This window comes from Streptomyces sp. NPDC048172 (genome assembly GCF_043202595.1).
Classification (GTDB): domain Bacteria; phylum Actinomycetota; class Actinomycetes; order Streptomycetales; family Streptomycetaceae; genus Streptomyces.
The window spans coordinates 54,798-110,026 of the sequence record NZ_JBIDAT010000004.1 but is presented as its reverse complement, the minus strand read 5'-3'; the positions used below and the strand labels follow the sequence as shown (position 1 = coordinate 110,026).

The 55,229-nt window shown below is 72.9% G+C and carries 53 protein-coding genes and 1 riboswitch (2 of these 54 cut by a window edge); of the genes, 20 read left to right on the top strand and 33 right to left on the bottom strand.

Annotated features, from left to right (window positions below; genetic code table 11):
• Positions 1–426, top strand: the 3' portion of a protein-coding gene (locus tag ACGF3A_RS18295) for an EI24 domain-containing protein (protein ID WP_393730949.1). 504 nt of this gene lie to the left of the window's left edge; the window shows 426 of its 930 coding nt (coding positions 505–930); its start codon lies off the left edge, out of view; its stop codon occupies positions 424–426.
• Here ACGF3A_RS18295 and ACGF3A_RS18290 read toward each other — a convergent pair.
• The gene (locus ACGF3A_RS18290) at positions 400–2,286 is read right to left on the bottom strand and encodes an endonuclease/exonuclease/phosphatase family protein (protein ID WP_393730948.1); all 1,887 of its coding nucleotides are present in this window, start codon (positions 2,284–2,286) and stop codon (positions 400–402) included. The genes ACGF3A_RS18295 and ACGF3A_RS18290 overlap by 27 nt on opposite strands.
• Before the next feature lie 266 nt (positions 2,287–2,552).
• Between ACGF3A_RS18290 and ACGF3A_RS18285 the strand changes: the two genes are divergently transcribed.
• Entirely contained in the window at positions 2,553–4,127 is a 1,575-nt protein-coding gene (locus tag ACGF3A_RS18285; protein WP_393731878.1) for a hypothetical protein, read from the top strand.
• Positions 4,128–4,202: 75 nt separating this feature from the next.
• On the opposite strand, the gene ACGF3A_RS18280 is transcribed toward ACGF3A_RS18285, so the two are convergent.
• From ACGF3A_RS18280 to ACGF3A_RS18270, 3 genes are all read right to left on the bottom strand, one after another.
• Positions 4,203–4,646 carry a hypothetical protein gene (locus ACGF3A_RS18280; protein ID WP_393730947.1) on the bottom strand — a complete coding sequence of 148 codons (444 nt, stop codon included), beginning with the start codon at positions 4,644–4,646 and terminating at the stop codon, positions 4,203–4,205.
• A gap of 20 nt (positions 4,647–4,666) precedes the next feature.
• Positions 4,667–5,848, bottom strand: coding sequence for a hypothetical protein (locus ACGF3A_RS18275; RefSeq protein WP_393730946.1), 1,182 nt, complete (start codon positions 5,846–5,848; stop codon positions 4,667–4,669).
• Between the two features lie 183 nt (positions 5,849–6,031).
• Complete coding sequence (locus ACGF3A_RS18270; RefSeq protein WP_393730945.1) at positions 6,032–6,868, bottom strand: crotonase/enoyl-CoA hydratase family protein; 837 nt, start codon at positions 6,866–6,868, stop codon at positions 6,032–6,034.
• Between the two features lie 275 nt (positions 6,869–7,143).
• On the opposite strand from ACGF3A_RS18270, the gene ACGF3A_RS18265 reads away from it, so the two are divergent.
• The 3 genes from ACGF3A_RS18265 (at position 7,144) to ACGF3A_RS18255 (ending at position 10,470) form a co-directional block, all read left to right on the top strand.
• On the top strand, positions 7,144–8,424 hold the full coding sequence (locus ACGF3A_RS18265; RefSeq protein WP_393730943.1) for a YeeE/YedE family protein: 1,281 nt from the start codon (positions 7,144–7,146) through the stop codon (positions 8,422–8,424).
• A 186-nt stretch (positions 8,425–8,610) separates the two neighbouring features.
• A complete protein-coding gene (locus ACGF3A_RS18260) occupies positions 8,611–10,143 on the top strand; it encodes an MFS transporter (RefSeq protein WP_393730941.1) in 1,533 nt (510 codons plus the stop codon).
• 111 nt (positions 10,144–10,254) lie between these two features.
• Positions 10,255–10,470 (top strand): EF-hand domain-containing protein, encoded by a 216-nt coding sequence (locus tag ACGF3A_RS18255; protein WP_393730939.1) that lies wholly within the window; start codon positions 10,255–10,257, stop codon positions 10,468–10,470.
• 796 nt (positions 10,471–11,266) lie between these two features.
• Here ACGF3A_RS18255 and ACGF3A_RS18250 read toward each other — a convergent pair.
• Complete coding sequence (locus ACGF3A_RS18250) at positions 11,267–11,752, bottom strand: DUF1707 domain-containing protein (RefSeq protein WP_393730937.1); 486 nt, start codon at positions 11,750–11,752, stop codon at positions 11,267–11,269.
• 77 nt (positions 11,753–11,829) lie between these two features.
• Here ACGF3A_RS18250 and ACGF3A_RS18245 point away from each other — a divergent pair, with 77 nt between their 5' ends.
• Positions 11,830–12,420 (top strand): TetR/AcrR family transcriptional regulator, encoded by a 591-nt coding sequence (locus ACGF3A_RS18245; RefSeq protein WP_393730935.1) that lies wholly within the window; start codon positions 11,830–11,832, stop codon positions 12,418–12,420.
• Between the two features lie 13 nt (positions 12,421–12,433).
• On the opposite strand, the gene ACGF3A_RS18240 is transcribed toward ACGF3A_RS18245, so the two are convergent.
• Positions 12,434–13,045: a helix-turn-helix domain-containing protein gene (locus ACGF3A_RS18240; RefSeq protein ID WP_393730933.1), complete on the bottom strand. Its 612-nt coding sequence runs from the start codon at positions 13,043–13,045 to the stop codon at positions 12,434–12,436.
• A 66-nt stretch (positions 13,046–13,111) separates the two neighbouring features.
• Here ACGF3A_RS18240 and ACGF3A_RS18235 point away from each other — a divergent pair, with 66 nt between their 5' ends.
• Complete coding sequence (locus ACGF3A_RS18235) at positions 13,112–13,810, top strand: AzlC family ABC transporter permease (RefSeq protein ID WP_393730931.1); 699 nt, start codon at positions 13,112–13,114, stop codon at positions 13,808–13,810.
• Complete coding sequence (locus tag ACGF3A_RS18230; RefSeq protein WP_393730929.1) at positions 13,807–14,130, top strand: AzlD domain-containing protein; 324 nt, start codon at positions 13,807–13,809, stop codon at positions 14,128–14,130. Before ACGF3A_RS18235 ends, ACGF3A_RS18230 begins: the two co-directional genes overlap by 4 nt.
• 60 nt (positions 14,131–14,190) lie before the next feature.
• Here the strand turns inward: ACGF3A_RS18230 and ACGF3A_RS18225 are convergent, their stop codons facing one another.
• The 5 genes from ACGF3A_RS18225 to ACGF3A_RS18205 all read right to left on the bottom strand — a co-directional run bounded on the left by ACGF3A_RS18225 (position 14,191) and on the right by ACGF3A_RS18205 (position 19,722).
• Positions 14,191–15,411 (bottom strand): TerD family protein, encoded by a 1,221-nt coding sequence (locus ACGF3A_RS18225; RefSeq protein ID WP_393731877.1) that lies wholly within the window; start codon positions 15,409–15,411, stop codon positions 14,191–14,193.
• 131 nt (positions 15,412–15,542) lie between these two features.
• Complete coding sequence (locus ACGF3A_RS18220) at positions 15,543–16,736, bottom strand: hypothetical protein (RefSeq protein ID WP_393730927.1); 1,194 nt, start codon at positions 16,734–16,736, stop codon at positions 15,543–15,545.
• Entirely contained in the window at positions 16,733–18,199 is a 1,467-nt protein-coding gene (locus tag ACGF3A_RS18215; protein ID WP_393730925.1) for a hypothetical protein, read from the bottom strand. The genes ACGF3A_RS18220 and ACGF3A_RS18215 overlap by 4 nt, the downstream gene beginning before the upstream one ends.
• Before the next feature lie 249 nt (positions 18,200–18,448).
• Positions 18,449–18,715 (bottom strand): GlsB/YeaQ/YmgE family stress response membrane protein, encoded by a 267-nt coding sequence (locus tag ACGF3A_RS18210; protein WP_393731876.1) that lies wholly within the window; start codon positions 18,713–18,715, stop codon positions 18,449–18,451.
• 188 nt (positions 18,716–18,903) lie between these two features.
• Positions 18,904–19,722 (bottom strand): NAD-dependent epimerase/dehydratase family protein, encoded by an 819-nt coding sequence (locus ACGF3A_RS18205; protein ID WP_393730923.1) that lies wholly within the window; start codon positions 19,720–19,722, stop codon positions 18,904–18,906.
• Between the two features lie 266 nt (positions 19,723–19,988).
• Here ACGF3A_RS18205 and ACGF3A_RS18200 point away from each other — a divergent pair, with 266 nt between their 5' ends.
• On the top strand, positions 19,989–20,942 hold the full coding sequence (locus tag ACGF3A_RS18200) for a 5-dehydro-4-deoxyglucarate dehydratase (protein WP_393730921.1): 954 nt from the start codon (positions 19,989–19,991) through the stop codon (positions 20,940–20,942).
• On the top strand, positions 20,942–22,231 hold the full coding sequence (locus tag ACGF3A_RS18195; protein ID WP_393730919.1) for a hypothetical protein: 1,290 nt from the start codon (positions 20,942–20,944) through the stop codon (positions 22,229–22,231). Before ACGF3A_RS18200 ends, ACGF3A_RS18195 begins: the two co-directional genes overlap by 1 nt.
• 43 nt (positions 22,232–22,274) lie before the next feature.
• Here the strand turns inward: ACGF3A_RS18195 and ACGF3A_RS18190 are convergent, their stop codons facing one another.
• Both ACGF3A_RS18190 and ACGF3A_RS18185 read right to left on the bottom strand, forming a co-directional pair.
• Entirely contained in the window at positions 22,275–23,726 is a 1,452-nt protein-coding gene (locus tag ACGF3A_RS18190) for a peptidoglycan D,D-transpeptidase FtsI family protein (RefSeq protein ID WP_393730917.1), read from the bottom strand.
• Positions 23,727–23,789: 63 nt separating this feature from the next.
• Positions 23,790–24,407 (bottom strand): TetR/AcrR family transcriptional regulator, encoded by a 618-nt coding sequence (locus tag ACGF3A_RS18185; protein ID WP_393730915.1) that lies wholly within the window; start codon positions 24,405–24,407, stop codon positions 23,790–23,792.
• A gap of 80 nt (positions 24,408–24,487) precedes the next feature.
• Here ACGF3A_RS18185 and ACGF3A_RS18180 point away from each other — a divergent pair, with 80 nt between their 5' ends.
• Positions 24,488–24,982 carry an SRPBCC family protein gene (locus ACGF3A_RS18180; protein WP_393730913.1) on the top strand — a complete coding sequence of 165 codons (495 nt, stop codon included), beginning with the start codon at positions 24,488–24,490 and terminating at the stop codon, positions 24,980–24,982.
• On the opposite strand, the gene ACGF3A_RS18175 is transcribed toward ACGF3A_RS18180, so the two are convergent.
• The 5 genes from ACGF3A_RS18175 to ACGF3A_RS18155 form a co-directional block, all read right to left on the bottom strand.
• A complete protein-coding gene (locus ACGF3A_RS18175; RefSeq protein ID WP_393730911.1) occupies positions 24,969–25,658 on the bottom strand; it encodes a response regulator in 690 nt (229 codons plus the stop codon). The genes ACGF3A_RS18180 and ACGF3A_RS18175 overlap by 14 nt on opposite strands.
• On the bottom strand, positions 25,655–26,971 hold the full coding sequence (locus ACGF3A_RS18170; RefSeq protein ID WP_393731875.1) for a sensor histidine kinase: 1,317 nt from the start codon (positions 26,969–26,971) through the stop codon (positions 25,655–25,657). Before ACGF3A_RS18170 ends, ACGF3A_RS18175 begins: the two co-directional genes overlap by 4 nt.
• A 65-nt stretch (positions 26,972–27,036) precedes the next feature.
• Positions 27,037–28,161: a hypothetical protein gene (locus ACGF3A_RS18165; protein ID WP_393730909.1), complete on the bottom strand. Its 1,125-nt coding sequence runs from the start codon at positions 28,159–28,161 to the stop codon at positions 27,037–27,039.
• An 80-nt stretch (positions 28,162–28,241) separates the two neighbouring features.
• A complete protein-coding gene (locus ACGF3A_RS18160; protein WP_393730907.1) occupies positions 28,242–29,297 on the bottom strand; it encodes an endonuclease/exonuclease/phosphatase family protein in 1,056 nt (351 codons plus the stop codon).
• A gap of 15 nt (positions 29,298–29,312) precedes the next feature.
• Positions 29,313–30,083 (bottom strand): IclR family transcriptional regulator, encoded by a 771-nt coding sequence (locus ACGF3A_RS18155; RefSeq protein WP_393730905.1) that lies wholly within the window; start codon positions 30,081–30,083, stop codon positions 29,313–29,315.
• Positions 30,084–30,221: 138 nt separating this feature from the next.
• Between ACGF3A_RS18155 and ACGF3A_RS18150 the strand changes: the two genes are divergently transcribed.
• Together ACGF3A_RS18150 and ACGF3A_RS18145 are read left to right on the top strand one after the other, a co-directional pair.
• Positions 30,222–31,766 (top strand): aldehyde dehydrogenase (NADP(+)), encoded by a 1,545-nt coding sequence (locus ACGF3A_RS18150; RefSeq protein WP_393730903.1) that lies wholly within the window; start codon positions 30,222–30,224, stop codon positions 31,764–31,766.
• Positions 31,767–31,800: 34 nt separating this feature from the next.
• A complete protein-coding gene (locus tag ACGF3A_RS18145) occupies positions 31,801–32,922 on the top strand; it encodes an aminotransferase class V-fold PLP-dependent enzyme (protein ID WP_393730901.1) in 1,122 nt (373 codons plus the stop codon).
• Between the two features lie 84 nt (positions 32,923–33,006).
• Here the strand turns inward: ACGF3A_RS18145 and thpD are convergent, their stop codons facing one another.
• The 4 genes from thpD to ectA all read right to left on the bottom strand — a co-directional run bounded on the left by thpD (position 33,007) and on the right by ectA (position 36,395).
• A complete protein-coding gene (gene thpD, locus ACGF3A_RS18140) occupies positions 33,007–33,906 on the bottom strand; it encodes an ectoine hydroxylase (RefSeq protein ID WP_393730899.1) in 900 nt (299 codons plus the stop codon).
• A 77-nt stretch (positions 33,907–33,983) separates the two neighbouring features.
• Positions 33,984–34,394, bottom strand: a complete 411-nt coding sequence (locus ACGF3A_RS18135; protein WP_393730897.1) for an ectoine synthase — start codon at positions 34,392–34,394, stop codon at positions 33,984–33,986.
• Between the two features lie 113 nt (positions 34,395–34,507).
• Positions 34,508–35,776, bottom strand: coding sequence for a diaminobutyrate--2-oxoglutarate transaminase (gene ectB, locus ACGF3A_RS18130; RefSeq protein ID WP_393730895.1), 1,269 nt, complete (start codon positions 35,774–35,776; stop codon positions 34,508–34,510).
• A 103-nt stretch (positions 35,777–35,879) separates the two neighbouring features.
• On the bottom strand, positions 35,880–36,395 hold the full coding sequence (ectA, locus tag ACGF3A_RS18125; protein WP_393730893.1) for a diaminobutyrate acetyltransferase: 516 nt from the start codon (positions 36,393–36,395) through the stop codon (positions 35,880–35,882).
• A gap of 434 nt (positions 36,396–36,829) precedes the next feature.
• Between ectA and ACGF3A_RS18120 the strand changes: the two genes are divergently transcribed.
• The 6 genes from ACGF3A_RS18120 to ACGF3A_RS18095 all read left to right on the top strand — a co-directional run bounded on the left by ACGF3A_RS18120 (position 36,830) and on the right by ACGF3A_RS18095 (position 42,427).
• Positions 36,830–37,930, top strand: a complete 1,101-nt coding sequence (locus tag ACGF3A_RS18120; RefSeq protein ID WP_393730891.1) for an amidohydrolase family protein — start codon at positions 36,830–36,832, stop codon at positions 37,928–37,930.
• Positions 37,931–38,103: 173 nt separating this feature from the next.
• Complete coding sequence (locus ACGF3A_RS18115; protein ID WP_393730889.1) at positions 38,104–38,514, top strand: YciI family protein; 411 nt, start codon at positions 38,104–38,106, stop codon at positions 38,512–38,514.
• 29 nt (positions 38,515–38,543) lie between these two features.
• On the top strand, positions 38,544–39,791 hold the full coding sequence (locus ACGF3A_RS18110; protein ID WP_393730887.1) for an RNA polymerase sigma factor: 1,248 nt from the start codon (positions 38,544–38,546) through the stop codon (positions 39,789–39,791).
• A 52-nt stretch (positions 39,792–39,843) separates the two neighbouring features.
• Positions 39,844–41,238: a carboxyl transferase domain-containing protein gene (locus tag ACGF3A_RS18105; protein ID WP_393730885.1), complete on the top strand. Its 1,395-nt coding sequence runs from the start codon at positions 39,844–39,846 to the stop codon at positions 41,236–41,238.
• Positions 41,229–41,963, top strand: coding sequence for a DsbA family oxidoreductase (locus ACGF3A_RS18100; protein WP_393730883.1), 735 nt, complete (start codon positions 41,229–41,231; stop codon positions 41,961–41,963). Before ACGF3A_RS18105 ends, ACGF3A_RS18100 begins: the two co-directional genes overlap by 10 nt.
• Positions 41,964–42,022: 59 nt before the next feature.
• Complete coding sequence (locus ACGF3A_RS18095) at positions 42,023–42,427, top strand: DUF1992 domain-containing protein (protein ID WP_393730881.1); 405 nt, start codon at positions 42,023–42,025, stop codon at positions 42,425–42,427.
• 120 nt (positions 42,428–42,547) lie between these two features.
• Here ACGF3A_RS18095 and ACGF3A_RS18090 read toward each other — a convergent pair whose 3' ends face one another.
• The 7 genes from ACGF3A_RS18090 to ACGF3A_RS18060 are packed head-to-tail and all read right to left on the bottom strand — an operon-like array spanning position 42,548 to position 52,074.
• On the bottom strand, positions 42,548–43,858 hold the full coding sequence (locus ACGF3A_RS18090) for an alpha/beta fold hydrolase (RefSeq protein ID WP_393730879.1): 1,311 nt from the start codon (positions 43,856–43,858) through the stop codon (positions 42,548–42,550).
• Between the two features lie 59 nt (positions 43,859–43,917).
• Positions 43,918–45,387 (bottom strand): Rv2231c family pyridoxal phosphate-dependent protein CobC, encoded by a 1,470-nt coding sequence (cobC, locus tag ACGF3A_RS18085; protein ID WP_393730877.1) that lies wholly within the window; start codon positions 45,385–45,387, stop codon positions 43,918–43,920.
• Positions 45,384–46,778, bottom strand: a complete 1,395-nt coding sequence (locus tag ACGF3A_RS18080; protein WP_393730875.1) for a cobyrinate a,c-diamide synthase — start codon at positions 46,776–46,778, stop codon at positions 45,384–45,386. Before ACGF3A_RS18080 ends, cobC begins: the two co-directional genes overlap by 4 nt.
• 19 nt (positions 46,779–46,797) lie before the next feature.
• A complete protein-coding gene (gene cobO, locus ACGF3A_RS18075) occupies positions 46,798–47,403 on the bottom strand; it encodes a cob(I)yrinic acid a,c-diamide adenosyltransferase (RefSeq protein ID WP_393730873.1) in 606 nt (201 codons plus the stop codon).
• Complete coding sequence (locus ACGF3A_RS18070; protein WP_393730871.1) at positions 47,403–49,493, bottom strand: putative cobaltochelatase; 2,091 nt, start codon at positions 49,491–49,493, stop codon at positions 47,403–47,405. The genes cobO and ACGF3A_RS18070 overlap by 1 nt, the downstream gene beginning before the upstream one ends.
• 54 nt (positions 49,494–49,547) lie before the next feature.
• Entirely contained in the window at positions 49,548–51,125 is a 1,578-nt protein-coding gene (locus ACGF3A_RS18065; RefSeq protein WP_393730869.1) for a cobyric acid synthase, read from the bottom strand.
• A complete protein-coding gene (locus tag ACGF3A_RS18060) occupies positions 51,103–52,074 on the bottom strand; it encodes a cobalamin biosynthesis protein (protein ID WP_393730867.1) in 972 nt (323 codons plus the stop codon). The genes ACGF3A_RS18065 and ACGF3A_RS18060 overlap by 23 nt, the downstream gene beginning before the upstream one ends.
• Positions 52,075–52,226: 152 nt before the next feature.
• A riboswitch (cobalamin riboswitch) is annotated at positions 52,227–52,355 on the bottom strand.
• 281 nt (positions 52,356–52,636) lie between these two features.
• Here ACGF3A_RS18060 and ACGF3A_RS18055 point away from each other — a divergent pair.
• Positions 52,637–52,900 (top strand): DUF397 domain-containing protein, encoded by a 264-nt coding sequence (locus ACGF3A_RS18055; RefSeq protein ID WP_393730865.1) that lies wholly within the window; start codon positions 52,637–52,639, stop codon positions 52,898–52,900.
• 282 nt (positions 52,901–53,182) lie between these two features.
• Here ACGF3A_RS18055 and ACGF3A_RS18050 read toward each other — a convergent pair whose 3' ends face one another.
• The 4 genes from ACGF3A_RS18050 to ACGF3A_RS18035 form a co-directional block, all read right to left on the bottom strand.
• Positions 53,183–53,602, bottom strand: a complete 420-nt coding sequence (locus tag ACGF3A_RS18050; protein ID WP_393730863.1) for a hypothetical protein — start codon at positions 53,600–53,602, stop codon at positions 53,183–53,185.
• 34 nt (positions 53,603–53,636) lie between these two features.
• Entirely contained in the window at positions 53,637–54,491 is an 855-nt protein-coding gene (locus tag ACGF3A_RS18045; RefSeq protein WP_393730861.1) for a helix-turn-helix domain-containing protein, read from the bottom strand.
• Positions 54,492–54,794: 303 nt separating this feature from the next.
• Entirely contained in the window at positions 54,795–55,007 is a 213-nt protein-coding gene (locus ACGF3A_RS18040) for a hypothetical protein (RefSeq protein ID WP_393730859.1), read from the bottom strand.
• 24 nt (positions 55,008–55,031) lie between these two features.
• Positions 55,032–55,229, bottom strand: partial view of an anion permease gene (locus ACGF3A_RS18035; RefSeq protein WP_393730857.1) — the end only. The gene runs 1,083 nt beyond the window's last position; 198 of the gene's 1,281 nt are visible here — the last part of the coding sequence; the start codon falls outside the window, past its right edge — the gene reads right to left on this strand; it ends in the stop codon at positions 55,032–55,034.

The following is a 55,229-nucleotide window of genomic DNA, read 5'->3' as shown; positions in this document are numbered from 1 at the left end:
ATAGCCATCTGCGTCACCGGGTTCTTCCTGGCCCTGGAGCTGACCTCGGTCGCGATGCAGCGCCGGGGGATCGCCGTACGGCAGCGGCTGGCCATGCTGCGGCAGCGCAAGGCGCTCGCGCTGGGGTTCGGGGCGCCGCTGGCGCTGCTCTTCCTCGTGCCGTTCGTCGCGGTCCTGCTGATGCCGGGCGCCGTCGCGGGCGCGGCCCTGCTCGTCCGGGACCTCACGGGGGAGGGCCGCCGGGACGACGAGCGCCCCGGCCAGCCCGGTCAGCCCCAGGGGGTGCGGGGAACCGCGTACCCGGCCGCGCCGCCGTACGGACAGCCGCCTCATGGGCAGTCGCCGTACGGACAGCCGCCGCAGCAGTTCCCCGCGGGCCCCGCCGGCCCCGCGGGGCCGTCACCGCAGGCGCATCCGTACCACTGACGGGTCGTGGTCGCTGGACTGGTCCGCGAACTCGGCGTTGATGTGCACGATGTCGTACTCGGGCCGGCCCGCACCCGGGCTGGTCAGCAGGTGGTCCAGCGACTGCGAGTTGCCGTTGAAGACGTACCCGTAGCGCTCGTTCTCCGGCAGCCGGTTCATCGGGCTGGTCAGCGCGCCGCCCGCGCGGAGCGCGTCGAGGGACGGGGAGAACGAGAAGTCGTTGAAGTCGCCGCCCGCGACGATCACCGCCTTCTTGTCGATCGCGCGGATGTCCTTGGCGAAGGCGTTGAGGATCTTCGCCTGCTCGACGCGCTGCGGCTCCGAGTGCCGGGTCGGCGGCTGGAAGCGGCCCTCCATCGGCTCGTCGCCCTCCAGGTCGCCGCCGCCCTTGGAGCTGAAGTGGTTGGCGACCACGAAGACGGGGGTGTCCGGGCGGCCCTTGAAGTGGAACTCGCCCGCCAGCGGCTTGCGGCTCGCCTTCCACGCCGGGTCCTGGGGCGCGATCCGGCCCGGTGAGGCGGACAGGGCCGGGGCGCCGTCCTTCTCCTCGACCTTCACGGGCGTCGTGGCGTCGCCGCCCTCGCGGTCGGTGAAGGTGACGCGCTCGGGGTTGTAGAGGAAGGCGACACGGATGTTGCCGCCCGGCTGGCCGCCGTCGGCGCCGTCCTCGGGGCTGACCTGCCGCCACTCGTACGCGGGCCCGCCCGCCTTCTTCACGGCCTCGGTCAGCTGCTTGAGCGTCTTGTCCGCGTCGACCGTGCCGTCGTCGTCCGGGCCGCTGTCGTCCTGGACCTCCTCGACGGTGACGATGTCCGGCGCGGCGAGATTGCGCACCAGCCCCTCCGCGAGCCGGTCGAACTTGGCGGGCTCGGTCTTGGGGGAGAGGTTCTCGACGTTGTACGTGGCGACGGACAGCTCGTCCTCGCGCTGCGGGCGCGTCTCCTCGCGCTTCAGCTCGCGGTCCTGGTGCTCACCCAGCTCGGTGGCGCGCAGCGTGTAGCCGCCGAACTGCTCGTAGTCCAGCGGGCCTTCGGTGGTGCCGCGCAGCCGGTCGCCGACGTTGGCCACGGGGAACGGGTGCTCGTCGAGGTCGAGGAGCGAGGAGATCTTCAGCCGCGCGCCGTTCTGGTCCTCGTACGAGCGGTAGAAGGTGCCGCCGCGCGGGGTGCGGTTCTGGCCGGGGTCGGTGGTCACCCACAGGTCGTTGTACTTGGAGGTGGGGCCGGTGACGCGGGCCTCGCGGGTGGAGACGCGCATGCCCTCCAGCGACTCGTACCGGTCCAGCGCGTAGCGGCCCGGGTGCAGTTCGCGGTCCTCGATGCTCTTGCCGCCCGCGTCGGGCGCGTACGCCTCGGGCACGCTGCGCGGGGTGAGCCGGAAGGCGGCGGGGAGCTTCGCGCCGCTCTTCTCCTTCGTCCACTCGGCCTTCGTGAGCTGGGTGACGGACTGGCCGCCCGCCTCCTTGCCGCCCGGGTAGAACTCGGCGACCTCGCCGGAGACGCGCAGCGCGTCCCCGACGGCGACCTTCGGGGTCTCCTTGCCGGTGTAGACGAAGATGCCCTCGCTCGTCGCGGGGTCGCGGTCGGGCCGGGGGTCCTGGAGCCAGAAGCCTCGGGCCGAGCCGAAGCCGCGCACGCCGGTGACGACGCCGGGCACGTCGGCCACGCGCTTGCCCGCGAACGGGGATATCCGGGTCTTGCCCTGGATGTCGTGGACGCGGACGGAGCCGGAACGGGCCGCCGCGGCGTCGTCGGTCCCGGCGTTCGCGGCGGAGGGCAGTGCGAGCACGGTCGTGCACAGCGCGGTCGAGCACAGCGCGGCGACGGTGAGCGCGGATCTGCGGGCCAGACGGGATGACACAGAAACCTCCGGAGGCGTGGGGGACAAGGGGAGGAGCAGTCTCTACGCGCGTAAAGTCTGGCGGGGGAACAGAAGTTGTCAAGGACGTGACGAAGACGGGCCCCAGGGCTTGGCGATCCTGTTACGTGCCGGGTGCACGATTCGGGCAGCCGGGGACAGATCCCGTCTACCCTGGGGGCTCGTGCTCCGGCCCGTCGCGGCATGCGCCGGGGGCCGCCCGGAGACTCCCACAACCCGTCAGCACCCCGTAGGAGATGAACGCGCAGATGACCGGTGACGACCGTCCCACGATGCCGCCCGTACGGCTGCCCTCCGACGCCGAGCTGGCGCGGGACGCACTCGCCGCGCCGCTCTTCTCGCGCGCCGTGAAACTCACCCGCTGGGCGCGCGAGGCGGGCGACTCCGGCATCCCGGTCGGCGCGGGCGGCGAGCTGCTCGCCGAGCAGCTCAAGGCGGCGGCCGAGCACCTCGGCCTGGCGGGCGAGGAGGACGCGCCCGCGCTCGCGGCCGACGCCTGGAACTTCGCGGTGGACACGGGCCTGTTGGAGGTCGAGGAGGACGGGGAGGACGAGCCGGAGGAGGGGTCCGGGGGCGGGGACGACGGCGGCCCCGCCAGCGACGAGCCCGTCGGCGTCGCCCGGCCCGACGAGGAGTTCACGGCGCTGACCGGCGGCCCCGGCCCGGCCCCCGGCCCCGACGAGGTGCTGGACCTGTGGCAGAACGGGCTGGAGACGGTGCTGGCCGACGCCGCCACCCCCAGCTTCGAGGACCTGGTCGGCGGCATCGAGAACGCGATCGGGGAGGACGGCCAGATCGACCCGGACGCCATCGACCTCGACGCCATGGAGTGGGACCCGGAGGAGGAGGCCGACTTCCTCGACAGCGCGCTGGGCAACCTCTACCTGCTCACGGCCGGGGACCCCGCCGTCGCCGCGGGGACGCTCGTACCGCTGCCGGTCCTCGCGGCCTCGATGATCGTCCCGGACGGCATGGACGAGCCGACCGACGAGGTCCTGGAAGAGGTGTCCACGGCGATGATGCGCCTGGACGACCAGTTCCGGATGCTGGAGCCGACCGGGCTCGTCGAGTACCAGCCCGTGGACGAGGCCCTGACGCGCGAAGCGGCCGAGGGCGAGGGCGAGTTCGACGCGGAGATGGACGACGAGGACGTCTCGCGGTACGGCATGGTGCGGCTGACCCCGCTCGGCCTGCACGGCACGCGCGTACGGATGCGCGAGGCCGGGATCGACGCCCCGGCCGTCGGTGACCTCGCGGACGCGGAGGCGAGCGCGCTCCTCGCCGCCCTCCCGGCGTACACGGAGGACAACGCGCAGACGGAGATCGAGGCCTGGTTCGCCACCCGGCACGCGGACTCCGGCACCGTGGAGGCGGCGCGCGAGCTGCTCGCCGCGGCGCGCGGCGGCGACGAGGACGGTCCCGTGCGCCGCCTCGCCTGCCAGCAGGCGCTGGCGCTGGCGGGCCCGGAGGCCGAGCCCGCGCTGCGCGAGGTGCTGGACGACCGGCAGTTGGGCGGGCTGGCGCGCGTCTGGCTGGCGGAGCGCGGCGCGGCGGACGTACCGCAGCCCGACGAGCAGATGGTGTTCTGGCTGACCGTCGACACGATCGCGGCGCAGCTCGCGACCGTCGGCGAGCCGGAGGAGCTGCACGAGCTGGTCAGCGGCCTGGTCGAGCAGCACTCGGGCTTCTTCGACAAGGCGTGGCAGGTCGACCACCCCGCGACGGGCGAGGTCCTGGAGGCCATGGGCCGGGTCCTGCCGGACAGGGCGGCGGCGAAGGCCGCGCGCAAGGCGGCCTTCAAGGCGCGCTCGCGGACGAGCTAGCGACGGGTGCGGAGTGCGTGGGCCCCGGGCGGTTGTGCCCGGGGCCCTTGTGGTGCCTGCTCGGCCGGGTACCGCTCAGCACTCGAACTTCGTCGTGTGCTTGAACGAGGACGTCGCGCCGTCGAAGCCGTACGTGCCGCGGTACGCGGGCGGGTTCTGGTACTCGCCCACGATCGTGAGGGTGCTCGCGCACGAGCCCTGGCCCGCGCGCTTCGCGTCCAGCCGGATCTGCTGGCCGATGAGGCCGCCCGTGATGTCCCAGGGCGCGCCGCAGATGCCGGAGGTGATCTGCCCGCCGGTCACGACGTGCGGGTAGGTGTTGGGGTTGTACTTCACCTCGATGGCGAAGGTGACCGCCCCGTTGTGGAGTTCGAGCTTGCTGGACGTCTGGAGGGCCTCGGGCGAGACCTCCATCGTGCCCGCGAACGCCTCGTCGCGCGTCTTGACCTCGGCGCCCTGCGGGTTGATGTACCGGTGCTCGCTGACCTGGCCCTTCTTCTTCTGTGCGGCAGTGCCCATGGCACGTTCCCCCTTCCGGATCAGGCCAGTTGCTCGGCGATCTCGACGCGCAGCAGCGCGCGGACGTTCTCGATGTGGTTCACGACCGTCACCAGCGTGGAGCCCGCGAAGAGCAGGCCGAGCGCGACGGTGTCGAGCGAGGTGACGAGGGAGCCGGAGTCGCCGCCGGCCGAGATGTTCGTGGTGAGGATCTGGTCGCGGAAGCGGGCCGTGCCCGCCGTGCCGTAGTTGACGTCGATGACGGCGTCGGTCGCGATGATCCGGCCGAAGCTGATGTTGGTGGTGCGGCCGGTCTTCTTGACGAGGTCGCCGACGGCCACGTTCGCCTTGCGGCGCCACCGGTCCGGCGCACCGCTGAAGTACTGCTCACGGGTGGCGTCCTGGAACTCGACCTTGCCGAGCGCCGCGTCCACGACGTTGTTCTGCCGCTCCAGCGGAACCTGGGGCGCGAACTGGATGGTGACGAACCGGTCGAGCGTCGCGATCCTGTCGGCCGGGTCCTGGCCGCCGTCGAATGTGCCGGGCTGGACGATGGCGCTGCCGCCCGGCGCGCGGTTGGAGTCGGCCAGCACGTGGTTGTTGGACAGGATGTAGAACTGCCGCGGGACCCCGATGCCCGGCGCGGGCGGGTCGAGGGTGGCGCCCGGGAGCAGGTCGTACACGACGGAGCCGAGAGTGCCCGCGGTGACCTGGACGTTCCCGACCGAGAAGCCCGAGGGGCAGGGGCGCAGCCTGCGCGTCAGCATCTGCGGTGTCGCCGTGGCCATGGCGAGGCCGCGGCCGAGCTGGCCCAGCTCGTCGAGCAGCGGCTGCGAGAAGCCCGCGAGCTGCTCGGTGAGCGCGCCGTCGGGGCGGCCGGTCATGGGCTGGTCGTCGGCGCGGCGCCCGCCGGGGCGCGACTGCGTCGTGCGCTGTGCGGTGACGTGGCCGACCGCGACCACGTCGGTGGGCGTGCCGTCGTCCATCCGGGAGGGGACGACGTCGCGTTCGGAGAGCATCGACTCCGGCACCTTCTGGGTGACGAAGACGAGCACCGCCTCCTCGCCCGTGGGCTGCCCCTCGCTCCACTTCACGCCGTGGCCGAAGCCGATGACGTTGGCGAGCGGGGCCTGCGGGCGGAGGAAGTCGTTCAGTGCCTGCTGGCGGGAGGTGTCGGTGACCTGGCCGCCGAGGGGTCCTCGCATCATCTCGGGCTGGCTCACGCCAACCACCTCTTCTCTTCCCCGGGACGAGTGGGTACGGAGCGGGGCCGGCCGGGGCCGGCGCTTGGATGCACGTGGAGAACGACTGTCTGTCTATTGCCGGGGGAGAGCGCGGTCAAGGCGGTACGCGATGATTCTTGCCATTGGTAATCAAGTGAGGCTGTTGACCTTGTTTGCCATGGTTCACTCGGGGTCGAACGAACCGTGCCGCCCCGCGCCCGCCGCGAACCGGGCCGCGCCCTCTGCGGCCTCGCCGAGTGCCGCACGCCCGTAGGTGAACTCCTGTGCCATGGCCTCCTCTTCGGGCAGCCCCTCCTGCGCGTGCAGCGAGGCGAGGTCGCCGCGCATGCAGGTCTGCGGGAAGCGCGCGAGCCCCGCGGCCAGCTCCTCGGCCTCGGCACGCGCCCGGCCCGGCGGTACGAGCCGGTTGACGAGCCCCGTCCCGTACGCCTCGGAGGCGGGTACCGGACGGCCCGTGAGGATCATGTCGGCGGCACGGCTCGCGCCGATGAGGCGCGGCAGCCGCACGGTGCCCCCGTCGATGAGGGGCACGCCCCAGCGGCGGCAGAAGACGCCGAACACCGCGTCCTCCTCGGCCACGCGCAGGTCGCACCAGAGCGCCAGCTCCAGCCCGCCCGCCACGGCGTGCCCGCTGACGGCCGCGATCACGGGCTTGGACAGCCGCATCCGGGTCGGCCCCATCGGCCCGTCCCCGTCGGGCGCGACGCGGTTGGCCCGGTCGGTGGGCAGCGCCTTGAGATCGGCCCCGGCGCTGAACGTACCGCCCGCGCCCCACAGCACGGCGACGCGCGCGCCGGGGTCGGCGTCGAAGGCGCGGAAGGCGTCCGCGAGCGCGCGGGCGGCCGGGCCGTCGACGGCGTTGCGGACGTGGGGGCGGGAGAGGACGACGGTGGTGACGGGTCCGTCGCGCTCGACGGAGACGGCGGGGGTGTCGTGAGGGGTGGCGGGGGAGTCGTGGGAGGTGCCGGTGGGGGCGGTGGAGTCGGTGGAGTCGGTCATGGGGCGGGACCCTACTCGTGGGTGGGACCCGCGCCTTGTCTCATGGTTTGTCTCGTTCTCTGAGACGGGACGATGCGATTCCGGATGTTCCCTTACCGTGGCACGCATGTTCGGACCCGCACGCCTGCTGGCACTCGCGCTCTTCGCGGCCACGGCGTGGAGCGTCGACGACGGTCTCTGTCGTCGCTGACCCGCTCCGGCCCTTCACCGGTCATGCCCACATGCTGGGCTGACGCCGTCCGCATCCCGAACCTCTTCCTCTCCCGGAGAGTCCCGTGACCACCGCTCCTCCCGCGGAGGCGCCCTCGCGCGCCTCCCTGCTGACCCCCTCACCCACCAGTGCCCCCGTGCCCGAGGCCGCCCCGTTGCCCCGCGTACGGACCGTTCCGCTCGTCGTCGCCGGGCTGATCGGCGCCGCGCTGACCGCGTACGTCTGGTCCGCGCACGGCGCCAAGCCCGCCGTCCTGCTGCTGCTCGGCATCGGCCTCGGCGTCGCGCTCTTCCACTCCCGCTTCGGATTCACCTCCGCCTGGCGGCAGCTGGTGGCCGTCGGCAACGGGACCGGGCTGCGCGCCCACACGCTGCTGCTCGGTACGACCGCGACGCTCTTCGCGCTGATCATCGGCACCGGCACCGGGCTCTTCGGCTCGGTCCCCGCGCCCAGCGCCGGGCCGATCGGCGTCGGGCTGCTGCTGGGCGCCTTCCTCTTCGCCGTCGGCATGCAGCTCGGCGGCGCCTGCGCCTCCGGCACGCTGTTCGCGGTCGGCTCGGGGCAGAGCACGATCGTCCTCACGCTGGGCGGGTTCATCGCCGGATCGACGCTCGCCGCCTGGCAGTACGGGCTCTGGCGCGACCTGCCCGCCTTCGATCCGGTGCTCTTCTCCGACGGGCTCGGCTGGTTCGGCTCCTGGGCGGTGACCCTCGTGCTGCTCGCGCTGGTCTTCCTCGTGGCCCGGCGGGTGCAGGCCCGCCGCAATCCGCCGCCGGTCGGCACCCCGCCCTCGGCGCGCGGCGCGCTCCGCCGCGCGGTGCGGGGCTCGTGGCCGCTGGCGGCGGGCGCGCTCGCCCTCGCGGTGCTGGGCGGGGCCGTCCTGCTGGTCTCGGGCGGCGCGTGGGGCATCACGAGCGCCTTCTCGCTGTGGGGCTCCAAGCTCGTGGGCGCGCTGGGCGGTTCGCCGGAGTCCTGGGCGTTCTGGCAGGACCCGAAGAACGCCCCGATGTACTCCGGGCCCGTCCTCGCCGACAAGAACAGCCTCACCGACATCGGCATCATGATCGGCGCCGCGGTCGCCTCGGCGGCGGGTGGCGTGTGGACGCTGCACCGCGGCATCCCCGGGCGTACGGCCGTCGCGGCCGTGCTCGGCGGTGTGCTGATGGGGATCGGCGCCCGGCTCGCCGGGGGCTGCAACATCGGCGCGTACCTCGCCGGGATCGCCTCCGGGAGCCTGCACGGCTGGATCTGGGGCGCCGTGGCGCTCGTCGGCACCTGGGCCGGACTGCGGCTGCGCCCGCTCTTCGGCCTGGGCAACCCCAAGCCGGGGGACGGGGTCTGCTGACGCCGGGCGGCCGGGTTTGCTGATCGTCTGACGGGCACCCGCCCTCCCTGGTCCCGACGCGCCGTTCCGTCAGGTGCGCGGGATCGTTCGACCCGACCGGGAAGATCGGGCGATCCGGGATATCCGGATTGTTCGGGTCGATCGGTCGTGTGGGCGAGGGGTGTGGTGCCAGTGAGGTCAAAGGGAGTGACGGGAGGAGCGGCGGGGCGACCGCCCCGGCAGATCGTCGCCGAGCTGCCCCGGCAGGTCCGCGACGACCTGCTGCGGCGGCTGAAGCGTACGGGCCGTCCCTTCACGTCCGACGACGTGAAGGTCGTCCAGCCGCCCATGCTGAAACGCGCCGTCTCCGCCTCGGCGCTCGGCAACTGCATGGAGTGGTTCGACTTCGGCGTCTACAGCTACCTCGCCGCCACCCTCGGCAAGGTGTTCTACCCCGACGCCTCCTCCGCGGCCCAGCTCCTGGCGTCCTTCGCGACCTTCGCCGCCGCCTTCGTCGTACGCCCGCTGGGCGGGCTCTTCTTCGGCCCGCTCGGCGACCGGATCGGGCGGCAGAAGGTGCTGGCCACGACCATGATCATGATGGCCTGCGGCACCTTCATGATCGGCTTCATCCCCAGCTACGCGACCATCGGCGTCGCCGCTCCCGCGCTGCTGCTCTTCGCCCGTATGCTGCAGGGCTTCTCGACGGGCGGCGAGTACGGCGGCGCGACCACGTTCATCGCCGAGTACTCCCCCGACCGGCACCGGGGCTTCCTCGGGAGCTGGCTCGACTTCGGCACCTTCGTCGGCTACGCGCTGGGTTCGGCCCTCGTCACCGTGCTGGGCATGCTGCTGAGCGACGCCGAGATGCAGTCCTGGGGCTGGCGCGTGCCGTTCCTGCTCGCCGGGCCGCTGGGCCTCATCGGGCTCTACATGCGGCTCAAACTGGAGGAGTCGCCCGCCTTCCAGCAACAGCTGGACGAGCACGACGAGGAGGTGGCGCAGCGCGAGACCAGCCGCCATGAGTTCCGCACCATCTTCCGCGTCCACTGGCGCGCCCTGCTCGTGTGCGTCGGCCTCGTACTGCTCTACAACGTCACCAACTACATGGTCACGGGCTATCTCCCCTCGTACCAGACCGAGGTCCTGGGCCGCTCCTCGACCGCGTCCGACCTCCTGGTGCTCTCCGGCATGGTCTGGATCGTGCTGCTGATCATCTTCCTGGGGCGGCTCAGCGACCGTATCGGGCGGAAACCCGTCTACCGCTGGGCCGCCGTCGGGCAGATCGTGCTCGCGGTCCCCGCGTTCCTGCTGCTGCGCCAGGACGGCTGGCTGCTGCCGCTGTGCGGCGTGCTCGTCCTGGCCACCCTGCTGGCGGGGTTCGCCGCGCCCTCGGCCGCCACGCTGCCCGCGCTCTTCCCGACCAGCGTCCGCTACGCCGCGATGGGCATCGGCTTCAACTTCTCCGTCGCGGCCTTCGGCGGCACGACTCCACTGGTGACAGAGGGACTTGTCGACCTGACGGGCAGCAGTCTGGTGCCCGGCTGCTATCTGATCCTCAGCGGCGTCGTCGGCCTGGTCGCGGTGCACTTCATGCCCGAGAGCGCACAGGTCCCGCTGCGCGGCTCGCAGCCGATGGTCGGCTCGGAGGAGGAGGCCCGCGAACTGATCACGACCACCCACGAGTTGGAGATCCTGCGCCGCACGGCGACCGCGGATCCCGCCCCCGGGACGACTTGAGCGGACGCGGACGGACGAGAGCGGATGTGCGCGGGGTCCATGAGAGTGCCCGGGGGCACGCCCTTTACTCTGAGCGGGCCAAACGTTCGTACGCTCACCAGAGGATGACCCGTGGCCGACATTGAAGCAGCACGCAAGACCTTCGACATGTTCGACCGGAACGGCGACGGGTTCGTCACCGCGACCGAGTTCCAGCAGGCCATGGTGGAGCTCGGCGACCGCCACTACACCGTCGGCCTGGCCGAGGCCATCCTCAAGACCCGCGACGGCAACGGGGACGGGGTGCTCTCGTTCGAGGAGTTCTACCAGCGGGCGAAGGAAGTCTGAGCCAAGCGGCACGACGGTTCGGCTCCACATGGCTGGAAACCACGTATTCCGAGCTGGAACGGCGTTCCTAGACTGGCGGTGAAGGTTCGCCCCGGTCCCCGGCGGGCCGCGTCGCCCCGGTGTCTACCGAGGGACGGACGCACCCGGGTTGACCGGTCTGCGCCGGTTCTCCTGCCCAAGCCCCTGGAACCGCTTACTCCACCGCAGCGGACGAGCGGATCCAGAGCCTCCCCGGCACGCTTTTTCGAGCGGAGGCGTGGAGGGGAGGGCAGGGATGGTCTGGGGCGGTGATGGGGGGAGCCTGATAGCGCCCCAGGCCACAAGTCGGCCGTCGCCGAGCCATCCGGCGACGGCCGTCGGCGTGTCCGGAGCCGGGTGCGTCAGGCGTGCCGCGGGTGCCGCCGTCGCGTACCCCGTTCGAGTGCTCCGCGCCGTTCCGGCGCCGTCTCGCGTGCCCTCCGGCCGCGCGGCTGTCTCCCGGGTGCCGTCTGTGGCCGCGCGGGGCGGCCACAGACAGATCCCCCGTGCCGGCAACCACGAGACTCTCGTTCACGGGCGATCCGGTCGAGCTGATTCGGCTGGACCCGAAGAACGGCGGAACGCGGCAAGTCGCGCCATTCCGGGCGCTGTTCCGGTCGGGCGTACGGGCATGAGCCGTCCCGTGGATCGGCCTGGATGTCAGTGGTGGCTGCGAGACTTCACGTATCCGAATCCATTGCTGGCTGCTGTGGACGGTAGGCCCCGCCGCCCGCTCGGACGGCGGGGCCGCTCCTTTTCCGTCCGGCCCTTCCGGGCCTCAGGAGGACGAGGGGCGGTCCCGCTCGGAGGGCCAGATCGCGAGGGCGACGAGCACGGCGGCCCAGATGGCCAGCGGCATCCACGGCCAGTAGTAGGCCAGTTCGCCGTCCGACACGCTCTTCACGCCCCAGACGGCGGACATCAGAAACGCGCCGCCCAGCCAGTAACGCCACTCGGCGAGCCACTCCGTGAGATCCTCGCGCTCGCGCGCGGCACGGCGCTCCGCCTCGGCCTGCTCCCGTGCGGCGGGCAGATCGGCGGTGAGCGGGGCCAGTTCGCCGAGTGTCGCCGCGCGGAGGGCCGCGGCGCTCCGGCTGTCGTACTCGCCCTGGTCCAGCCGCCCCTCGGCGAGCGCCGCGGCGAGGACGGTGAGCGCGGCGTCACGGTCGCCGTCGGACGCGCGGGTCGCGGGTTCCTGGATTGCGGGCGCGTGGGGCGCGGGCGGGCTCGGCGTGGTCGGCGCGGGGTGAGGCGCTTCGGGCATGGTGGACATGGTGGATTCCCCCTTCGGTCCTGCTCTATAGAATACGACCGTATCCGTACGAGCGAAAGCGCGGAACGATGCCGAGAACCGTGGACAAGGAAGCGCAGCGCAGGATCGTCGGCGACGCCCTGCTCGGACTCGTCTCCGAGCGCGGCCTCGACGCCGTGAGCGTGCGTACGGTCGCCGCGGCGGCGGGGAAGTCGGTCGGCGCGGTGCAGAAGTACTTCAGCGGCAAGGACGACATGCTGCGGTTCGCCGCCGAACTGGTGGGGGAGCGCGTCGAGCACCGCATGGACGCCGTGGACCCCGCGGGCAGCACGGGTGAGGTGCTGCGGGAGCTGGTTCTGGCCACCCTTCCCGTCGACCCGGCCCGGCGCGCGGAGGCGGCGGTGAGCCAGGCGTTCGCCGCGCGCGCCGTGCACCACGAGGGGCTCGCGGCCGTTCAGCGCGAGACGGACCAGGCGGTGCGGACGGCGCTCGCGGGGTGGTTCGAAGAGCTGAGGGAGGGCGGCCGGCTGGAGTCCGGCGCCGACTGTCTCCACCTCGCCGACGCGGTGATCGCCCTCGCCGACGGTTTCACGATGCGCATGCTCTACTCCCCGGGCGAGTGCGGAGCCCTGGTCGCCGCGCTCGACACGGCACTGGCCCGGCTGGTGCCGGTGGAGTGAGGGGCGGAGCGCGTCAGGTGTGCTCGGAGACGAACACCGCCTGCGTGCCGGGCTCCAGGGCCTGGAAGACGTGGGGGACGTCGGCGGGATAGGCGATGTAGTCGCCCGGGTGCAGCTCCACCGTCGCGTCCGACGTGCCGACGAGGGCGCGCCCGGTGCTGAGGATGACGTGCTCCACGACGCCCGGCATGTGCGGGTCCGAGTCGCGCTGCTGACCGGGCTCGGCCGTGATCCGGAAGACGTCCCGCCGCGCGCCCGGCGGGCAGGCGGTCAGCAGGGTCGCCTGGTAGTCGGCCTGGGACGAGGCGACGGCGGGCCCCTCTCCGGCGCGGACGACGTGGATGCTGGGGCGGGCCGGGGTGAGCAGCCGTCCGATCGGGATGTCGAGCGCGACGCAGAGGGCCCAGAGGGTCTCCAGGCTCGGATTGCCGGTGCCCGCCTCCAGCTGGGAGAGCGTGGACTTGGCGATTCCGGCCCGGCGGGCCACCTCGGTCAGGGAGAGCTCGGCCCGGGTGCGCTCCCTGCGCAGCGCGGCCGCGATCTCCGCCAGTGGGGCCTGTCCCGCGTCCGTGCTGCCGCTGCCGCTGCCGCCGCTGCGGCCGCTCCCGCCGTCGCCGTGCGCCATCTGTTCGCTCCACAAGTCCAATGTTCGCCTTGACGAACGCCATCTGTTGCGTTCATTCTATCGGCTATGCGTTCGTTCTGGGGAACCCTCGGTCGCGGCCCTCTGCGCGACATCGGCCTGGTGTGCCTGGCCGTGGGGCTCACGAGCGTGTCGTACGGGGCGATCGCCGTGGCCTCCGGCTTCCCCGTCTGGTTCCCGGCGCTGCTCGGGGTGCTGGTGCTCGCGGGCTCCGCGGAGTTCATGTTCACCGGCATCCTCGCCGCGGGCGGCAGCGTGCTCGCCGCCCTGCTGGCCAGCCTGCTCGTCAACGCGCGGCATGTGCCGTACGGACTGGCGATACCCGAGGTCACCCGCGACGGCCTGCGCGGCTGGCGGCGCCTGGTGGCCACCCATGTGATGAACGACGAGAGTGTGCTCTTCGCCCTCGCGCAGCACGACCTCGCCCGCAAGAGGGCGGCCTACTGGGCGTGCGGGCTCGGCGTCCTCGTGGCCTGGCCCCTGGGCGCGTTCTGCGGCTCGCTGCTCGGCGCGGTCATACCCGACCCGGACGTGCTCGGGCTCGACGCGATGTTCCCGGCGGCGCTGCTCGCGCTCGTCCTCCCCGCCCTGCGCGTGCGGGGCCCGAGGCGAGCCGCCCTCGCCGGAGCGGCCCTCGCCCTGTGCCTCACGCCCTTGCTCCCGGTCGGCCTGCCCGTACTGCTGGCCCTGGCCGGGCTGGTCCTCCTGCGCGGCACGCCGGACCCCGGGGTGAGGGAGGCGTCATGAACAACCCCACGCTCCTCATGGGCGCCGCCCTCCTGCTGGCGGCGGGCACCTTCGCCTTCCGCTTCGCGGGCCCCGCGCTCCGCGCCCGCGTCACGGTCTCACCCCGCGCCGAGAGAGTCCTGGAGGTCGCCGCACTGGTCCTCCTCACCGCCCTCGTCGCCACGACCGCCCTCTACGAGGGCGCCGACGCGGCAGGCATCGCCCGCCCCGCAGGCGTCCTCACCGCAGCGATCCTGGCCTGGCGCCGCGCCCCCTTCACCGCGGTGGTCCTCACGGCGGCGGCGGTGACGGCGGCCTTGCGCCTGGCGGGGGTCCCTTGAGCCCTTGAGCCCCTGAGCTCCTGAGGGCTGCAACTCGGAGACCCCCGCCATTCCCTCGCGTTACAGCGCCGCTCCGCCCGGCTTCACCATGCCGCGGACCGTACGGGAGTCGACGTACTCGCCGAGGGCCGTCATCTCCCACTCTCCGGAGAACTGGCGGATGAGCTTGCACATCAGGACGCCCGTGCGGGGCTCGGAGTGGGTGAGGTCGAAGCGGACCAGCTCGTCGCCGGAGCCGCCGTCGAGGAGGCGGCAGTACGCCTTCGCCACGTCGGTGAACTTCTGGCCCGAGAACGAGTTGACCGTGAAGACCAGCCCCGAGACCTGCGGCGGGAGGTCGCCCAGGTGGACGGTGATGGTCTCGTCGTCACCCGCGCCCTCGCCCGTGAGGTTGTCGCCGGAGTGCTGGATGACGCCGTTGAGGATCGTCAGCTTGCCGAAGTAGCAGGCGTCGATCTTCTTGCGGTTGCCGTCGTAGGCGATGACGGACGCGTCGAGGTCGATGTCCTTGGCCCGCCTGCCCGCGCGGAAGGCGGGCTCCCAACCGAGGCCCATGCGGACGGACGTCAGCAGCGGCTTGCCGCCCTTGACGAGCGAGACGGTCTGGTTCTTCTGGAGGCTGACCCGTCCCTTGTCGAGGTTGATCTTGCCGCTGGACGGCGCGGCCGCGGGGGCCGCCGGGGCTGCGGGGGCAGCGGGCGCGCTCGGCGCGGCGGGGGGTGCCGTCGGCTGCGGGGGCTGTGCCGCGGGGGCGGGCTGGGGCGGCTGGGTCTGCTGCGGGGCCGGGGCCGGGGCCGGTTCCTCGACGTTGACGCCGAAGTCCGAGGCGATACCGCCCAGCCCGTTCGCATATCCCTGGCCGACCGCGCGGACCTTCCACGCGTCGCCCCTGCGGTAGATCTCGACGATGACCAGGGCGGTCTCGGCGCCGAGCTGGGGAGGGGTGAAGGTCGCCAGCACCGCGTTCGAGTTTGCGTCGCGCACCGTCGCGGTGGGCTCGGTGCCCGCGAAGGCGGCCCCCGGGGTGTCCAGGCTCGCGGTGACGACGACCTTCGCGATCTCCGCGGGCACCGAGCCGGTGTCCACGGTGATCGTGTCGGCGGCACCGCTGCTGTGCGTCACGCCGGGCGCGCTCGGCTGGTTGTAGAACACGAAGTCGTCGTCCGAGCGCACCTTGCCCTCGGGGCCCAGGAGCAGGGCCGAGACATCGAGCTTGGTCGGAGCGGTGACTTCCACGGCCACGCGGGGGGCGGGCAGCGGAAGGTTGGAGCCGGGAGTCATTGCCGTCATGCCGGGGGTAACGACCGGCTCGCCTTTGCGGTTCCTTTGCCGTCCCGAGCGTGGTTCGCAGCCGTGGTCCTCACGCGTGATTCGCCGCCGTGGTCCTCACGCGTGGTTCTCAGACGTGGCCCTCAGTTCTTCCGGGCCCTCCGTATCTCCCGTGAGCGGCGGGCGACCGCGTGCTCGTTGAGCAGTGACTCGAAACCGGCGGTGCGGATGCGGCGCACCAGGTCGTCGTAGCTGGTGCCCAGCGCCTCGGCTGTGCTCTCCAGGTGCCAGTCGCAGTCGGCCAGGCGGCGGAGCAGATGACCGCGCCGGATCTGGTTCTCGGAGAGGCGGAAGGTCTTGAGGTAGGCCGTGCGTCCCTTGTGGTCGGTGATCAGCTCGCCGATGTGCTGCTCGCGCTGCCCCCGGTGGAACGGCGGCAGGAAACGGTGCAGCGCGAACCCGCCCATCCGGGCCACCCGTTCGAACGCGTACGGCGTCTCCAGCAGGTCGCGCGCCATCAGCGAGTCGTGCGCCTCGCGCCAGGAACGCTCCTGCTCCCGCGCCGCCGACCGCAGATCCGCCAGCGTGCGGACGCGCCCCGCGTCGGATATCCGCGCGGTGAACTCCGGCACCGGGGCACCGAAGAGCGCGTACTGATGGACCAGCTCGCCGTACAGGTCCTGGAGCAGCGAGGGGTGCAGGGCGCGGTAGTCCTCGGGGTGCGGCACGACGAAGGCGGCGGCCAGCGCGTCCGACGCGTACACCATCACGCCGCACTGGCCCGGGTGGATCTCGAAGATCCGCAGCGCCTCGCCGAGCCCGCGCACGTCCCAGCCCGCGTACGCGTCCTCGGCTCGCGGGGACAGGCCCTGGCGCAGCGCCTCGCGCGACCATTCGTCCCACACCATCGTCGGGCCGCCGAAGTGCAGCGCCAGATAGCCCTCCAGCGCGAGGTGGAGCGGGAGGAAGCGGACGCGCTTCTCGGGGCGGCGGCGCTTGGCCATGCGGTGATGGCGCAGCGGGAGCCGCCGCGCGGGCGCGCCGCCGAGCTGCGTCCCGTACGCCGCGGACTCGCCGTCGGTCCCCGGCCCGGGGCCTGCTCCCGGGGCGCCTTCGCGCGACCAGTCCGCGACGAAGCCGTGCGGAATGTACGAGGTGTACTGGACACCGCCGCCGAGGTCCACGCTGTCCGGGGAGAGGCCGGGCGACGAGCCATAGGCCTCGCGGTGCAGGCGCAGGCCCTCCACCGGCTCGTCCCGCACCAGCGGCACCAGCCGGATGCCGCCCCACACCTGTGCGGCGCGCGGGGTCAGGCCCGCGAGGTCGACCCGGGTCATCGCGCACCCTCCTTCCGCTCCAGGAACAGCGCCATTCGCCGGTCCAGATAGGCGTGCAACTCGGTCAGGCCCGTGCGCCCCTCCGCGAACTGGGCCAGCTCCACCAGCGCGGGCAGGTCCTCCGCGTCCCGGACGCCCGCCGTCGGCACGCTCGGGGCGAGGCGGCGCACGTCGAAGCCGTCCGCGTCGTAGACCGGGTTGAGATGGACCACGCTCGTCAGGCGGTCCGGGTCGAGACGGGTGCGCCACACGCGCAGGACCTCTCCCGCCAGGCCGGGCGGGGCGTTGTCCCAGCCGTCCGAGACGATCACGAGGCGCCGGGGGGAGTGCTCCAGCGCGTCGAGGATCCGGGTGCCGAGCGGCGTCGGGCCCCACGGACGCAGCAGCAGGGGATCGGTGGAACCCGAGGTCCAGAACGGGCGGTACGCGCCGGGCTCCCCGCCCGCCAGCGCCTCCAACAGGAAATGGCAGGCCAGCGCCACGGCCAGGGGGCGGCGGCGCTTGACCCCCGAGCCCGAGGACGAATAGCTGTCGTCGAGCACGGCGGCGACCCGGCCCCACGTCCCCGCGTGCGGCCCCGCGGCCCGGCGCGCGGCGGCCCGCAGCGCCGCGGTCAGCTCGCCGCGCCGGGAACTCCGCTCGTCGAAGGGCAGGGACAGCACGTAGAGCGCGAGCCGGGTCAGCGGCATCACCGTCAGGTCAGCGCCGGGGCCCGTCCGCTGGGTGCGCAGACGCTCCAAGCGCGTCATCCGGGGCGCCATCCGCTCCAGGAACCTGTCGCGCGGAATGCCGTGCCGGGCGGCGAAGCCCTCGGCGACGGTGAACGGCAGCTCGTAGAGCGCGGACTGCTCGTGGTGCGCGCGGCGGTGGGCCTCCAGATACGCGTGCTCGTAACGGGCACGGCGGCGCGGGGCGAAGAGGAAGTCGCCCAACTCCGCCGAGGGCAGGGGGAGGTGCGCGTGCCGGAGCGTCTCCTTGAGGCCCGCGCGGTACTTCACCGCGTCGTGCGCCGCGTCGGGCCGGGCCGCGAGCCAGTCGCGCATGAGCGCGCGGGTGCGGCGATTGTTGACCCGGGCCTCGCGGAGCGAGCGGAACAGCCGGTAGACCCGCTGGGGCGGCAGGGCGGTCAGCCGCGCCGCGACCAGGCGCCCCTCGGCGCGCTTCTCTTCGGGGCCCGCGTCCGCGGAGGTGCGCAGCAGATTCCCGGCGATCCGGGCCGCATTGTGATCGTTGATGTCCAGGGCGAGCGTCGCGGCGTACACCGCGCGGTAATTCACCAGGACGTATTCGTGCAGGAAGTCCAGGGAGAGGCGCTGCTCCGCGGCGCCGCTGCGGAACTCGCGCTGTCCGGTGGCCGTCACCGCCGCGTTCACGAAAAGGAGCACGTCCTCCGCCGCGATCAAGTCGGCGTGCGTCTCCGTCTTCGTCGCCTCGGCGGTCTCCGCCGCATACGTCTCCGCCATGGTCACTCCCGCAGGCACAGGGGAAGGGGTGCCGGCCGGGGAATGGAGGCGTGGGCAGCGAAAACATTGCTTTAGAGGCAGGTCCCGAAAGCCACGTCGGAGTCCCGCGGCCGGCCAAAGAAACGTAGCACCGGGGCTTTTCCCGCCCCGCATGGTTTTCCACAGGCGACGGGCACCGGTATGACTAATCCCTCGTGGCGCCTCTCGCTGCGCCGCTGCCCCGCTGCCCCGCTGCCCCGCTGCCCCGCTTCAGCGCCGATCGCGTGAGTGGCCGAAGAAGATGCGGTACGCGACCAGCAGCACCAGGGAGCCCGCGATGGCGGCGACCCAGAGCGAGGGGTCGACGAAGTTGTTGTCTATGGGCTTGTCGAGGAACGTCGCGGAGAGCCAGCCGCCGATGAAGGCGCCCGCGATGCCGATGAGCGCCGTGCCGACGATGCCGCCGGGGTCACGTCCGGGGAGCAGCACCTTGGCGACGGTGCCCGCGATCAGCCCGAGGATCAGCCAGCTCACGATGCCGGAGTGCGCGAGGTCCGAGAGCGTCGTGTCCGACCCGGAGCCGTCGCCGGAGCCGGACTCGGCGAGCTGTCGGAGCTGGTGGGCCTGGTGGACGGCGTGCGCGGCGAGCATGGAGATGGGCCTCCCCGTGGACGATCAGTTGCGCCCCCATCATGCCTGCCGCCGCCGCACGCCCTGCGGGCGCGTCAGTGCGGCCAGACGGGCGGGTCCGTGCAGAAGGCGCCGCCGATGTGCGCCTGGTCGGGCCGCTCCGTGTCCAACTCGCCCTGGTCGGCGATGAGTTTCGCGGCGTACGGCTCCGAGTCGTCCCGGGGTTCGTAGCCCAGGGCGCGGGCGGACGAGAGGTCCCACCACAGGCGGGTGTTGTCCGAGGAGCCGTAGACGACGGTGTGTCCGACGTCCTCCGCGGTGAGCGCGGCGTGGAAGAGGCGGGCTCCGTCGGCGGGGCTCATCCAGATGGAGAGCATCCGTACGGTCGTCGGTTCGGGGAAGCACGACCCGATGCGGACGGAGACGGATTCCACGCCGTGCAGGTCCCAGTAGAGCTGCGCCAGGTCCTCCCCGAACGATTTGGACAGCCCGTAGAAGGTGTCGGGGCGGTGCGGTGCCGTGACGGGGATGAGCGGGTCACCGGCGCCGGGAACGGGCGTGAAGCCGACCGCGTGGTTCGAGGAGGCGAACACGACGCGGCGTACGCCCTCCTCGCGCGCCGCCTCGTACAGATGGTGCGTCCCCTGAATGTTGGCCCGGAGGATCTTCTCGAACGGTGCCTCCAGGGAGATCCCCGCGAGATGGAGGACCGCGTCGACTCCGCGTACGGCCTCGCGCAGCGCGTCCCGTGCCGCGGGGTCGCCGATGTCCAGGGTGATCGCGTCAGGCTCGCCCTCGACCGGCTGGAGGTCGAGCAGCCGGAGCTCGTATCCGTACCGCGGCAGCAGCTCGCGCATCAGGGTGCCGACGCCGCCTGCGGCGCCTGTGAGCAGGACGGTACGGGGTGCGGGCATCGGCGAGGTCTCCATCCGTGGACGCGGTTCATATATGGGGAAACGCTAGGGAGCCGCCCCACGGCCGTCAAGGGTGACGCCGCGTGCCGCGTTCACCTGCGAAATCATCGGCGGGATCGGCTTGTTGGTGCCAGGGGGCGCCCTTGACCGGCGCGGAAGGGCTGCTCTAGCGTGGCGCTGTTCAGGAATATAGACGCAGATCAGAAACGTGCACGGTCGAGCGGTCTGGAACGTCAGTACCACCCCGACCCGCCAAGGAGCGCCGGATGCCCTCGAACTCGTCCCTGTCGCCCACGCCGTCGCTCTCCGAGCGGCTGAGCGGACTGCTCTTCTTCCCCGTCACCGCCTTCGCGCCGGACGGCTCCCTCGACCTCGCCGCCTTCCGGGCCCATGTGCGCCGTGGTGTGGAGGCGGGCGCGGGCGCGGTGTTCGCCTGCTGCGGCACGGGAGAGTTCCACGCGCTGGCGCCGGGCGAGTTCCGCGACTGCGTCGCGGCGGCGGTGGAGGAGGCGGACGGACGGGTGCCGGTGGTCGCGGGCGCCGGGTATGGAACGGCGCTCGCCGCCGAGTACGCGGCCCTCGCCGAAGAGGCGGGCGCCGACGGCCTGCTGGCCATGCCGCCCTATCTGGTCGTGCCGAGCCAGGAGGGACTGCTGCGCCACTACACGGCGCTCGCGGACTCCACCTCCCTGGACGTGATCGTCTACCAGCGCGACAACGCCGTCTTCACCCCGCGCACCGTCGTCGCACTCGCCCGGCACCCCCGCGTCATCGGCCTCAAGGACGGCTACGGCGACCTCGACCTGATGCAGCGCATCATCACGGCCGTACGGAGCGAGGAAACGCCACGGGACTTCCTCTACTTCAACGGGCTGCCCACGGCGGAACTGACCGGTCTCACCTACCGCGTCCTGGGGGTCTCCCTCTACTCCTCCGCCGTCTTCTGCTTCGCGCCCGAGATCGCCCTCGTCTTCCACCGGGCGTTCTCCACGGGCGACGACGAGACCGTACGGAAGCTGCTCGACGGCTTCTACGTCCCCCTGGTCGAGCTGCGCAACCAGGGGCGCGGCTACGCCGTTTCGCTCGTCAAGGCGGGCGTACGGCTGCGCGGGCTGGACGTGGGGGAGGTGCGCCCGCCCCTCGCGGAGCCCGCGCCCGAACACGTGAAGGAACTGGGTGACCTGCTGGAGCGCGGCCTCGCGCTGGTAGGGGCCGCGTGATGCGGGCCGCCGCGTTCCTCTACCCCTGGGACGTCATCGGCGATCCCGAGGCCCCCGGACGCCTCGCCCGCCTCGGCGTCGAACGCGTCACCCTGGCCTCCGCCTACCACTCCACCCGCGCACTCACCCCGCGCCACCCCTCCCACCGGATCGTCACGGCCCGCCACGCCGCCGTCCTCTACCCGCCCGACCCCGCGCGGTGGGAGGACCACACGCTGCGCCCGTACGAGCAGGACTGGGCGCGCACCGGCGACCCCGGCGGGCCCTACGCGGCGGCCGCGCGGGCGCTGACCGGCGCGGGCATCGAGGTGCGCTCGTGGGTGGTGCTGGCCCACAACTCGCGCCTCGGCGCGGAGTTCCCGTACATCACCGTCCGCAACGCCTACGGCGACCGCTATCCCTGGGCTCCCTGCGTCGCGCGGCGCGATGTGCGCGAGTACCTGGTGAACCTCGCCGCCGAGGCCGCCGTACGTCCTGGCACCGGCACGCGCGGCACCGAACTGGAGTCCTGCGGCTGGTACGGGCTCGCACATCTGCACGCCCACGACAAGACCGGTGGGGTGGCGCTGGGTGGCGCCGCGCAGTACCTGATGTCCCTGTGCTTCTGCGACGCCTGCGAGGAGGGCTACGCCTCGCTCGGCGCCGACCCCGAGGAGCTGCGGACGGCCGTGACCGGGGCCCTGGAGCCGGTCTGGCGCGGCGAGGAACCGGCGGCGGGCCTGCGGGAGGCCGAGCGTGCCGCCGTCGAGGCACTGCTCGGCCCCGACCGCGCCGCGCTGTTCGCCACCTGGCGGGGGCGCGCGGCGCGCTGGCTGCAGCGCGAGGCCGTCGCCGCCGTACGCGCGGAGGCGAGCCACGCGCGGCCCGACACAGAGTTCCAGGTGCTGCTGCACGCCGACCCGGCGGCCCACCGCACCGGGGCCAACGCGGGCACCGACCCCGACGACGTCCTCGCGCACGCCGACGGCGTCGTCGTGCCCTGCGCCCCGGGCCCCGGCGGCGCGGCCGAACGCGCCGACGCGCTGGGCCCGTTCGCCACCCGACGCCACCCGACCGATCCGGCCGATCCGAACGAGGTGAATGAGGCGAACAGAGCGAAAGGGGCCACGCTCGCCGCCAACTTCTCCGTCGTCACCGGCATGGGCGGCTCCCCGCACACCCTCGCCGAGGACGCCGCGCACGCCCGCGAGCTGGGCGCCACCGAACTCCGGCTCTACCACGCGGGGCTCGCCTCCGACCAGGACCTGGACGCCGTCGCGAAGGCACTCACCGGGCTCCCGCCCGGCTGAGCCCCGGGGGCCTCGGGCCTCGGGCCTCGGGGCCTCGGGCCCCTCAGTCGAGCGCCTTCTCCATCATCCGCTGGGCGATGGGCGCGGCCAGGCCGTTGCCGCTGACCTCGGCCCGTGCCGCGTCCGAGTCCTCGACCACCACCGCCACGGCCACCTGCTTGCCGGAGGAGTCCTCGGCGTAGGAGGTGAACCAGGCGTACGGCGTGCCGCTGTTGTCGACGCCGTGCTGGGCCGTGCCCGTCTTGCCGCCGACCTCGACGCCGGGGATCTTCGCGTTGGTGCCGGTGCCCTCGTCGACCACGGTCTTCATGGCCGACCTCAGCTGCCGCGCGCTGCCCTCGCTCATCACGCGGTGCGACGAGGGGTCCGAGTAGTCCTGAAGGGTGGACCCGCCGGAGTCCTGCACCTGGGACACCATGTGCGGGTCGACCATTTCGCCGCCGTGCGCGATCGCCTGGGTCACCATCGCCATCTGGAGCGGCGTCGCCGTCACCTCGTACTGCCCGATGCCGGAGAGGCCGGTCTGTGCCTCGTCCATCTTCTTCGGGTACGAGCTCTCCGAGGCGCGTACGGGCACGTCCTGTTCGCTGTCGTTGAAGCCGAACTTCTCGGCCTGGGCGCGCACCTTCTCCTTGCCCAGGTCGGTCGCGAGCTTGGCGAAGACGTTGTTGCAGGAGTAGCGCAGCGCGTCCCGCAGGGAGGCGTCCTCGCAGGGCGCCGACGGGTTCTCGTTCTTCATGACCGTCGAGGTGCCCTTGAGCTTGTACGGGTCGGGGCTGTCGGTCCGCTCGTCCACGGACGAGTACAGGCCGTCCTCCAGCGCCGCCGCCGCGACCACCAGCTTGAACGTCGAGCCGGGCGGCACGGGCTGGCGCATCGCGCGGTTGAGCGTGGGCTGGTCCTCGTCGTCGGACAGCTTCTTCCAGGCGTCCGCGTCGGACGAGCCGCTGCCGCTGACCTTGGACGGGTCGAAGGAGGGGGTGCTGACCATGCCGAGGATCTCGCCGTTCGAGGGGTCGATCGCGACGGCGGCGCCCTTCTTGTCGCCGAGCGCCTCGTACCCGGCCTTCTGGACGCCGGGGTCGAGGGTCGTCAGTACGTTGTCGGGCTTGGCCTGCTTGCCGGTGAGCGCGTCGAGCGGGTCCTTGAGCCGGGGGTCCGTCCCGGTCAGCACGTCCTGGTAGATGCCTTCGAGCTGCGTCCATCCGCGCACCTGCGAGGCGAAGCCGGTCACCGGCGCGTAGACGGGCCCCTGGGTGTACGTGCGCTTGTACGCGAGGTCGCCCTCGTGCGCTCTCGCCGATCCGGTGACGGGCTTTCCGGCCACGACGATGTTGCCGAAGGGCTGCCCGTACTCCTCTATGGCGTTCCGCCGGTTGTCGCTGTCGTCCGCGAGCGCCTCGCCGTGCATGGTCTGCATCCAGGTGACCCGTGCGAGGAGCGCGAGTACCAGGAGCAGCGTGACGGCACCCGCTCGCCTGATTGTCCTGTTCATCCTGTACGAGAACGCGGCTCACGGAGAGCGGGGTTCCGCCGTCCTGGTTTTCTCAGACCATTTTCATTCGGTGCGATCCGGGCGTTTCGCGGGCAGCGGTTTCACGGACAGCAGGGCCGAAGCGCACTCCTCGACCGCGTCGAGGGCGTGCTCCGGAACGGTGGTTCCCTCGCGCAGATGGCGCTGGACGAGCGCGTACGGAAGGTCGACGACCGCGATCCGTACGCGCTCGACGGCAGTCGGGTCGTCCGCGCCCAGCCGGTGGGCGAGGGAGTCGACGGCGCCGAACGCGCGCGCGTTCGCCTCCCTGAGGAGCCGGGTGGCATGGGGTGGCCAGGAGGCGCGGCCGAAGTCGTCGGGGCCGTAACGCAGGACCCGCGCCTCGGCGGGGTGCGCGCGGCTCCACTCCACGGTGTGCCGCGCGGCGGCGAGCGCCGCGCCGCGCGCCTCCGGATCCGTCAGCGCGGCGAGCAGGCCCGTGTGGAACGCCTCCAGGGTGCGCAGCCAGAGCGCGGAGAGCAGCGCCGGGCGGTCGGCGAAGCGGTGGTAGACGGAGCCGCTCGGGGCGCCCGCCGCCTTGGCGACGGCTGTCATGGTCACGGCGGCCGGCCCCCCGGAGGCCGCCAGGCCGAGTGCGGTGTCGAGAAGCGTGGAGACGTCATAACGGGGTGGGCGGGCCATGGCAGTGGAGGGTAGCCTCTTCCTTATTAGAGGAGACTCTCTAAAACGGGAGTCCCGCAAGCTGGAGAGGTGACGCGCGCATGGCTGTACTGAACGTGCACGAACGTCGGCTGCCGGTCCCGGAGTCCCGGCTGGCGCCGCTGCTCGACGCGCTCTCGTCGGAGGACGACCCGGTGTGGCCGTCCGGGCGCGGCCAGTGGCCCCGGATGGAGTTCGACCGTCCGCTGGGCGTGGGCGCCAGGGGAGGGCACGGACCGGTCCGCTACACGGTCGTCGGCTACGTGCCGGGCCGCTGGGTCCGCTTCCGGTTCAGCGGCCCGAAGGGCTTCCACGGCTTCCACGAGTACACGGTGCACGCCACGGAGGACCCGTCCAGTGCCGTGCTGCGGCACACGCTCGTCATGCGCGCCCGCGGGGCCGCGCGGCTGACCTGGCCGTTCGCCTTCCGCTGGTTCCACGACGCGCTGATCGAGGACAGCCTCGACCGGGCCGAGCGCGCCTGCGCGGGCACGGTCGCCCGGCCCGCGCGCTGGAGCCCGTACGTACGGCTGCTGCGGAGGCTCACCCCGGGGTGACGAAGCCGTGCTCGTAGGCCGCGATCACTGCCTGGGTGCGGTCGCGCGCGCCGAGCTTGGCGAGTACGGCCGCCACATGGGTCTTCGCCGTCGCACTGCCGACCGCCATACGGTCGGCGATCTCGCTGTTCGTCAGGCCCTGGGCCATCAGTCGCAGCACGTCCGCCTCGCGCGCCGTGAGCCGCTCGCGCAGGGCGCCCGCGCGGTCGGCGCGCGCGTGGTGGGCGGCGAGGGAGCGTACGGCGGCGGGGAAGAGCAGGGAGTCGCCCCGCGCGATCAGCCGGACGCCGGCGACCAGTTCCTCGGCCGTGGCGCGCTTGAGCAGGAAGCCGTGGGCGCCCGCGCGGAGCGCGTCGTAGACGTAGGAGTCGTTCTCGAAGGTGGTGACGACGAGGATGCGGGGCGTCGGGCGGTCGCGGGCGGAGCCGTCGGGAGCGGGGTGGCCAGGGGTGGCGAGGATCAGCTCGGTCGCGCGGATGCCGTCCACCTCGGGCATCCGGACGTCCATCAGCACGACGTCGGGGCGGAGTTCGCGGACGAGCGAGACGGCCTCGCTGCCGGTCTCCGCCTCGCCGACCACCTCGATGTCGGTCTCGGCGCCGAGGATGGCCCGCAGCGCGTTGCGGACCATGCGTTCGTCGTCGGCGAGGACGACGCGGAGGGGCGGCGTGGTCACGGGGTGTCCTCCTGGTGGTTCTGGCGCTGGTTCCGGCGGTTCCGTCGTTCCTGGTGCGCGTCTTGGTGCGCGTTCCCGTGCGTGTCGTCTGCGAGGGGCAGGTGGGCCGTGAGTCGCCAGACGCCGTCCCGGGCGCCCGCGCGGGCGGACCCGCCGAGCAGCTCGGCCCGTTCCGCGAGGCCGGGCAGCCCCCGCCCTCCGGTGGTCCGGGCGCCGCCCGCCGCCTCCTCGGGGAGGGGGTTCTCCACGTCGATCTCCAACTCTTCGCCCTTCCTTCCGCGGTGACGCGTACGCGCCTGCCCGCGCGTCAGCCGGATCCGTACGGGGGCGCCCTCCGCGTGCCGGAGGGCGTTGCTCAGTCCCTCCTGCACGATGCGGAACGCGGCGCGCGACGCCTCGTCCGGCAGCCCGTCCAGCGGCTCCATGCCGGGGCCCAGGGCGAGGTCGATGGTGGCGCCCGTGGTGCGGCTGCGGGCGAGCAGGCCGTCGAGCCCGGCGGCGAGCGTCGGCGGCCGTGCCACCTCGCTCTCCGCACGCTCCGAGGACTCCGCGCCACCCCGCAACACCCCGAGGACCCCGTCCAGTTCCGCCACCGCGTCCCTGCTCGTCTCCTCGATCGCCACCAGCGCCTCACGCACGAAGTCCCGGTCGGAGTCGAGGAGCCGCCGCGCTGCGCCCGCCTGGAGGCTCACCGCGCTCAGCGCGTGCCCGACCGAGTCGTGCAGCTCGCGGGCGAGCCGGTTGCGCTGCGCCAGGTCGGCGGCCCGGCGCTCGGCGGCGGCCAGCCGGTCCTCGGGGGTGGGGCCGAGCAGCGGCGGGGCACAGCGCGCGAGCAGCGCTCCCGCGCCGTACGCGCACGCCGTGAGCGCCAGCAGAAGCGCGAGCCCCGCCGGGGGCGCCGTCCAGACCATGCCGCCGTCGAGATTCCACGGCCAGCCCCAGTAGCGCACCCGGAGCGAGGAGGAGAACGGATAGGCGAACAGCACCGCCGCCATGGGCGGAACGGCCAGCGTCGCCCCGCTCAGCACCGCGCCCAGCCCGGCGTGCAGCGTGAACCACACGGCCGTACGCCACCGTGCCGCCCAGGAGCGTGCCGGAGAGGCGTCCAGCGTGGCGCCGGGGACGCAGGCCAGAGTGCGTGCAGTCGTCGCCTCCAGCGTGCGGAGGAACGGGAAGAGCATGGCTGTCGCGGCGACCAGCGGCAACGCCAGCCCCAGCCCGAGGAACTGCCAGCCCGGCGTGGAGGCGAACGGCTGCACCTGGGGGCGCGCGGTGCCGACGGCGACCATGACCAGCAGGAAGTACGGCGTCATCAGCGCGCCGCCCTGCAACAGGTGCACCCAGCGCAGCCCGAGCCATCGCGCCCGCTCACGCACCCTCACACACTCCCCTTCCCCGTCGCCCCAGTCTGCCCTGCCGCCGTCCCTGCCCCCACCCGGGCGGCACCTACGCCCGCACGTGCACCCGCATCCGTCCCTGCACCCGCATCCGTCCCCGCACCGGCGTCCGTCCCCGCACCCGCGAGCCGTGTCAGCGCCCGTGCCCCGAGCGCCGCTAGCAGCAGGCCGGTCGCCATCTGCAGGGCGTAGGTGCACTGCATCAGCCCCGTCGCGCTGTCGCCCAGGGTCCGTCCGCCGCCGGAGAGCGCACCCATCAGCAGCCAGCCGCCCCAGCACGCCATCACGCCCGAACCGGTCCAGGACGCGGCGAGCGGCAGCCACAGCCGGGGGTTGCCGCGGCCCAGCGCGAGCCACGCCGTTCCCGCGACGGCGAGCGCGATGAAGAGCAGGTACGTCAACTCGACGATGTGGGTCGAGGCGTCCCGCTGCGCGATCCGTTCCGGGTTGAGCCCCGTCTCCGCGCCCGCCGCCCACATCACGTTCAGCGCGGCGACGGGCAGGGCGCCCAGTGCCGCGACCAGCAGTCCGGCCCTCGTGCGGGCGGAGGGGCGCGCCGGTACGGGGAGCGCGCTCAGGCGCGTGCGCAGCAGCGTGCCCCAGCGCTCGCGCACGTAGAGCACGAACAGCGTGCCCAGGACGATCCCCTGCACGGTGAAGCCCGTGTAGACGGTCGCCCACACCCAGCCGTCGAGCAGCGTCTCGGCGCCCTTGTCGTCCGTACCGCCGCCGGAGCCGCCGGAGCCGCCCGTATCGCCTGTCCCGCCCGTCAGCATCCCGAATGCCGTCTGGACGGGGAACGCCACCAGGATCGGCCCCAGCAGGCCGCTCGCGCCCCACAGGGGCACGGCGATCAGCCCGGCGGGGAGCCGTCGGCCCCAGGGGCGTGCCAGGGCCACGGCCAGCAGGATGACCGTGGCGTCCATGGCGACGGTCAGCAGGTTGATCGCCCAGAGGGTGCTCCCGCCGTCCCGGAGCGTGCTGCCCTCGGGGATGCCCGCGGTCCCGCCGCAGAGCCAGGAGATCTTCAGGAGCAGGTACGGCAGGCAGGCGACGGGCACCAGGGCCAGCAGTACGTTCCGCAGCACGTTCCGTGATTCGGTCATGCCTCCACGCTCCCGGGACGGCTCCCGCCGCACGTCCTGCCCGGTGGTGAACCGTCTCCGCCGCGCGGCGGAGACGGTGCTCACTCCAGCGTCAGGTCCGTGACCACCGCCGCGTGGTCGGAGTAGAACGGGCCCGGAGGGTGCGACCGCAGCCGCGTGTCGACGGTGAACGAACGGTCCGTCCTGAGCCGTTCTCCCCTGGCGAAGATGTAGTCGATACGGTCGAAGGGACCGCCCTCGTCGCTCTCGGCCCGCCGCAGCGTGTTCCAGGAGCCGCCCGGGTCCTCGCAGACGTCCGGACGGGTCTCCCTGTAGGTGTCGCGGAAGCCCGCCCGGGTGAGGAGGTCCGTCGCCTTCAGGTCGTAGGAGAGCCCGTGGTGTCCCGGGCAGCGCGACCAGCGTGGCGTCCAGTCGGTCGTGGCGACGGTGTTGAGGTCGCCCGCGAGGAGGACGGGGGCGCGGCTGCCGCCGAGCATGCGGGGGAGCTGGACGCGCAGGATGTCGCGCAACTGCCGGGCCTGCTTACGGCGTTCCGCCCAGGCCACCCGGGAGCGGGGGTAGGGCGGCCGTTTCCCTTCGTGCGCGGCGGCGGCGTTCGCGCTGACCATGTTGCCGACCCAGGGGCGGGAGAAGTTCAGCCAGGTGTCGACCAGGTTGAGACGGCGCCCGTCCGGCAGGACGACGCGCGCGCCGCCCGTGTTGAAGTCGCTGACGGTGTGACCGCTCGGTACGGGGAACGTACGGTCCACGCGGTGCCGGGTGAAGATCCAGAGGTTGTCCCTGGTCTGTCCCTGCGGCCCCCGGGTGACCTGCACGGCGTGGTACGTGCCCTTGCCCGCGCGCTCGGTGAGGGCCTGGCGGATCTCGTGGGCCGCGCCGTAGGTCTCGATGGAGAAGAACACGTCGGGCGCGAGGGCCACGAGCTGGTCCAGGAGCAGCGGGAGGTTCTTCTCGCCGCCCAGGCCCGGGTCCCGGCCGCCGTGGAAGATGTTCCAGGACAGCACGCGGATCCGTTCGGGAGGCGGCGCTGAGGCGGCACGCGGGGCCGCGGGGGAGGGGAACGCGGCGCCGCACAGGGCTCCGGCCGCGAGGACGGCCGCGCAGAGAGTTGTCCTTTTTCTGGCTTTTCTTCTCACCCTGTGATTGTGCGGTCACAGCCTCCGGGTGGCGTGGATCAGGCGGTCCCGCGCGTCGAAGAGGGCGTCTTTGATCATCTGTTCGTGTGCGGGTGTCAGCCGGGCCACGGGCACCGAGCAGCTGATCGCGTCGCGCGCCGGGGTGCGGTACGGGACGGCGACGCCGAAGCAGCGCAGCCCGAGGGTGTTCTCCTCGCGGTCGACCGCGTAGCCCTGTTCGCGGACGAGGTGCAGCTCCTCGATGAGCTTCTCGCGGTCGGTGAGGGTGTGCTCGGTGAGCTGCGCGAGGGTCTCGGGCAGCATCTTGCGCACCTGCTCGTCGCTGTACGTCGCGAGCAGGGCCTTGCCCAGCGACGTCGAGTGCGCGGGCAGCCGCCGTCCGACGCGGGTGAACGGGCGCAGATAGTGCTGCGACTGACGGGTCGCGAGATAGACGACGTTGGTGCCGTCGAGCCGGGCGAGGTGGATGGTCTCTGTCGTGTCGTCGGAGAGCCGGTCCAGGGTCGGCTTGGCGGCGGCCACGACCTCGTCCCCGTCGATGTACGAGGTGCCGACGAGCAGCGCCCGTACGCCGATGCCGTACCGCGTGCCCGTCGCGTCCGTCTCCACCCAGCCGAGGTCGACCAGGGTGCGCAGCAGCATGTACAGGCTCGACTTGGGGTATCCGACGGCCTCCTGGACGGTGGCCAGCGCGTGCATGCCGGGCCGTCCCGCGAAGAACTCCAGCAACTCCACCGTCCGCACGGCCGATTTGACCTGCGATCCACCCGTCTCGGCAGCTGACATCGACCTTGACCCCTCTGTTCGCGCAGCCCTAGAGTCCCTGCCGTATCGCGGAATTCACTGACAGAGACGCTGTTCAGCATACCGAACACCGTCGGGGTCGGTGCAGGCAACCGGTCAGGAACCGGGCAGGAGGACACGGTGGCTGGAGTACCAGTGTGGAGCGTTGACCCCCGGACCGGGAAGCAGCGCGAGCAGGTCACCACCGAGGCCACGGCGGAGGACGTCGACCGCGCCGCGCGCGGGGCGCACGAGGCGCTTCCCGCGCTCGCGGACCGTACCGCGCGCGCCGCGCTGCTGCGCGCCTGCGCCGCACAACTGGAGGCCCGGCGCGAGGAGATCGTCGCGACGGCCGACGCGGAGAGCGCGCTCGGCACCGCACGGCTCGGCGGCGAGCTGACCAGGACGACGGGCCAGCTGCTGGCCTTCGCCGACGAGGTCGAGGACGGCGCGTTCCTCGGCGTGATCATCGATCACGCCGACCCCTCGCTCGCCCCGCCCCGGCCCGATCTGCGGCGCTACCGCATCCCGTTGGGCGTCGTCGCCGTCTACGCCGCGTCCAACTTCCCGCTCGCCTTCTCCGTCCCCGGCGGCGACACCGCCAGCGCGCTCGCCGCCGGGTGCCCCGTCGTCGTCAAGGCCCACCCCGACCACCCCGCCACCTCGGAGCTCTGCGCGGCGGCCCTGCGTGCCGCCGCCGTCGCGACGGGCATGCCCGAGGACGTGCTCTCCGTCGTCCACGGCTTCGACGCGGGCGTCGAACTCGTCCAGCACCCGCTGGTCGCCGCCGCGGGCTTCACCGGCTCCGTACGGGGCGGACGTGCCCTCTACGACGCCGCGGCGGCCCGGCCGCGCCCCATCCCGTTCCACGGCGAGCTGGGCTCGCTCAACCCCGTCGTCGTCACCGCCTCGGCCGCCGAGGAGCGCGCCGAGGAGATCGGCGAGGGCCTCGCCGCCTCGATGACGCTGGGGACCGGCCAGTTCTGCGTGAAGCCGGGACTCGTCCTCGCGCCGCAGGGCGAGGCGGGCGACCGGCTGCTCGGCGTCCTCGCGGAGCGCGTGCGCGCGACGGAGCCGGGGACGCTGCTCGACACGCGGATGCGGGAGGCGTTCCTGAGCGGCGTCGCCGAGCGCGCGCGCCTCGACGGCGTCGACGTGCCCGTGGAGGCGGGCCCGGGTGCGGAAGGGCCCGAGGACCGGACGGTCGGCGCGGGCGTCCTCACCGTGCCCGCGCGCCGTCTGACCGGCGACGGGCCGCACGAACAACTGTTGGAGGAGTGCTTCGGCCCCGTCACGGTCGTCGCCCGCTACGCCGACGAGGCCGAGGTCGGCGCCGTGCTCGCCCGGCTGCCCGGCAACCTCACGGCGACCGTGCAGCTCAGCGAGGACGAGGCGGCCGGGAAGGACGGCACGGGCGCCGGGCTGCTCGCCGCGCTGACGCCCCTCGCGGGCCGCGTCCTCGTCAACGGCTGGCCCACCGGCGTCGCCGTCGCGGCGGCGCAGCACCACGGCGGCCCGTACCCGGCGACCACCTCCACGTCCACCTCCGTCGGCGCGACCGCGATGGAACGGTGGCTCCGTCCGGTCGCCTACCAGTCCACCCCCGAGCCGCTGCTGCCGCCCGAACTGCGGGACGACAACCCGCTCGGCCTGCCGCGCAGGGTGGACGGACAGCGCGAGGGGTAGCCGCACGAGCCCCCCTCGTGGGGAGACTGGCGCCATGGAAGCCAGCTTCGACAGCGCCACGGCCTCTCTCCTGGCCGACGAGTTCAGCACCGGGTCCCGCGAATCCACCGGCCGCACCTACCTCAACACCGCCTCCCACGGCCTGCTCCCCTCCCGTACGGCCGACGCCGTACGGGAGAGCGTCACGGACATGGCGGCCGGGCGGATCGACATGCCGCGCTACTTCGCCGTCGCCGACGAGGCGCGTGCCTCCTTCGCGCGGCTCGCCGGGACGACGCCGGACCGGGTGGCGCTCGGCAGCGCCGTCTCGACGCACGTCGGGCTGATCGCCGCTTCACTGCCCGTCGGCGCGGAGGTCCTCGTCGCGGACGGCGACTTCAGCTCCGTCGTGAACCCGTTCACCGTGCGGGACGACCTCAAGCTCCGTACCGCCCCGCTCGAACGGCTCGCCGAGGCCGTCGACGCCACGACCGCGCTGGTCGCGGTCAGCGCCGTGCAGTCCGCCGACGGACGGGTCGCCGACCTCGGCGCGATCCGGGAGGCGGCGCGCGCGGCGGGGGCGCGGACACTGGTGGACAGCACGCAGGCGGTGGGCTGGTTCCCGCTGCGCGCCGACGACCACGACTACGTCGTGAGCGCCGCGTACAAGTGGCTGCTCTGTCCGCGCGGTACGTCCTTCCTCGTCGTCTCGGAGGAGGCCCAGGACGCGCGGGTGCTGCTGCCGCAGCACGCGGGCTGGGTGGCGGGGGAGCGGCCGTGGGAGAACGCGTACGGCCCGGTCGCCCGGTACGCGCCCGACGCGCGGCGCTACGACGAGAGCCCGGCGTTCCTGCCGTACCTGGGGGCCGCGCGTTCGCTCGCGCTGGTGGAGCGCGTGGGGCGCGACGCGATCGGGGCGCACGACCGCGCGCTGGCGCGGCGGTTCCGCGCCGGTGTCGCGGGGCTCGGTGCGCGGGCCGGTGCGGGGTACGAGGCGGTGCCGGGCGACTCGGCCATCGCCGCGGTGCCGGGACTGGGCGGAGCGGCTGGGCTGCTGGCGGAGGCGGGCGTGGTGGCCTCGGCACGGGACGGCAACCTGCGCGTCGCGTTCCACCTCTACAACACGGAGGCGGACGTGGACCGGCTGTTGAACGTCCTCGCGGACGGGCGCTCGTAGCGACGGGTTTCTCAAAGGGGCGGGGCAGCAGCGCGACTGCCCCGCCCCTCACGCGGTGCGGGTCAGCTCAGGGAAGCTGGCTGCTCACCGGACCGGCGTGAAGTCCCGCGCGCCGATGTACTCGGGGCGCCGGACGGGAGCCGCGAAGGGCTCCACGGCGGTGTTCTCCACGGAGTTGAACACGAAGAAGACGTTGCTCCGCGGATACGGGGTGATGTTGTCCCCGCTGCCGTGCATCGTGTTGCAGTCGAACCAGACGGCCGAACCGGGATCGCCGGTCCACTGCGCGATCCCGAACTCCGACGAGAGCCGCTCCAGGGCCTCGTCGGACGGGATACCCGCATCCTGCATCTGGAGCGAGCGCTTGTAGTTGTCCTTCGGCGTCGCGCCCTCGCAGCCGAGATACGTCTTGTGCGAACCCGGCATGAGCATGAGGCTGCCGTTGAACGCGAAGTTCTCGGTGAGAGCGATCGACAGGGACACGGTCCGCATCCGGGCGAGGCCGTCCTCCGCGTGCCACGTCTCGAAGTCGGAGTGCCAGTAGAAGCCACTGGCGCCGTAGCCGGGCTTCACGTTGATCCGGGACTGGTGGATGTAGACGTCCGAACCCAGGATCTGCCGGGCACGGCCCACCACACGCGGGTCCGAAGCGATCCGCGCGAAGATCTCGCTGATCTTGTGCACCTCGAACACGGTACGGATTTCCTGTGACTTGGGCTCGACGATGGACCGCGGGTCCGCCTTGATCTCCGGATCGGTCGTGAGCCGCTCCAGCTCGGACTGGAGCGCCGGGATCTCATCGGGCGCGAGGAGCTCGTCGAGGATCAGGAATCCGTCCCGCTCGAACGCCGAAAGATGGGTCTCGCCCATCGGGCCCTTCCTCCCCGGGTCGGACCACAGGACGGGGTCCTGCCGTTCGATCAGCACCTCGGTGGTGCCACGGGTCGGGTACAGGTCGGCAGTGCGCTCGGGTGCGGTGGTCATGGAAGTGCCTTCCTCTCCTGTTCTGTTGAAGGTTCCTGTCTGTTCGATGGCCCTTTCTCTGGCCTACGGCTTGCCGGTCAGCCCTCGGCGGGCTCGGGCTCGGTGAGCAACGGGTACACACCGTTCTCGTCGTGGTCCTCGCGGCCGGTGACCGGAGGATTGAAGACGCAGAGGCACCTGAAGTCCTCCTTGATCCTCATGGTGTGCCTCTCGTTCCCGTCCAGCAAGTACATGGTTCCGGGGGTGATGGTGTACTTCTTCCCGGTCTCGCGGTCGGTGAGTTCGGCCTCGCCCTCCACGCAGACGACGGCCTCGATGTGGTTCGCGTACCACATGTCGGTCTCGGTGCCCGCGTAGAGGATCGTCTCGTGCAGCGAGAAGCCGACGCGCTCCTTCGCCAGCACGATCCGCTTGCTCTCCCAGGTGCCCGAGGCCGCCTTGATGTGGCGGTCGGTGCCCTCGATGTCCTTGAAGGAACGAACGATCACGGTGAGATGGTGCCTTTCTGTCTGTCCGGCACGGGCCGGGTGCCCATGACGGGGGTCCATTACGGGGGCGGCCCGCCCCGGCGACTGCCGGGGCGGGCCGAGTCGGCGGGGCGTCAGGCGGTTTCGCGGACCGCCCTGGCGAGGACGCGCAGCCCCTCGTCCAGTTCCTCGGGGGTGATGGTCAGCGAGGGGAGCAGCTTGACGACCTCGCTCTGCGGGCCCGAGGTCTCGATCAGCAGCCCCAGCTCGAAGCAGCGCTTGGCCACGGCGTTCGCGCGGTTCTTGTCGTGGAACTCCAGGCCCCACACCAGGCCGCGGCCGCGGAAGTCGGCGACCTCTCCGGCGTGCTCCTCGGCGATGGCCCGCAGCGCGGTCTCGACCTGCTCGCCGCGCTGGAGGGTCTGCTTCTCCATCTGGCCGTCGGTCCAGTACGTCTCCAGCGCGGCGGTGGCCGTCACGAAGGCCGGGTTGTTGCCGCGGAAGGTGCCGTTGTGCTCGCCCGGCTCCCAGATGTCCAGCTCCGGCTTGAACAGGGTGAGCGCGAGCGGCATGCCGTAGCCGCCGATCGACTTGGACAGCGTGATGATGTCCGGCTGGATTCCCGCCTCCTCGAAGGAGAAGAAGGCGCCGGTGCGTCCGCAGCCCATCTGGATGTCGTCGACGATGAGCAGCATGTCGTGGCGGTGGCACAGGTCGGAGAGCGCCTTCAGCCAGGAGGCACGCGCGACGTTGATGCCGCCCTCGCCCTGCACGGTCTCCACGATGACGGCCGCGGGCTTGTTCAGGCCGGAGCCCTGGTCCTCCAGCAGCCGCTCGAACCAGATGAAGTCCGGGGTGGCGCCGTCCAGGTAGTCGTCGAACGGCATCGGGGTGCCGTGCACCAGCGGGATACCGGCGCCGGCGCGCTTGAACGCGTTGCCGGTGACGGCCAGCGAGCCCAGGGACATGCCGTGGAACGCGTTGGTGAACGAGACGATCGACTCGCGGCCCTTGACCTTACGGGCCAGCTTCAGCGCGGCCTCGACGGCGTTCGTGCCGGTCGGGCCCGGGAACATGACCTTGTGGTCCATGCCGCGCGGTTTGAGGATCGTCTCCTGGAACGCCTCCAGGAACGCCCGTTTGGCGCCGGTCGACATGTCCAGACCGTGCACGACGCCGTCCCGCTCCAGGTAGTCGAGGAGGGCGCGCTTGAGGACCGGGTTGTTGTGGCCGTAGTTGAGCGAGCCCGCTCCGGCGAAGAAGTCGAGGTAGGTGTGGCCGTCCTCGTCGTACATGTGGGCGCCCTGGGCGCGGTCGAAGATGGTGGGCCAGCCACGGCAGTAACTGCGCACCTCCGACTCCACGGTCTCGAAGACGCTGAGGTCCGGCTGGGTGATGGTCACGGCTTGCTCCTGGGAGTGAGTCATGTGAGAGGAGAGGAAGTCTGATGAGGGGTGCGGACGGAACCGGTCGGTACCGGACGCGCGGGGGCGAGGGCCGTGTACGTCAGCGCTGCGCTGCGCCGGGAAACACGACCGGACCTATCCGGTACAGCACCTCGGGGTCATGGCCCGACTCGGGGAAGACCTCGGCATCGAACAGCACCTCCTTCTCGACCGGCGCCGCGTGGCGACGCGCGTAGGAGGTGAACAGGCGGTTCGAGGGGGCGTTGTCGGGGGTGACCGTGGTCTCGACGGTGTCGATGCCGGTCTCCTGGGCGGCCCGCAGGGTCAGTCCGTCGAGCATCGCCGCCGCGAGCCCGCGGCCGCGCGCCGCCTCGTCGACGGCTACCTGCCACACCAGGAGGGTGCGGGGGCTGTCGGCGCGTACGTAGCCGGTGATGAACCCGACCGGAGCGCCGTCCGCGTCGCGGGCGACGACCGAGGTGGCCGCGAAGTCACGGCACCACAGCAGGTAGCTGTAGGAGGAGTTCAGGTCGAGCGTCCTGGAGTCGCGGGCGATGCGCCAGATCGCGGCTCCGTCCTCCACCCGGGGAGTGTCGAGCTTCAGTCCCTCCGGCATTTCCAGGAAATCGCTATGGGCACGTGCAAGGTCTGCTTGTGCGGCGGTCATGCGGATTCAATTTACCCAGCAGAATCTGAAAGCGCACGGGGGGCAGGGGTTACGTGAGGGGGGCGCGTTGTGTTATCGCGCGGGAGCGCGCAGGCGCGTAAGACCTCGCCATTCTCCCCGGTCATATGGGGTTTTATCCGGGCAGAAGAATCATCCTGTGGGGTCCGTCACAGTGACGTAACGGAGGCGAGACGCGTCCGAATTACGGCGATTGAAGCTAGCGAAATCTTGGCGTTTGAGCCGACGGAAAGCGGGCAGAAGAATACGGGCACCTGTACTCGAAAGCCTGCGTGAAATGCAGCCTAATTCCGTGTGGCCGCGGGTGTCAGGGCTTTCCCGTAACTCGTCCCCGTAACTCGTCCCGCCGGTCGTACAGTGCCCCCATGAGTGAGCGTGCGACGCAGCGGGTGCTGCATGTCAAGGGGCGGGTGCTGGCGGGGCCCGAGGACGTCCGTGACGAGCTGTGGGCGGTGGACGGGAGGATCACCTACGAACGCCCGCCGGCCGCGCTCCCCGTGACCACTCTGGAGGGCTGGACGCTGCCCGGCCTCGTCGACGCGCACTGCCACGTCGGGCTCGACGCGCACGGCCCCGTGGACGACTCCACCAGCGAGAAGCAGGCCCTCACCGACCGCGAGGCGGGCGCGCTCCTGCTGCGCGACGCGGGCTCACCCTCCGACACCCGCTGGATCGACGACCGCGAGGACCTGCCCCGCATCATCCGCGCGGGCCGTCACATCGCCCGTACGCGCCGCTACATCCGCAACTACGCGCACGAGATCGAGCCCGGCGACCTCGCCGCCTACGTGCGCCAGGAGGCGCGGCGCGGCGACGGCTGGGTCAAGCTCGTCGGCGACTGGATCGACCGCGAGGAGGGCGACCTGACGGCCTGCTGGCCGCGCTGGGCCATCGAGGAGGCCATCGCCGCAGCCCACGAGGAGGGCGCGCGCGTCACCGCGCACTGCTTCGCCGAGGACTCCCTGTACGACCTGGTGGACGCCGGGATCGACTGCGTCGAGCACGCCACGGGGCTCACCCAGGAGACCATCCCGCTCTTCGCCGAGCGGGGCGTCGCCATCGTGCCCACGCTCGTCAACATCGCCACCTTCCCCGCGCTCGCCGACGGGGGCGAGGGCAAGTTCCCCCGCTGGGCCGCCCATATGCGGCGCCTCCACGAGAGCCGGTACGAGACCGTGCGTGCCGCCTGGGACGCGGGCGTCCCCGTCTTCGCGGGCACCGACGCGGGCGGCTCCCTGCCGCACGGGCTGGTGGGCCAGGAGGTCGCCGAGCTGGTCAAGGCCGGTGTCCCCGCGCTGGACGCGCTCTCCGCCGCCACCTGGGGCGCCCGCTCCTGGCTGGGCAGGCACGGGCTGGAGGAGGGCGCACCGGCCGATCTCGTCGTCTACCCGACCGACCCCAGGGCGGACGTGGGAGTCCTGGCGGCACCCCGGCACGTCGTGCTGCGCGGGCGCGTCGTGCAGTAACCGGTGTGTCGTGCGGCAGCGGACGCTTCTTGCGGTGGTCCGCGGAAGCCGTGCGTCCGCCGCACCGGGGCGGCAGAATTTCTCTCTCCCGGGATGTCGAGAACCCCGCGACGGCTCCGACGTCCCTCTTGAGAGGCGCCCGCACCGGGTGCCGTGCCAAGGAGGCGTACACCATGAAGTACATGCTGATGGTCATGGGCAACCAGGCCGAGTACGACGCCATGGAGGGCAAGGGGGACGGGTCGGTCGTATGGACCGAGGACGCGATGAAGGCGATGTTCGAGCACATGGGCGCGCTCAACAACGACCTCGCCGAGTCCGGTGAACTCGTCGACGCCCAGGGGCTGACCGCCCCCGCGCAGGGCAAGGCCGTCTCCGTGAAGGACGGCAGGACCGTGGTCTCCGACGGCCCGTTCGTCGAGGCCAAGGAGGTCCTGGCGGGCTACTGGATCGTGGACGTCGCCAGCGAGGAGCGGGCCATCGAGATCGCCGCCCGCGCCTACTCCTGTCCCATCCCCGAGGGCGCGCCCGCCCTTCCGCTCGTCGTCCAGCCCATCCAGGACGCCGGCGCCCCGGAGATGTGACGGCGGACGTAACGGAACCGATCGGTTCCATGACCGCGCGTACACCGGACGAGGACCTGCTGCGCCAACTGGCGCCGCAGGTCCTGGGCGCGCTCGTACGCCGGTACGGTCATTTCGACGCGGCCGAGGACGCTGTGCAGGAGGCGCTGCTCGCGGCCGTACGGCAGTGGCCCGAGTCCGGCAGGCCGCGGAATCCGCGCGGCTGGCTCATCCGCGTCGCCTCCCGGCGGCTGGCCGACACCCTGCGCGCGGAAGAGGCGCGCAGACGGCGCGAGGAACGCATCGCCGCCAGCGCCCCGAGCGACGCGCTCCACGCGCCCCCGCCCGGCGAGAGCCGCGCCCCGTCCGAGGACGACACCCTCGCGCTGCTCTTCCTGTGCTGCCATCCGGTGCTCACCCCGGAGTCGCAGTCCGCGCTCACCCTGCGCGCCGTCGGCGGTCTCACCACGGCCGAGATCGCCCGCGCCTATCTGGTCCCCGAGGCGACCATGGCGCAGCGCGTCAGCCGCGCCAAACAGCGCATCCGTAAGGCGGGCGGACGGTTCGCGCGCCCCGGGAAGGCCGAACTCGCCGACCGTCTCGGCGCCGTCCTCCAGGTCCTGTACCTCATCTTCAACGAGGGCTACACGGCCACGGCGGGCAGCTCCCTCCAGCGCCGCGAACTGGCGGGAGAGGCCGTCCGCCTCACCCGCGACCTGCGCCGACTCCTCCCGGAGGACGGCGAGGTGGCGGGGCTGCTCGCCCTCATGCTGCTCACCGACGCGCGGCGCGACGCCCGTACGAAGCCGGACGGCTCGCTCGTCCCGCTCGCCGAGCAGGACCGGGAGCTGTGGCACAAGGAGGCCGTCGACGAGGGCGTCGCGCTCGTCACCGAGGCGCTCACCCACCGGCGCCTCGGCCCGTACCAGCTCCAGGCCGCCATCGCCGCCGTGCACGACGAGGCGCCCTCGGCGGACGAGACCGACTGGCCGCAGATCCTCGCGCTCTACGGCCTTCTCGAACGGTTCGCCCCCGGGCCCGTCGTCGCGCTCAACCACGCGGTCGCCGCCGCCATGGTGCACGGCCCGCGCGCCGGGCTCGACAGGCTGGCCGCGCTGGACGGCGACCCGTCGATGGCACGGCACCACCGGCTCGCGGCCGTACGGGCGCACCTTCTCGAAATGGCCGGAGAACCGGAGGCGGCCGTCGCCGCGTACCTCACGGCCGCCGAACGCACCCTCAGCCTGCCCGAACGGCGCTACCTCCTGGAGAGGGCCGCACGCCTCGGGCGCGAATGACCCCGGATGACCCCGGATGACACGGCGGGGGCGCGTACCGCAGCCTGGAGCAATGACCACGACGGGACCCTCGGCCCTCTCCGCGCGGGACGCGCTCGGCCTGGTGGCACGGGACTTCAGCGCGTTCACGGATCCGGAACGTCCACAGCCCCCCGACGGCCCGCTCGACTGGAGCGGATACGACGCCGCACGCGCGCGGGCCCGCGACCGTACGGGCGAGAGCGAGTCCGTCGTCTGCGGCACCGGCAAGGCGGGCAGCGTCGAAACGGTGCTGATCTCCTTCGAGTTCGGCTATCTCGGCGGCTCGCTGGGCGAGCGTACGGGCGACCGTATCGAGGCGGCGCACACGCGGGCGCGCGAGCAGGGACTGCCCGTGGTCACGCTCGTCGCGACGGGCGGCAGCAGGATGCAGGAGGGCATGCGGGCGCTCACCCAGCTCCAGCGCGTCGCCCGGCAGACCGCGCTCACCCGGCGCGCGGGACTGCCGCAGCTCGCGCTCGTCCGCGACCCCGCGACGGGCGGCGGCTGGGCCACCCTCGCCGCGGGCGCCGACGTGGTGCTCGGGCTGCCGGGCGCGCAGGCCGGGTTCGCGGGGTCGCGCGTACGCCCGCCGGGCGCCGACCCGGGCGCTTACACCGTCGAGGGACAGCTCGCGACGGGGCACCTCGACCAGATCGTGCCGGAGGACGGGGCCGGTGCCGCCGTCGCCCGCTGGCTCGGCCTCCTGACGGGCGGAACGGCACCCGGGACCGGCTCTGAGACCGGCCCCGAGCCCGTGCCCGTCCCGCACGCGCTCGCCCCCGTCCCGCTCCCGGAGAGCGGCACGGAGGCCGTCTCCCGGGCCCGCTCGCGGGACAGGCCCCGTGCCGCGGCGTATCTGGACGCCTGCTTCGACGAGCGCGAGGAGATCAGCGGCGACCGCTGCGGAGGCGTCGACCCGGGCATGCGGTGCGGCTTCGGACGCCACGAGGGCCGTACCGTCGCCTTCGCCGCGCAGTGCGGCACCGCGACCCTGCCCGCCGGATACCGCACCGCCGCGCGGCTGATCCGGCTCGCGGACCGGCTCGGCATCCCCGTGCTCACGCTGATCGACACCCCCGGCGCGGCCAACGGTGCCGAGGCCGAGCGCGCGGGCGCCGGACCGGCCATCGCCGACGCCTTCGCCGCCGTCGCCGAGGCCACCGTCCCCGTCACCTCGCTGCTGATCGGCGAGGGCGGCTCGGGCGGCGCCCTCGCGCTCGCGGCGCCCGGCGCGCTGTGGGTGACGCCGGACAGCTACTTCTCGGTGATCGCACCGGAACTGGCCGCCGCGATCCTCAAAAGAGGCCCCGAGCGCGTCCCGGAGACCGCCGAGGAGCTGCGACTGCGTCCCCAGGACGCCGTCCGGCTGGGCGTGGCCCGGGGAATAGCACCCGCGGCGCGGGGGTTGCCCCCGGTATGCGAGTAGAGATCTGGTCCGACATCGCCTGCCCCTTCTGTTACATCGGCAAGGCACGCTTCGAGAAGGGGCTCGCGGCGTTCGCGCACCGCGGCGAGGTGGAGGTCCACCACCGCTCGTTCGAGCTGAATCCGAACGCGGGGGACCCGCCGGGCGGCCCCGTGACCCAGATGCTCGTGGAGAAGTACGGGCTGTCGCCGGAGCAGGCCGAGGCCGCCGAGCGGGACGTCGCCGCGTCCGCGGCCGGGGAGGGCCTGGAGTACGGGGAGGGGCGCCTGATCAGCGGCTCGACCTTCGACCTCCACCGGCTGCTGCACGCCGCCAGGGCGCTCGGCGAGAAGGAGCACGACGCCCTCCTCGACGCGTTCTACCGCGCCCACTTCGCCGACCTGCTGAACTTGAACGACGAGGAGACGCTGCTGCGCGTCGTCACGGAGGCGGGCATCGACGAGACGGAGGCGCGCGCCGTCCTCGCCGACAAGGAGGCGTACGCGGAGGCCGTACGGACGGACGAGCGCGAGGCCGCCCAACTCGGCGCCACCGGTGTGCCGTTCTTCGTGATCGACCGCCGCTTCGGCGTCTCCGGCGCCCAGCCCCCCGAGGTCTTCACCCAGGCGCTCGACCAGGCGTACGCGGCGGGTGGCGGCCTGGTCACCGTGGCCACCGCCGCCGCGGGCACCGACGCGCCCGTCTGCGAGGATGGGGCCTGCGAGGTACCCGACCCCAGGCCCTGACCCCGCGCGCCGCGCGGCAGGGGCCCGGCCACCGGCGGAACCGGAGAAGGGGACGCACCGTGACTGAGCGCAAGCCGCCCGGCATCAGCTTCGAATCCTGGGCCGACAGGCAGATCCGCGAGGCCGAGGAGCGCGGCGAGTTCGCGAATCTGCCGGGTGCGGGCAAGCCGCTGAAGGACGAGAAGCGGCCCTACAACGAGCAGTGGTGGGTCGAGCGCAAGATGCGCGACGAGAACCTCAGCCATCTGCCGCCCTCCCTCGTGCTCCGCAAGGAGGCCGACGAGGCCCGCGCCGCCCTGGCGCGGGCCCGTTCGGAGGCCGAGGTCCGCGAGATCGTCGAGGGGATCAACGAGAAGATCCGCGCGGCCATCAAGTACCCGCCCGAGGGCCCGCCCCACCGCCTCGCCCCGTTCGACATGGAGCGTGCCCTCGACGAGTGGCGCGCGTCCCGCGAGAAGGGCTGACGGTCACCTGGGCGGGTCCTGAGCAAAGCCCGCGTGCGCGGCCCCTGCGGCGTTCCGTGCGGCCAACGCAGGGCCTCGCACGGCCCTCGCGCGGCCAACGCACGGCCCACGCGCGGTTCCTCAGATCTCTCCGCGCGCCATCCCGATCAGCCGCTCCAGCACCCGCCCCTGGCTGACGCGCAGCCCGTCGTGCTCCCACTCGCTGGTCACCCAGGTCCGGGTGCCGCGCACCGCCCGTGCGGTGGCCATCGAGTCCTCACGGTCGACGTACATGTCGTCGTAGTAGACCGCCGCGTGGACGGGCACCTCGTTGGCCGCCAGCCGCGTGGGGTCGTACAGGTCCGGCCAGTCGCCCCGTTCCGCCAGCAGGTGCGCCGTCTCGCGCAGCGGCATCAGCGCGGGGTCGGTCTCGAACTGCCAGGGGTAGATCATCTCCCCGGTGAAGTGCACCGGCCGTCCCTCGTCCAGTGCCCGCCGGGCGTCGAACGCGGGGAACTCGTCCCGTACCCGCTGCGCCGCCCACCGGGTGCCCTCCTTGCTGACCGAGCGCTGCCCGTAGGACGCCTCGTGCACCAGCGCGAACAGCGGGTTGGTGGAGAGGGAGACATGCGTGCGCGCGCCCTCCAAGAAGGTGTCCGACAGCTCGCGTCCCGTACGGCCGGAGGTCCAGGCGTCCTCCAGCAGGTAGTGCAGCGCGTGCGGGCCGCTGCCCATGCCCAGCATCAGGCCGAGGGACTGGAAGCGCTCCACCGTGAACGGGCTGCCGTCCGGCAGCGCGACTTCGTGCTCCGCGAGGTGCTCGGTGATCTGCCGCACCGTTTCGGCGTCCCCGGGGTAACGCTCGTAGAAGTCGGCGTTCTTGGAGGCGACGCGGGGATACGACATCCGGTAGATGTCCTCGGGCCCGCTGCGCAGGCCCGGCAGCCCGCCGGTGATGAACGCCTCGCGGAGCCCCTCCGGCGCGAACGACAGATACGTGGTCGTGCAGAACCCGCCGAAGCTCTGCCCGATGACCGACCAGGGGACGCCCTCGCCCAGCAGCCGCTTCCTGATGATCTCGGCGTCCCGGACGATGGAGTCGGCGCGGAAGAGCGCCAGGTAGTCGGCCTGTTCGCGCGGTGTGCCCCGCAGCGGGAGGGACTGACGGTTCGCGGGCGTCGACCGTCCGGTGCCCCGCTGGTCGAGCAGCAGCACCCGGTAGTGGCGCAGCGCGGGCGCCCACCAGTCGGGCCCCACGGGACGCGGCGAACGGCCGCCGGGACCGCCCTGGAGGAAGACCAGCCACGGCAGGTCCTCGCGCTCCCTCCCCGCCGCGACCAGCTCCCGCGCGTACACCTCGATCTGCTCGCCGTCCGGGGCCGCGTGGTCCAGGGGGACGGAGAACGCATGATCGGTCAGGACGGTGCCGGGGTGCCGGTGGGTGACGGGCACAGGGGCCTCCTCAGGTCGTGGTCGTACGTGGTCGTACGTGGAGCGGGCGCGCGCGGACCTTATCCGCGCCCGAGGGCCGTCGCCAGTGCGCCCATCAGCCGGTCGGTCGTCCCACGGTCCCTGACGGCCATCCGGAACCACTCCTGGCCGAGACCGGGGAACGTGTCGCCCCTGCGCACCGCGAAGCCCAGCTCCCGCAGTCTCTCGCGGAGCGCGGCGGCGTCCGGATGGCGCACCAGCAGGAAGGGGCCCTCCGGCTCGTCCGTCGCCGTCCGCAGACCGGCGTCCCGGAAGGCCGCGAGCCGGTCCATCAGATACGCGCGGTCGGCGCCGAACTCCTTCGCCGCCGTCTCCGCCTCGGCGAGCGCGTCCGGGGTGCCGCACGCCTCGGCGGCGGCCAGGGCGGGCGTCGAGACGGGCCACAGCGGCTGAGGGCGCTCCAGCGCCCGTACGGTCGCCGGATCCGTCAGCACATAGCCGACCCGGAGCCCCGCGAGCCCCCACGTCTTGGTGAGGCTGCGCAGGACGGCCACCCGTCCGGGCAGCCGGCCGAGCAGGGGCACCAGGGACTCCCGTTCGCCCGGGACGGCGTCGATGAACGCCTCGTCCACCACGAGCGTCCGTCCCTCCCGGGCTAGCGCCGCCAGGGCGCCGGCGGGGTGCAGGACGGACGTGGGGTTCGTCGGATTGCCCACGACGACCAGATCGGCGTCGGCGGGAACGCGCGCGGGGTCCAGCCGGAAACCGTCCTCCGGGTCCAGCAGGACGCGGTCCACCTCGTGCCCGGCGTCCCGCAGCGCCGCCTCCGGCTCCGTGAACTGGGGGTGCACGACGACCGGACGGGCCGCCGGAAGGGCGCGCGCGAGCAGCACGAACGCCTCGGCGGCGCCCGCCGTCAGCAGCACCTGGTCCGGCGCGAGGCCATGCCGTTCGGCCACGGCCTCACGTGCCGGACGGCCGTCCGGATAGGCGGCGAGACCGTCCAGCGAGGCCACCAGCCGGGCGCGCAGCCACTCCGGGGGAGTGCCGGTACGGACGTTCACCGCGAGGTCCGTCAGACCGGCGCCGGTGCCGCGCACCTCGGCGTCGCCGTGGTGGCGCAGGTCGGGAGCGTGAGGTGTCGCGCGCGCGGCGACCGCGACCGTCACCCGTTCCGACTTCCGCTTGGGGACGAGCAGTTCGCCCTCCCGGTCCCGGTCCCCGTCCCCGGCCGCGAGCAGGGCCGCCGCCTCCGCGACGGAGGGGGTTCCGGTGGTCTCCCGTACGGTGTCCGAGGGGCTGGGAACGGTCACTCCGGCCAGCTCTTCCGCCGCGTACGTACGCAAGGGCACGCCCAGTCGCGCGGCGGCCTCGGCCAGCCCGGGCTCGCTCCCCTTGGTGTCGGCCGTGACGAGCGCCGCGACGGAACGCGCGTCCGTACCGGTCTCGTTGAGCACTCGCTCAACGGCCTGGAGCACCTCGTTCCCCGTCACGCCTTCGCGGGCGCCGACCCCGACGAAGAGGGACGCCGTCGCCGCCTCCGTCGTCATCGTGCCGTCCCTTGCCGTCGCGCCGCTCCCGCCACGAACCTGCGGGCCGTCTCGGGAACGGCGGCCCAGTGGACGTGCAGGTACGAGGCGTGCACGTTCCCCCGGGCGTAGCCCTCGACCCTGCGCTCGGGGCGGACCATGCCCCACGCGGGCTCGCTGCCCGCCCCCGGCTCCAGGGTCGTGCGGTGGAACTCGTGCCCCCGTACGCGCGTACCGGCCACGGCGAGCACGTTGTCCGCGACGGCGACGGCCTCCCGGTAGCCCAGGGTCAGGTTCTTCGTCATCCGCGCGGTCGCGTCCAGCACGCCGCACATCGGCTTGCCGTCCAGCTCCCTGGCCAGGTACAGCAGTCCGGCGCACTCGGCGGCGACGGGCCCCTGGAACGTCGCTATCTCCTTGCGCAGCGGCTCGTTCTCCGACAGCTCCGGCGCGTACACCTCGGGGAAGCCCCCGCCGATGACGAGCCCGCCGGCCCCCTCGGGCAGCGTCTCGTCGTGCAACGGGTCGAAGGGGACGACCTCGGCGCCCGCGGCCCGCAGCAGCTCCGTATGCTCCGCGTACGAGAAGGTGAACGCGGGGCCGCCCGCCACGGCGACGACAGGGCGCGCCCCCTCAGAGGGCCTGGCCACCTCCTCGGCCGTCACCTCCGCCGCCGCGTCCCACGCCGCGCCGTCCAGCGGCGGCGCGCTCCGGGCCAGTGCCAGCAGCGCGTCCAGGTCGCACCCCTCGCGCACCTGCTCCGCCAGCGCGGCGACCGACTCGACGGCGTCGGCCCGCCGTTCGGCCACCGGGACGAGGCCCAGATGGCGCGCGGGCGCCCGTACGACAGGGGCACGCCGGAGCGCGCCCAGGACGGGCACGCCGGAGCCGCCCAGGGCCTCCCGCAGCAGCTCCTCGTGCCGCGCGGACCCCACCTTGTTGAGCACCACGCCCGCGACCCGCACCTCCGGGTCCCAGGAGGCGAAACCGTGCACCAGGGCCGCCACCGACCGGGACTGCGAGGACGCGTCCACGACGAGCACCACGGGCGCCTTGAGCAGCTTCGCCACATGCGCGGTGGAGGCCAGTTCGCCTTCGCCGCTCGCGCCGTCGTAGAGGCCCATCACGCCCTCCACGACGGCGAGATCGGCACCCGCCGAGCCGTGCGCGAACAGCGGCGCGATCCGTCCCGGGCCGCACAGGTACGCGTCCAGGTTCCGCCCCGGGCGGCCCGTCGCCAGCGCGTGGTAGCCCGGATCGATGTAGTCGGGGCCGACCTTGTGGCCCGACACGGCGAGCCCCCGCCCGGCGAAGGCGGCCATCAGTCCGGTGGCCACCGTCGTCTTGCCGCAGCCCGAGGCGGGCGCGGCGACGACCAGGCGCGGCACGGCGTTCCGCGGGGCGTTCAGCATGGGGCCACCGTTCCGCACGTCACCATTCGATGCCCCGCTGGCCCTTCTGGCCCGCGTCCATGGGGTGCTTGACCTTGGTCATCTCGGTCACCAGGTCGGCGGCCTCCAGCAGCTTCTCCGGCGCGTTCCGCCCGGTGATCACCACGTACTGGCTGCCCGGACGCTCGTTCAGCACGGAGACCACCTCGTCCGTGTCGATCCAGCCCCAGTGCATCGGGTAGGCGAACTCGTCCAGCACGTAGAGCTTGTACGTCTCGGCCGCCAGGTCGCGCTTGACCTGCTCCCAGCCCTCGCGGGCCGCCTCCTCGCTGCTCAGCTCGTCCTGGGTGCTGCGCTGGATCCAGGACCAGCCCTCGCCCATCTTGTGCCAGGCGACGGTGCCGCCCTCGCCGGTGTCGCCCAGCACGCGCAGTGCCCGCTCCTCGCCGACCTTCCATTTGGCCGACTTCACGAACTGGAACACCCCGATGGGCCAGCCCTGGTTCCAGGCGCGCAGCGCCATCCCGAACGCGGCGGTCGACTTGCCCTTGCCGGTGCCCGTATGGACGGCGACCAGCGGCCTGTTGCGCCGCTGGCGCGTGGTGAGTCCGTCGTCCGGTACGACGTCCGGCTGTCCCTTTGGCATCAGGCGGCCCTCCGTGAGTGCGTGGCGGTGGCATGGCGTACGAGGTCGGTGACGGCGTCGGCGCGCAGCTCGTCCAGCGTGACGGCGGGGCCCCCGAGGTCCCGCGCCAGTTCGGCCGCGAGCCCGAGCCGTACGGGCCCCGTCTCGCAGTCGACGACCACCGAGGCGGTGCCCTCGGCGGCGAGCAGGGAGGCCGCGCGGCGTGTCCGTACGAGCGGTTCGGGGCCGCCGGTGGCCTTGCCGTCCGTGACGGTGACGAGCAGGGGGCGCCGCGCGGGATCGCGCATCCGCTCCACGCGCAGCACCTCGCGGGCCTTCAGCAGCCCGGCCGCCAGCGGCGTACGGCCGCCGGTCGGCAGCGACTCCAGGCGCGCGGCGGCGGTGTCCACGGACGAGGTCGGCGGCAGCGCGACCTCCGCCTCGCTCCTGCGGAACGTCACCAGGCCGACCTTGTCGCGCCGCTGGTAGGCGTCGAGCAGCAGCGACAGCACGGCGCCCTTGACGGCGCTCATACGCCGCCGCGCCGCCATCGAACCGGAGGCGTCGACCACGAACAGCACGAGATTGCCCTCGCGGCCCTCCCGTACGGCCTCGCGCAGGTCGTCCCTGCGCAGCAGCAGCCCGTTGCCCGCGCGCCCCCGCGCGTGCTGGTGCGGCGCCGCGGCCTGCACGGTCGCCGCCAGGTGGAGCTTGCCGAGCGCGCCCTGCGGGCGCCGCGCCCCGGTCGTACGACCGTGCGCCGTACGGGCACGGGAGCGCCGTCCGGCGGCGCCCTCACCGAGCCCGGGGACGGTGAGCGTACGGGCCTTGAACGGCTCAGCGGCGGGCGCAGCGGCCTTCTCCGGGGCCCGCGCGCCCTCGGCGGGGGTCTGCTCGGTCTGCTCGGCGGACGGCCCGGAGGACTCCGAGGGGGCCTCCTGGGGCTGCCCCTGCTCGGGCACGGAGGGCTGCTCGGACTGCTCGCCGCCCTCAGGCGCCTCGGGCGGCAGGCCGCCGCCCCCGTCGGGCCCGCCACCGCCGTCGTCGTCGTCCGGCCCGGCCCCGTCCGGGCCCTGGGGGTCCGGGTCGTCGTCCGCGCCGCTGTTCTGCTCCAGGGTCTCGTCGAGCTTGTCCTCGTCGAGGCCGGGCGCGTCGAAGGGGTTCCTGCGGCGGCGGTGCGGCAGCGCGAGGAGCGCGGCCTGCCGCACGTCCTCGGCGAGCACGTCCTCGCGTCCCGCCCACGCGGCGAGCGCCGTCGCCGTACGGGCCATCACGAGGTCGGCCCGCATGCCGTCCACCTCGAACGCCGCACAGGTGGCCGCGATCTGCCGCAGCGCCGCGTCGCCCAGCCGCACCCGCGGCAGCAGCGCCCGCGCGGCGGCGATCCGCTCGCGCATGGCGCGCTCCTCCCCGGCCCAGCGCCCCGTGAACCCGTCCGGGTCGTCGTCGTACGCCAGCCGCCGCCGTACGACCTCCACGCGCTCGTCCGTCTCGCGCGAGGCCGCGACCTCCACGGTCAGACCGAAACGGTCGAGCAGCTGCGGGCGCAGCTCACCCTCCTCGGGGTTCATCGTCCCGACGAGCAGGAAGCGGGAGGCGTGCCGTACGGACACGCCCTCGCGCTCGACGTACGACGCGCCCATGGCGGCGGCGTCGAGCAGGAGGTCGACCAGATGGTCGTGGAGCAGGTTGACCTCGTCCACGTAGAGCACGCCCCGGTGCGCGTCCGCGAGGAGGCCGGGCTCGAACGCCTTCACGCCGTCCGACAGCGCCCGTTCGATGTCGAGCGCCCCCACGAGACGGTCCTCGGACGCGCCCACGGGCAGCTCGACCATCCGGGCGGCCCGTGCCTCCCCGGTGACACCGCTGTCGTGCGGCCCGTCCGGGCACGCCGGATCGGGCGAGGCGGGCGCACAGGAGAAACGGCAGCCCGGAACGACGTCGACCCGAGGCATGAGCGCCGCGAGGGCTCGTACGGCCGTGCTCTTCGCCGTGCCCTTCTCGCCTCTTACGAGGACGCCGCCGATGGCCGGGTTGACCGCGTTGAGCAGCAGGCCTAGTTGGAGGTCCTGCATCCCGACGATGGCGGTGAACGGATAGGGGGTGCTCACGCGTCAGTCAGTCCTTTCCAGAAATGGGGGCCAGGGAGTGGGGGAGCGGGTGTGTCACAGGGGCGCTCCCGGCCCCACGAACGGCAGCCCTTCCGGCGCGCCCTCCTCGATGAGCCGCAGCAGCGCGGCGGTGTCCGCGTGCTCCTCGACCAGATCGCCGAGACGGTCGAGCTGTTCCTCGCGCAGCGCGGCGAAACTCGTCTCAGGGGCGGGCACGAAGGCGCGGCCCGCGTCGGCCGCCACCCGGCGCAGAAAGGCCCGCCGGAACGCGTCGGACTCCAGCGAGCCGTGCCAGTGCGTGCCCCATACGGAGCCGACCCGGCAGCCGTCGCCGAGGAACGGCTCGCCGCCGCGTACGTCCGCGACGCCGTGGTGGATCTCGTACCCCTCGACGGGCTCGCCGAGGGCCGTGCCCTCCGGGCGCGCGAGGGTCTTCTCCCGCGCGAACCGCACCCGCAGGGGCAGCAGTCCGAGCGCTTCGACCGTTCCGGCACGGGACTCGACGTCGTCCTCGATGCGCTCGCCGAGCACCTGGTAGCCGCCGCAGATGCCCAGTACGGGGCGTCCTTCGGCCGCCCGCCGGGCGAGCGCGTCGGCCAGTCCGCGCGCCCGCAGCCACTCCAGTGCCCTGACGGTGCCGCGCGTCCCCGGCACCACCACCAGATCGGCGTCGGACAGCTCCTCGGGACGGTCGCAGAACCGCACGACCACGCCGGGCTCGGCGGCCAGCGCGTCGACGTCCGTGAAGTTCGACATCAGCGGCACGGGGAGCACCGCCACCCGCAGCACGTCCGCGCCGTACGGCGCCGTCACCTCGGATTCGCGCACCGTGCCGCGCAGGGAGACACGCAGCCCGTCCTCCTCGTCGATGCCCAGCCCGTGCTGGAAGGGCAGCACCCCGTACGTCGACCGCCCCGTCAGCTTCCGCAGCATCTCCAGGCCGGGCTCCAGCAGCGAGACGTCCCCGCGGAACTTGTTGACCAGATAGCCCGCCAGCAGCGCCTGGTCCTCCTCGGCCAGCAGTGCGGTCGTCCCGAACAGCGAGGCGAAGACGCCTCCCCTGTCGATGTCCCCGACCACCAGCACGGGCAGCCGCGCGGCGCGCGCCAGGCCCATGTTGACGATGTCGTTGCGCCGCAGGTTGATCTCCGCGGGGCTGCCCGCGCCCTCGCAGACGACCGCGTCGTGCGTACGCCGCAGCTCCTCCAGACAGGCGACGACGGGCTCCAGAAGGTCCTCACGCCGCCCGTACACGCCGCTGCGGTGGTTCCCGAAGTAGCCCTTGGCCGACATCTCGCCCACGGCACGCCCCATGAGCACCACTTGGCTGGTGCGGTCGCTGCCGGGCTTGAGCAGTACGGGGTTCATCAGCGCGCTGGGCTCCACCCGGGCCGCGGCGGCCTGCATGGCCTGGGCGCGGCCTATCTCGGCGCCGTCCCGCGTCACGAACGAGTTCAGTGACATGTTCTGCGCCTTGAACGGCGCCACGCTGATCCCCTTGCGCGCCAGCCAGCGGCAGATTCCCGCCGTCACGACGCTCTTGCCCGCGTCCGAGGTCGTCCCCGCGACGAGCAGCCCGCCGCCGGTCCCGCCGCCCGTCCCGCCGTCCCTAGCGCTTCCCTTCGCGCCCACGGCGCACTCCCTCCCGCACCCTCATCCGCACGGCGCCCGCCGCCACGGTGGTGGCGAACGCCAGCGCGCTCACCCGTCGCGACAGCCGTACGGCACGCGCGATGTCCTCCGTCCGTACGGGCCGCCCGGAGGTGTTGAGGACCGGACGGTGCTCCGTACGGCCGCCGTACGCGAGGGTGCCGCCCAGCCGTACGCCGAGCGCGCCCGCGAACGCGGCCTCCACGGGCCCCGCGTTCGGGCTCGGATGCCGGTGCGCGTCCTCGCGCCACGCCCGTACGGCTCCGCGCGCGTCGTCACCGGCAACGGCCGCGAGCACCGCCGTCAGCCGCGCTCCCGGACACCCCACGACGTCGTCCAGCCGCGCCGCCGCCCAGCCGAACCGGAGGTGCCGCGGCGACTTGTGCCCCACCATCGCGTCCAGCGTGTTGAGCGCCCGGAACCCGGCCATGCCCGGCACTCCCGCGACCGCGCCCCACACGAGGGCGCCCACGACGGCGTCCGAGGTGTTCTCCGCGACCGACTCCACGACAGCGCGCGCCAGTGCCTCCGCGTCCAGCGCCTGCGGGTCCCGCCCGCACAGGTGCGGCAGCCGCTCCCGGGCCACCTCGACGTCCCCGGCGGCCAGCGCCGAGCCGACGGCCCGCGCCTCCCGCGCCAGGCTCGTCCCGCCCAGCACGCTCCACACGGCGGCGGCCGTCAGCACGGTCCGCGCGCCGGGCCGGTCCCGCACGGCCCGTTCCAGCACGGCCGCACCCGTGACCACGGCGCCCGCGGCCAGCACGGCGTACCCGGCGCCCGCGTCCCGCCGGTCCCGCCACACATGCCGCTCCAGCGCCCCGGCGGCCCGCCCGAAGGCGGCGACGGGGTGGCCGCGCCGGGGGTCACCCAGCAGAAGATCGACGGCGTATCCGAGGGCGGCGCCGCAGGCGTACGCGTAAGAAGCCCGCATCCGCATCATTCAGCGCGCCGCGGCGCCTCGGCGGAACAGCGGCGGCAGAGGTGGCGTCGGTGGCAGGGGACCGGAATCGCTCAGGGCGGGGCCGCGCATGACATGTGTCCTCACTCAGGGTCCTCGCCCTGGCTCGACGTGACCGACGGCGAGAGTCTCCTGGCTCCCGGATCGACGCCCGCCCCGGCCTTCCAGCCGCGCGACGCGACCGTGGCTCTGGGTGAGGGAGCGCTCCCCGGTGACAGTGGCGGGACCGCGCCGGATTCGCACCGGCTTCCTCTCCATGCCGCCGTTTGGCACCGGAAGTCCACCACGTTGGCCGAGAGGCGTCAACTTGCTGTTGACCTGCAATGGGGGCGGAGTGGTGAGCCCCACACGCGCCGCACTTCCGCAGTCGTGCGACCAGTAATGCACCTTTGCGCCCCGGACCGCTGGGAAGACTGCACATGACAAACGGGAGAGCGCCAAACGACGGCAGGAGGCGATTTCTTGCCTGCGGCGGACGGTATGCGACCGAATGTGTCCGGCTTCGGCGGCAGCGCGGGGCCGGCAAGGGGGGCGCATGCCACAGACGCGCGGCCACGTCGGGGCGCTGGCTTTCGGGCCGGAGGAGGTCGCAGTGTTCGAGGAAGACTCGTCCGCGGGTATATGGATCAAGAGTAGCTACAGCAATGACGGACCCGGTGCGTGCGTCGAGGTCAGCGACGCCGCGGGCCGGATCCTGGTGCGGGACTCCAAGTGTCCCGATGGCGACGTACTCGCCTTTACGACCGCGCAATGGAGTAGTTTCCTGGCCACCACGGCGACTTGGGTCGCGGAGGACTGACGACGGCGCCTGGACTCCCTCAGGCGGAGGGGATGGCGGTGGGGGCGATGCCCGACCGGACGGAAGACGCGGTGCGGCGCCCGGGGGAGAGCCGTGCCGGGCGGGACCCGCGCTCTCCTCTCTCCCTCACCGCGAGATACAGCCTCGCCGTGGGACTTCTCGCCACCGGACTCGGAGCCGCCGCCTCGCTGCTGGCGCCGGAAGGGGCGGCACGGGCGGTGGTGTGGGGGCTGGTGGCCGCGCTCGTCGCCGGCGGAGCGGGGCTCTGGTACGGGCTCGCGCCTACGCGCGGTCGTCTCTTCCCCGGCCGTCTCTCCCACGGCCGTCCCCGCGGTCCGCGCCACCGTTGACGGCGCGGCGTATTCGGCGTCCCACGACCACGCAGCAGGCGGCGAGGAGCGAGGCGCCGCACACGCTCAGCACGAGCGCCCAGCCTCCGCCCGCGTAGGTGGCGCATGCCACCGCACCGCCCCCGATGAGCAGCCGGAGCGAGGTGGCGAGGGCGCGCGCGTAGGTCAGCCGGATCTGGTTGTCCGTCCTGGCCGCCTCAAGGGTGATGAGGAGGTTCGTGCCGCGCTCGGTGAGCCCGGCCGACAGCTCGCCCTCCTCGGCGTCCGGAGGACGGGCGGCCGCGTCGGGCGCGCCCCTGAGGGCGCGTAACGCTCCGCCTAACCGCTCCCGCCATTCCTGCCAACCGGACACTGCCGCGTCCTTCCTGCCCTCGCCCCGTCAGGGACTAACTGCTGCTCAAGGCGTCCCTGACGTGCTCGATCCGCGTCCGGGACTCTTCGATCGACAGGGCGCGCTCGCTGATGTCCGCGAAGCACTCCTGGTACCAGACGGTCATCTCCATGTCGCTGCGCGTCAGGACCGTCCCTCCGGCGCCCTCCATGAAGAGCAGGTCGTCGTCGTCCTTGAGCCCGAGCAGGATGAACGACCTGGAGGTGCTGCGGTGGGCGCCCGCCGAGAAGGGGAGGACGCGCACGGAGACGCCCGGCTGCCCGGCGCGCGCGAGCAGGTGGTCCAGCTGTTTGCGCAGCACGGTCGGCCCGCCGATCTGCAGATGCAGCAGCGACTCCGCGAGCACGAACTCCGCCGTCGGCCCGACCCCGTCGTCGAAGAGCCGTTCCTGACGCGTGGCCCGCAGCTCGACGGCGCGCGGGGTGTCAGGGGAGTCGAACGGGGCCAGCAGCGCGCTCGTGTACTCGGACGTCTGCAGTACGGCGGGCATGAGGACGCACTCGTAGCAGCGGTACTCCTCGGCCGCTCCCTCGTAGCTGAGGAGCTGCGCCACCTTCGGGTTGAGCATGTCGGTGTACTGCGTCCACCACGACTGGCCCTTGGAGGCCCGTGCCGCCTCCTCCAGGTCGTGCACGGCGTCCGGGTCGGTGATCCCGTACAGCTGGAGCAGGGCGCGCAGGTCGGTGATGGAGATCCCGACGGTCCCGGCCTCGATGCGGATGAGCTTCGAGAGTGACCACTCAAGGGCGTCGGCCACGTCCTTCTGCGTCTTCTCCGACTGCTCCCGTGCCTTGCGCAGCTCGATCCGGAGCCTGCGACGGTTCAGGCTCGGATCAGCTTCTCTGGTCATGCTGCCTTCTCTCTCTTCGCATGGTGGCGTGCCGTCAGCTGGAAGCGAGCCACTGTCTGGCCGACAACATCCTTATGGGCCAGTCGAGTTGGGTCCTACCCAGCCGACGTCTCCAATATGACACATGGCACTTCGCCGCTGGCCGATGTGACGCAGAACATAGCAGTGCGTCAGTTCGCCATACGCCGAGAAGGCATGAAGAACGCCCCCGGGAGTGATCCCGGGGGCGTTCTTCATGGAGTGGGGCACGTGGTGCCCGGGTGTCCGGCGCCGGATGTCTGGCGCCTGACACCTGGCGCCTGGCTACGCCGCGATCAGATAGATCCCGAACACCACCGCCGCGGCGCACACCGCGTAGCACGTGTACGCGCCCGCGCGGGCGAGTGCGGGAGTGCCGCCGTCCGCGCGGCGGGCGGAGCCGCCGACGATGCCGAGGGTGAAGACGCCCACGAGGGCGACCGTCGCCACGAGGCTGACTCCGAAGACCTGGCCGAGTGCGGCCCAGTCGATGTCCATTGCGGTCTTCCTTCCGGCCTGGGCCTAGGAGAGGCTCGTCGCGGACGCGGCCCGCTGGGCGGGTGCGTGCGCCGTCGTCGGCTCGTCGTCGGCGGGTGCTGCGGCTGACGGCGGCGGAGGCGGCGCGACCGCCTGCATCGCGGTTGTGACGACCCCGGGGGGCTCGGTCTCCGTCGCCGAGGCGGCGGGCGCGGCCTCCGGGCCCATGTCGTTGACGTTCGT

What these genes read in the sequence shown, in the direction of transcription:
- ACGF3A_RS18285 (WP_393731878.1), top strand. Translation starts at nt 2,553, where the DNA reads ATGACCGGTGACGACCGTCCCACGATGCCGCCCGTACGGCTGCCCTCC.
- ACGF3A_RS18280 (WP_393730947.1), bottom strand. Translation starts at nt 4,646, where the DNA reads ATGGGCACTGCCGCACAGAAGAAGAAGGGCCAGGTCAGCGAGCACCGG.
- ACGF3A_RS18270 (WP_393730945.1), bottom strand. Translation starts at nt 6,868, where the DNA reads ATGACCGACTCCACCGACTCCACCGCCCCCACCGGCACCTCCCACGAC.
- ACGF3A_RS18250 (WP_393730937.1), bottom strand. Translation starts at nt 11,752, where the DNA reads ATGCCCGAAGCGCCTCACCCCGCGCCGACCACGCCGAGCCCGCCCGCG.
- ACGF3A_RS18245 (WP_393730935.1), top strand. Translation starts at nt 11,830, where the DNA reads ATGCCGAGAACCGTGGACAAGGAAGCGCAGCGCAGGATCGTCGGCGAC.
- ACGF3A_RS18240 (WP_393730933.1), bottom strand. Translation starts at nt 13,045, where the DNA reads ATGGCGCACGGCGACGGCGGGAGCGGCCGCAGCGGCGGCAGCGGCAGC.
- ACGF3A_RS18235 (WP_393730931.1), top strand. Translation starts at nt 13,112, where the DNA reads ATGCGTTCGTTCTGGGGAACCCTCGGTCGCGGCCCTCTGCGCGACATC.
- ACGF3A_RS18230 (WP_393730929.1), top strand. Translation starts at nt 13,807, where the DNA reads ATGAACAACCCCACGCTCCTCATGGGCGCCGCCCTCCTGCTGGCGGCG.
- ACGF3A_RS18225 (WP_393731877.1), bottom strand. Translation starts at nt 15,411, where the DNA reads ATGACTCCCGGCTCCAACCTTCCGCTGCCCGCCCCCCGCGTGGCCGTG.
- ACGF3A_RS18220 (WP_393730927.1), bottom strand. Translation starts at nt 16,736, where the DNA reads ATGACCCGGGTCGACCTCGCGGGCCTGACCCCGCGCGCCGCACAGGTG.
- ACGF3A_RS18215 (WP_393730925.1), bottom strand. Translation starts at nt 18,199, where the DNA reads ATGGCGGAGACGTATGCGGCGGAGACCGCCGAGGCGACGAAGACGGAG.
- ACGF3A_RS18205 (WP_393730923.1), bottom strand. Translation starts at nt 19,722, where the DNA reads ATGCCCGCACCCCGTACCGTCCTGCTCACAGGCGCCGCAGGCGGCGTC.
- ACGF3A_RS18200 (WP_393730921.1), top strand. Translation starts at nt 19,989, where the DNA reads ATGCCCTCGAACTCGTCCCTGTCGCCCACGCCGTCGCTCTCCGAGCGG.
- ACGF3A_RS18195 (WP_393730919.1), top strand. Translation starts at nt 20,942, where the DNA reads ATGCGGGCCGCCGCGTTCCTCTACCCCTGGGACGTCATCGGCGATCCC.
- ACGF3A_RS18190 (WP_393730917.1), bottom strand. Translation starts at nt 23,726, where the DNA reads ATGAACAGGACAATCAGGCGAGCGGGTGCCGTCACGCTGCTCCTGGTA.
- ACGF3A_RS18185 (WP_393730915.1), bottom strand. Translation starts at nt 24,407, where the DNA reads ATGGCCCGCCCACCCCGTTATGACGTCTCCACGCTTCTCGACACCGCA.
- ACGF3A_RS18180 (WP_393730913.1), top strand. Translation starts at nt 24,488, where the DNA reads ATGGCTGTACTGAACGTGCACGAACGTCGGCTGCCGGTCCCGGAGTCC.
- ACGF3A_RS18170 (WP_393731875.1), bottom strand. Translation starts at nt 26,971, where the DNA reads ATGACGCCGTACTTCCTGCTGGTCATGGTCGCCGTCGGCACCGCGCGC.
- ACGF3A_RS18165 (WP_393730909.1), bottom strand. Translation starts at nt 28,161, where the DNA reads ATGACCGAATCACGGAACGTGCTGCGGAACGTACTGCTGGCCCTGGTG.
- ACGF3A_RS18155 (WP_393730905.1), bottom strand. Translation starts at nt 30,083, where the DNA reads ATGTCAGCTGCCGAGACGGGTGGATCGCAGGTCAAATCGGCCGTGCGG.
- ACGF3A_RS18145 (WP_393730901.1), top strand. Translation starts at nt 31,801, where the DNA reads ATGGAAGCCAGCTTCGACAGCGCCACGGCCTCTCTCCTGGCCGACGAG.
- thpD (WP_393730899.1), bottom strand. Translation starts at nt 33,906, where the DNA reads ATGACCACCGCACCCGAGCGCACTGCCGACCTGTACCCGACCCGTGGC.
- ectA (WP_393730893.1), bottom strand. Translation starts at nt 36,395, where the DNA reads ATGCCGGAGGGACTGAAGCTCGACACTCCCCGGGTGGAGGACGGAGCC.
- ACGF3A_RS18120 (WP_393730891.1), top strand. Translation starts at nt 36,830, where the DNA reads ATGAGTGAGCGTGCGACGCAGCGGGTGCTGCATGTCAAGGGGCGGGTG.
- ACGF3A_RS18115 (WP_393730889.1), top strand. Translation starts at nt 38,104, where the DNA reads ATGAAGTACATGCTGATGGTCATGGGCAACCAGGCCGAGTACGACGCC.
- ACGF3A_RS18110 (WP_393730887.1), top strand. Translation starts at nt 38,544, where the DNA reads ATGACCGCGCGTACACCGGACGAGGACCTGCTGCGCCAACTGGCGCCG.
- ACGF3A_RS18105 (WP_393730885.1), top strand. Translation starts at nt 39,844, where the DNA reads ATGACCACGACGGGACCCTCGGCCCTCTCCGCGCGGGACGCGCTCGGC.
- ACGF3A_RS18100 (WP_393730883.1), top strand. Translation starts at nt 41,229, where the DNA reads ATGCGAGTAGAGATCTGGTCCGACATCGCCTGCCCCTTCTGTTACATC.
- cobC (WP_393730877.1), bottom strand. Translation starts at nt 45,387, where the DNA reads ATGACGACGGAGGCGGCGACGGCGTCCCTCTTCGTCGGGGTCGGCGCC.
- ACGF3A_RS18080 (WP_393730875.1), bottom strand. Translation starts at nt 46,778, where the DNA reads ATGCTGAACGCCCCGCGGAACGCCGTGCCGCGCCTGGTCGTCGCCGCG.
- cobO (WP_393730873.1), bottom strand. Translation starts at nt 47,403, where the DNA reads ATGCCAAAGGGACAGCCGGACGTCGTACCGGACGACGGACTCACCACG.
- ACGF3A_RS18060 (WP_393730867.1), bottom strand. Translation starts at nt 52,074, where the DNA reads ATGCGGGCTTCTTACGCGTACGCCTGCGGCGCCGCCCTCGGATACGCC.
- ACGF3A_RS18055 (WP_393730865.1), top strand. Translation starts at nt 52,637, where the DNA reads ATGCCACAGACGCGCGGCCACGTCGGGGCGCTGGCTTTCGGGCCGGAG.
- ACGF3A_RS18045 (WP_393730861.1), bottom strand. Translation starts at nt 54,491, where the DNA reads ATGACCAGAGAAGCTGATCCGAGCCTGAACCGTCGCAGGCTCCGGATC.
- ACGF3A_RS18040 (WP_393730859.1), bottom strand. Translation starts at nt 55,007, where the DNA reads ATGGACATCGACTGGGCCGCACTCGGCCAGGTCTTCGGAGTCAGCCTC.